Raw genomic sequence first — 57671 nt, 5'->3', positions numbered from 1 at the left:
ATTCGATTCTAGCGCTGTAATCGACCGCCGTGAATTCGCTGGTGCTGTTGATCGCGTATCCTTATTGGCTAAAGACATCAGCTATAACGTAATTCGTTATGATTGGTCTGAAAGCAATGTCACATTATCTACTCAAAATACTGAAATCGGTATGGCTAAAGAAGACGTAGCTGTTGAATTTAAAGGTACACCTTTTACAATCTCCTTCAATGGTCGTTACATCTCTGATATCTTGCGTCACAGCACAGGCGACAATATCCACTTGTTCTTAAAACAAAATGGTCCTGTTGTCATTCGCCAAGACAATAATCCGAACTATACATACGTAGTAACACCAGTTCGCACAAATGCATAAAAGTAAAAGCAGGGCAGTAGTCAATGGAGGAGCTTGCGACGACAGAGACACTGCATCGCTTTGTTCTGAACGTAAGATTTTCTAGATAACAAAGTTATCTAAGAAAATCCACAGTGAAGAACTGTGCTTTGGGCTCCAACCAAATATAACTTTGGTCGGAGCGTGCAATTTTTCTAAGAAAAATGCTCAGCGAGCGACCTGGACTCAGTATGATATATATGCTTATGTTAATTGTCTACTGTAGGAGAATTTTATGAAAGAGCAACAGCAGGTACCCATTCATACGGAGTACATTCAAATTGATCAGTTGTTGAAGTTAGAAGGCATTATTGAAACAGGTGGTCAAATTAAATCTTTCATCGATGAAGGCATCCTTACCTTGAATGGTCAGGTCGTAACGGAAAAACGCAAGAAATGCCGTGTTGGTGATGTGATTTCTTGTGAAGGTCTCGATGTAGACCTCGTGATTACACAAGAGGAGGCATAATCGGTGAGAATTGACTCACTGCAGTTATTTCAGTTTCGTAATTATAAGGATGTACAGATACAGTTTAATCCTGAGATTATTGTTCTATATGGCACTAATGGGGCTGGTAAGACGAATATCCTCGAATCGATTTATGTTGGTACGATTGGTAAAAGCCATCGTACGAATGATACGTCAGATATGCTCATGTTCAATGCTGAAGAAGCTGGCATTGTGGTAAAGTTCGAGAAAAAGGATACGCCTCAAAAGGTAAATATTAAATTATTCCGTCAAGGTCCTAAGGATATTCGATTAAACGACACAAAAATATCTCAAAAAGAACTGATTGGTACATTAAATACAGTTATCTTCTGTCCTGAAGACTTACAGCTCATCAAGGGAACTCCGTCTGGACGTAGGCGTTTTCTCGATATGGAAATATCTCAGACCAGCGCTATTTACTATCATCAATTGATGCAGTATAATCGGTTGTTACAGCAACGAAATGCAGTTCTAAAAGAATATAGAGGAAAGAATAATATTCCTCTTGAAGAATGGGATTTGCAGCTAGCAGATATGGCGAGCTTTATCGTAAAGAAACGATTAGAAAGCTTGAAAAAAATCAATCTGCTCATCGATTTGATGAATCGTAAATTGACGGGTGGACTCGAGAATTTAACCATCGGTTATGAACAGCCGTATATGGACACTGGTTCATTAGAATATACAAAGGAAGGCTTTTACGAACGCATCAAAGCAGCGTTGCCGCAAGATCGTCATCGTTTGAGCACTAGTGTAGGTCCTCATCGCGATGATTTAAGATTCTTTTCCGATGCTATGGATTTAAAGAAATTTGGATCTCAAGGGCAGCAACGAACGGCTGTATTGTCTTTAAAGTTGAGTGAGCTTGAATTTATTAAGTCAGAGGTAGGAGAATATCCAGTTCTTCTTTTGGATGATGTATTGAGCGAACTTGATGAGTCGAGACGAGCGAATTTATTGCAGTTTATTCATAAACGGATTCAAACATTTATTACCACTACAGATATTCACGATTTTAAAAATCTGAAATCCGTTCAATTTATTTCTTGTGAAGGGGGAAATATTCAGTATGGACAGCCTTGATCTTTGTTTACCAAAGGCCTTAGCAGAACTGAATTTACTGGAACAATATAAATTGAATACCCTCGTTCATAAGTGGCGTGATGTAGTAGGCGATGTTATTGCTGATCATACGAAAATTGTGTCTATCAAGCCTCCAGACATGGTTATCAGTGCAGATAATTCCATGTGGATGCAGGAATTACAGATGCAAAAACGACGTATCATCGAGGCTATCAACAAGTATTACCGCCAAGAGGTAATCACCGATATTCGATTCATCATGAAACGTCAGAGCTATGTGAAAGTAGAAATTAATACGTCTCTCACGATTCCTGATGAACAGATTATTACAAAACATATTAATTTTGCTAATATCGTGCTTTCAAAAGAAGATGTAGATGCCATCGATAAATCCTTAGAACAAACGGATAACGAAGAATTACGAGCTGCTTTCAGAAAAGTACAAATTACGGCTCGAAAGCGTGAAATATATTTAGAGCAGCATGGGTATCATCGTTGTAAGCGATGTGGCATGCACATGGAATCTAAAAAAGAAATCTGTCCGACTTGTGAATATGAATTGCATCGAAAACATATTAAGGACATTAAGTCTGTTATTAGAAAGTATCCATACTTTAAATACAGCGACTGTCAGCAATTTATACAGTGTACCTTCCCAGACTTTGCAGAAGCGATGCGGGAATCCATATACTTTTACCTGGATAAGATTTATAAAGGATCTATCAATCGCCGTCATATGTTTATGGTGGCCATGCTCATCACTCATAAGAAACCTGATGAGCTAACGGATCAGCATGTTATCAATTTGTGTAATAAATATCGATCAAAGTTCCTTGCTGAAGAGGAGCAACGCAAAATCGATGCCCTTAATGGGACATTAGAAAAGTAGAGGGGGCATTCTTATGTACGTTCATATTGGAGATACCATTTCCGTGCCCATAGAATCCATTATTACGATGGTACATGCCAAGGGCGGAAAGTCCCATAAAAGTCCTATTCATCACTATGAAATGCTAGAATATATCGCCATGGTGCCAGAGGAGCAAATCAAGACATATGTGGTCACTGATGCTTGTGTGTATGGATCTGGTATCAGTATTAAGACTTTAATGAGACGGATTGACGAGTTTTATAGTATAATAAAGAGATAAAGTTTAATCCTGTACATGTTTTGTTACTTTATTTCAATCAAGTGCAGTATGATAGATTGTTAGGAGGAGTTTGTTTCATGCCTGAACAAAATTATGGCGCTCAGAATATTCAGGTTCTTGAGGGTCTAGACGCGGTGCGTAAACGCCCAGGGATGTATATTGGTAGTACGTCTGCTCGTGGTTTGCATCACCTCGTATACGAAGTTGTAGATAACTCTGTGGATGAAGCGCTTGCTGGTTATGCTACACATATCGAAGTATCCATCAATCCAGATAATAGTGTTACTGTTGTCGATGATGGTCGTGGTATTCCAACAGGGATGCATGAATCTGGTATGTCTGCGGTAGAGCTAGTATTAACGAAATTGCATGCCGGTGGTAAATTCGGTGGTGGTGGCTACAAGGTATCTGGTGGTCTTCACGGTGTAGGTATTTCCGTAGTTAATGCATTGAGTGAATGGACTAAGGTTCAAGTATCTCAAAATGGTATTGTCCAAGAGATTTCCTTTGCTCGTGGTCATAAAACTTCCGAGTTGCACGAAATTGGCAAGGCCGAAGGCACTGGTACTACAGTTATTTTCAAGCCAGATGCAGAAATCTTTGAAACTACCGTATTTAGCTTTGATACATTGAAAATGCGTTTACAAGAATTGGCATTCCTTAACAAAGGCCTTCGCATTACATTGAGCGATTTGCGCTTAGAGGAACCTCGTGTTGAAAGTTTCCACTATGAAGGTGGTTTGGTTTCTTTCATTACCTTCTTGAACGAAAATAAAGAAGCAATTAATCCAACTGTTATCAATATTGAAAATACAAAAGACGATGTTGTGGTAGATGTAGCATTGCAATATAACGATAGCTATAGTGAAAACTTGTTGTCCTTCGTAAATAACATCAATACGATTGACGGTGGTACACATCTATCTGGTTTCCGTGCTGCCTTGACTCGTACCCTCAATGATTATGGCCGTAAATCTGGTTTGATCAAGGAAAGTGAGTCTAATCTTTCCGGTGAAGACGTACGTGAAGGTTTGACAGCTGTCGTATCTGTAAAAGTGTTGGAACCTCAATTTGAAGGCCAAACAAAAACTAAACTTGGCAATAGTGAAGTAAAAGGTATTACAGACGTTATCGTTACAGAAGGTCTTAAAACATTCTTCGAAGAACATCCTCAAGATGCGAAGAAGATCATCGAAAAAGCAACGATGGCAAGCCGTGCTCGTGAGGCTGCTCGTAAAGCCCGCGACTTAACACGCCGTAAAAATGCGTTGGAAGTATCTAGTCTTCCTGGTAAATTGGCGGACTGCTCCGAAAAAGATACATCTATGACTGAAATTTATCTTGTGGAAGGTGATTCTGCGGGTGGTTCTGCAAAACAAGGTCGCGATCGTCGTTACCAAGCAATTTTGCCATTGCGTGGTAAAATCCTTAACGTAGAAAAAGCACGCCTCGATAAGATTTTGGCTAATAACGAAATTCGCTCCATGATTACCGCTTTTGGTACAGGTATTGGCGATGAATTCGATATTACAAAATCCCGTTACAATAAGATTATCATCATGACAGATGCGGACGTTGACGGCGCTCATATCCGTACATTGTTATTAACATTCTTCTACCGCTATATGAAACCATTGGTAGAGGAAGGCCATATCTATATTGCTCAACCACCTTTGTATCAAATCAAGAAAGGTAAATCTCACTGGTATGTATACTCTGATGCAGAGTTGACTGCTAAACTTGATGAAGTAGGCCGTGATGGTACTACAATCCAACGTTACAAAGGTTTAGGTGAAATGAACCCTGAACAATTATGGGAAACTACAATGAACCCTGATAATCGTACGATTTTACAAGTTAGCTTAGAAGATTCTATCGAAGCTGACAAAATCTTTACGGTTCTCATGGGTGATAAGGTAGAGCCTCGTCGTAAATTTATTGAAGATAACGCGAAATACGTGCGTAATCTAGATTTGTAAGAGGTGACCCATGTCTGAAAATCATAATAGTAACGTAGAGTTTACGTCTAACAAAGATCAACACCTAAAACGGTCCCTAAAAGCTCGTCATATGAATATGATTGCTTTAGGTGGTGCTATCGGTACAGGTTTATTCGTTGCTGGTGGTGAAGTGGTAAGTACAGCTGGCCCTGGTGGTGCTCTTGTAGCTTACGGCCTCATTGGTATCATGGTTTATTTCCTCATGACATCTCTTGGGGAAATGGCTACATACTTGCCAATTCCTGGTTCCTTCGGGACTTATGCAAAACGCTATGTAGATCCTGCCTTTGGTTTTGCCTTAGGTTGGAATTACTGGTTTAACTGGGCTATTACCTTGGCTGCTGAAGTATTAGCAGGGGCGCTTATCATGAAATATTGGTTCCCTGATGTACCTGCCATCGTATGGTCTGCTCTGTTCTTGTTCATTTTATTCGGCTTGAACTATTTATCTACTCGTTCCTTTGGTGAAAGCGAATATGTGTTCTCTAGCATCAAAGTTATTACAGTATTCGTATTTCTATTCTGTGGCTTCATGCTTATCTTTGGTATCGGTGGTACATCTCCAGGATTTGCAAACTGGACTGTAGGAGAGGCTCCATTTGTAGGTGGCTGGGAATCTATTCTCGCTATCTTTATGGTAGCAGGATTCTCCTTCCAAGGTACTGAGCTAATCGGTGTAGCCGCTGGTGAAGCGGAAGACCCTGAAAAGAACGTGCCAAAAGCGATTAATACAATTTTCTGGCGTATTCTATTATTCTATATCGGTGCTTTCACGGTTATTGGTTTCTTGATTCCGTATACAGATCCAAATCTGTTGAACTCTAGTGTAGAGAACGTATCTATTTCTCCATTTACACTCGTATTTGATCGCTTTGGTTTTGCCTTTGCTGCTAGCTTTATCAATGCTATCATCTTAACGGCTGTATTGAGTGCTGGTAACTCTGGTCTATACTCTTCTACGCGCATGTTGTACGCACTGGCTAAAGAAGGTCAAGCACCTCAAATTTTTGCTAAGTTAAATAAACGTGGCGTTCCAGTGCCTGCGTTAATCTTAACGACAGCAATCGGTTTATTTGCGTTCCTAACAAGCTTTATCGGCGAAGGTACAGCCTATACATGGATTGTTAATATCTCTGGTTTATGTGGTTTCATCGCATGGGTTGGTATCGCCGTGTCTCACTATCGTTTCCGCCGTGCTTTCATCGCACAAGGCAGAGATCTTAGTGAATTGCCATACAAAGCGTGGTTATTCCCAGTTGGCCCAATTTTGGCGTTCATTCTTTGCGTCATTATCATCTGTGGTCAAAACTACTCCGCTTTCACAGGTGATACCATCGACTGGTACGGCGTATCCGTTGCCTACATTGGCTTACCAATCTTCTTCGCAGTTTACCTTGGTTACAAATACATCAACAAAACTAAAGTTGTGCCGTTGAAAGAAGTTAACTTAGACCGCGATTTTGATAGATAAAAATATAAAATTAGACCTGTTCATTATGAAAGTAGTGAACAGGTCTTTTTTTGATGTATAATATGTAAATTTTTGATATATAGTATGTAATTTTTGGAGATACAATATGTAATTGTTTTATGTGAAAGCTATATTTGTTTTTATCTAAAAGTCTTGTTATAATAAATTAAAATATATTGTAATCAATTAGAAAGGATACAATTATGATTATTACTACAACTATGCATATTGAAAACAAACCTGTACAAGAGTACAAAGGTATTGTATTTGGTGAAGTCGTAGAAGGCCGTAACTTTGTGAAAGATTTCATGTCTGGCATTCGCGATATCGTTGGTGGTCGTAGTGGCAGCTATGAAGATTCTTTGATGAATGCGCGCAAAGCAGCTCTCGACGAAATGTCTCAACGAGCTTCTAAATTGGGTGCTAATGCTATTATTGGTGTATCCTTCCAATACAGCACAGTAGGTGCACAAAATGGCATGCTTATGATTACATGCAATGGTACAGCCGTTGTAGTTTAATAAATAATAGACTAAGTCAGATATAATTATTAATATAATCCTAAGGGAAATAAGTAAGTCGTAATGTATTATTGTGACTAAAAAAACAGCAGGGGAAAGCCCTGCTGTTTTTTTATATGATATTTATTAAAAAACCCCCTATAAAAAGTATTAGAAACTTTTATAGGGGGTTTTTTGTATTGTGGTTTATCTATATATCTTATAGATAATAAAAAAGCAGAAATAATTACTGCTTTTTTATTTTACCTTATACCAGCTTGCATACATGACTGGTAATACGATGAGTGTTAGAACCGTTGCCACTAGTAAGCCGCCGCTGAAGGCGATGGCCAATGGGCTCCAGAATACAGATCCCATGAGAGGAATCATGCCTAAAATCGCTGCGATAGCGGTGAGCATGATAGGGCGGAAACGAAGTGTAGCGGAGTTGATAATCGCTTCACGAGGTTCTTGGCCTTCTGCCTTGTGGATTTCGATTTGGTCTAACAAGATAATGGAGTTACGGATGATCATACCCGAGAGGGCGATGATTCCTAGAATAGCCATAAAGCCTAACGGTGTTCTCGTAATATTAAGTGCTAATACAACACCGATTAGCCCCAATGGAGCAGTGAATAGAGCCATTAACATGAGGGCGATACGCTTTAATTGGAACATGAGGATTGTCATGATTACAAAGAGCATAATTGGGATTGGTGTTAATAGCTTTTGAACGGCTGTTTCGCTTTTTTCAGCGGCGCCGTCTAGGTCAATAGAATAGCCTGTAGGCAAGGAATCTCGAATGTCTTGTAATGATTTATAGACCTCTTTTGTTTTCGCATTGCCTAAGACACCGGCTTTTACATTCGCATGAACACTAATAGTTGGCATCATGTTGCGATGCCAGATAATACCATCCTCTTGAGCCATGGTAATAGTTGCAATTTGGCTAAGAGGTACGTAGGAACCATTGCCTGTTTGAATTGGCAAGGATGAAAGAGCACTTAAGTTATGTTGCTCGTTGTCACCTAAACGGAAGGTAACAGGAATGGTTTGGTTCCCTTCGTAGTATTCACCAGACTTAGTACCAGACAATAGACTTTGTAAGTGCAAGGATACAGCGTAGCTGTCGATACCGAGTAAACGGGCCTTGTTTGGATCGATGTGAATATTGGCTACAGGTTCTGTATCTGGCCAGTCAAAGGCGATATTTTGTAAGTCTTTATCGTCTTGCATTTTTGCTTTTACTTGGTTGGCAATTTCTTTTACCACTTTTTGATCAGGGCCAGCAATGCGAAGCATAACTGGATATTTAGATGGTGGGCCAATTTGTACAAATTGAGCATTTACGAGAGCTGAAGGAAATTCTTTATTTAAATAAGAAGTTAATTCACCATATAGTTTATCCCGATCCTCTAAGGATTTTGTGACGATCACATATTGTAAGAAATTATCTCGTTGCAATTCTGGCTCTAAGGTGAGAACGAAACGCGGAGAACCTTGTCCAATGTACGAGGTAAAGGTTGAAATACGTTCGTCACCTTGCAAATGTTCATCAATGATTTTTGCTTGGTTAGTAGTATACTCGATGGACGAACTTTGAGGGAATTGCATGGATACAATAATTTCATTACGCGTTGATGATGGGAAAAATTCTTGTTTAATTAACGGTAGTGAAAGCAAGGATAAAGCGAAGGCACCTAGAGTAGCCAATAAGACTACCTTGTGATGTCCTAGTGCCCAATGTAATAGTTTTTCAAACTTATCATAGAAGGTCACATTGAGCTTGTGCATGATACGGTCTCGTTTAGTCCATTCCGATTCCGGCTTTGGAGCCTTGTTTTCAATGATTTTATAACCCAATACAGGGCTGACGAGAACAGAGGCGAACCAAGATAGGATGAGTGCCATAAAGACAACAATGGATAAAGATTTTGTAAACTCTGCTACCATACCTTGTGCCAATGCTAATGGCAAGAAGCCTGCACAGGTAATGAGCGTACCAGATAGCATAGGAAATGCTGTAGATTGATAAGCAAAGGTAGCCGATTTAAAGTGGCCCCACCCTTCTTCGAGTTTAACACTCATCATTTCTACAACGATGATGGCATCGTCTACGAGGAGGCCTAAAGCTAGAATTAAGGCACCTAAGCTAACCTTATGTAGATAAATGCCACTTTCATACATCAAGATGAACGTCGTAGACACAACGACTGGAATGGTAAGGGCTACCACAACACCTGTTCGTAAACCAAGGGATGCAAAGCTTACGAGCAATACGATGGCGATGGCTTCAAATAAGGATTGAGAGAAATCGCCAATAGATTCCTTAACGATATGGGGCTGATTCGATACTTGCTTGAGTTCGAGGCCGGCAGGAATCGTTTTATTCAATTCTGCTAGCTTTTTATCGATGGCTTCACCAAATTCTATATTATTTCCACCTGCATCCATGGAGATAGCAATACCTATAGCCGGCTTGCCTTCGTAGTAGAACTGAGGACTACTAGGGTCTTGGTAGGTCATGGTTACATCGGCTATGTCACCGAGGCGCAACGTTTGGTTATTGATGCGGATTGGCATATCTCTCACCGCTTGAGGGCTATCGAATAGACCGTTGACGCGAAGATATACATTGTTTGTATCCGTTGTAATCACACCAGCTGGAACCATCATACTTTGCTGTTTAAGCGCTGTTAACAGCTGTTGTGTACTGACTTTATAGGATGCGAGTTTATCCTTGTTTATGGTTACATTGAGGGTTTGCTGTTGAACCCCAATGAGGCTGATTTTTTTAACATTAGGAACAGATAAAAGCTGACGCTTTAAGTCTTCTGCTTGTTGACGCTTTTCTTCATAAGAAAATTCATCACCACTAATGGCATAGATAATGCCATATACATCGTCGAACCTGTCGTTGATGGTCGGTCCTTGAACGCCTGCAGGCAATGATTTCCATTCGTCGTTGATCATATTCCGCGCTTCTTCCCAAGCGGGACGAATCTTATCGGATGGCAAATCCTCTCTTAGATTGATATAAATAACGGATTTGCTGCCATCTGTGAAAGATTTTGTATAATCTACACCAGGAAGGTCGCGTAGTTTTTCTTCGAGTTTATCCGTTACCTGATTCGACATTTCTTGTGGAGAAGCCCCCGGCCAAGCAACACCGACCACCATGGTGCGCATCGTAAAATCAGGATCTTCCATGCGTCCCATATGGGTAAATGAGAAAATACCGAAGGTGAGGAGCACAGCCATGAAGTAGTAGATAATGGACTTGTGTTTAAGAGCCCATTCGGCTAAGTTAAATTGTTTCATTGACTAACCGCCGTCCCTTCTTGTAATTGTTGGGTGCCTGCGGTGATGACAATGTCACCCTTAGCTAAACCAGATGTGACGATGACGGAGTTCTTACCGAACTCACCAGTCTTGATAGGCACGAGATGAGCCTTCTTATCGCGGATGATATAGACCGCATTATTACCGTTAGAGTCTTTCACAAGAGCTGTCAATGGGATAGAAATATTGGTACTATCTGTGGTAGATAGATTAGCATTGACCGTCATGCCTAGTTGTACCTCTTTAGGCGCATTTTGTAAGGTAATTTTTACGGTATACGTTCTGGCTACAGGGTCAGGAACTGGTGAAATTTCACGTACTACACCTTGCACGGTTACATTAGGTAGAGCCCAGAAGGTAATAGTAGCAGGGCTTCCTACATGAATTTTACTCAATTCTTGTTCAGGAAGGGCAATGACTGCTTCTGGGTCGTGACCGGCCGCTAAGGTACCAACGCTTTGACCGGCTGCTACGACTTGTCCTGCTTCAATATTGAAAGCTGTAATAATACCTGTATCAGGGGCCGTTAAATTAGTATAGCTATTTTGATTGCTGCTCAAATTAAGGCTTGCCTGTGCTTGTTGTAATTGAGCAGATGTGGCATTCAATTGGTTTTCAGCCTGATCTAATTGCAATTTACTAATCGCTTGTTGTGCATAGAGTTCGCGGTATCGTTTAGCATTGGTTTCTGCCAATTCGTAGGCTGATTGAGCAGCTTTTACAGCACCTTCAGCATTTTGCAACTGAGCTGATGTATCTGAACCATTGATTTGAGCAATGACTTGGCCTGCTTGCACTACATCACCAACATTTACAAATTTATTGATGATACGCCCTCCAATTTGAAAGGCTAAATTTGTTTCTGTTTTATTATGAATGGTGCCTGCATAGCCAGCATCAGTAGTTCCAGACTCTTCACCTATAGTGATGGTACGCACCTTGAGACTTGTATCTTCAGGGGGCTTTTCTGATCCACAACCACTTATGATGGCGGTCCCTATTAATAGGGCGCCTATGGTTGCTATGATTCGTTGATTCATAGAATCTCTCCTTTTACTACCATATATAAGTCCTATGAAATACACTATACAAAATGATCATAGGACTTTATATTTTATTGAACTTATTTTAGGATAGCAATTATTTCTAAATTAGCTATTATTTCTATATTAGATTTAATTATATATTTTATACAATTTAATAATACTATATTTATGTTGAAAGTTCTAGCCTTTATGCAGAAAATAAAAGAATTATATACTTAATGTATATAATTGGTGATAATTTTTTAAAGTAATCTATATATTTTGATAGTATATGTATTACTTATTTTATGGATACAAAAATGTATCAAAAAAGTGAGTCCTCTATTGATTGAGCTGTATCCAAAAATATGTCCAATTTTTGGGGTACAGTTCATAGGAAGAGAACTCACTTCTTTAGCTTTTGTCAGCTTTTGTTTATGTATAGTTTGAACTTTATTTTTCTTCTTCTTGTTCTACAATAGGTTCTTCATAGGTTACAAGAATTTTATCAATACGAGTATGATCCATATCGATGACTTCAAAGGTATAGCCATCCCATTTTGCCTTGTCTAATTCTTTTGGAATGCGACCAAAGAGGACGTTTAAGAGACCACCCATAGTTTTGTACAAATCGTCTTCTTCACCTGGTAATTCTTGATCGATGTGAAAGAATTCTTTAAATTCATCTACGTTGAGAAGGCCATCTACGAGCCATGCACCATCACGTTCGATGATTTTGTTTTCTTCTTCCTTGATTTCTTCTTCACCGGAAGGCATAAGGCCTACGATTTCCTCCATGATATCATGCAAGGTGACAAGGCCTGTAAAACCACCATATTCGTCGAGGATAATTGCTTCATGAACGCCTTCTGTACGTAGGACGTTCAATAATTTCATGAGTGAAATGGATTCAGGAACGAGAACAGGTTCTTTCAAACAAGCTTTGATGATATCGTGAATAGAACTTTCACTAGGACGTTGCATAATTTGAACTAATACGTCGGATACGGTAACGAGACCCTTTAATTCATCTAAGGAATCGGTACCTACAGGAATGCGGTAATGGTTGGCATTCTTGAGAACCTCCATGATTTCGTCTTCCATACCGTTAAGATCAATCCATTTGAGCTGTGTACGAGGCGTCATTATATCACCTGCGTTCATATCTGCGAGATGGAAGATATTTTCTACGAGGATAGGTTCTTCCTCTTCATAAGCACCCATGGCAACGCCTTCGGTAAGCATTTTATTAATTTCAGATTCTGTAACAGGGGCTTCTTCTTTTACAGTAACGCCTAATATTTTTAAGAGGAATTCTGTGGAAATGCCGAGGAAGCTAACGATTGGTTTTAGGGCTACAGAGAGCCAATAAATTGGTTTTGCTACTACCACAGCGATGCCCTCAGGGCTATTTAAGGCCAAGCGTTTAGGCACAAGTTCGCCGATAACGAGGGATAAATAGGTAATGATAGCAACGATAATGAAGGAGCTCACAGAGGCTGCGTATGGTTCGATGCTTGGAATATTTGCTACTAATATATCTTCTAAAGGTCCAGAGAAGGTAGCACCAGAATATAAACCAGTTAAAATACCTACGAGGGTGATGCCGATTTGAATGGTAGAGAACATTTCATTTGGGTTCTCTGATAATTCAAAGGCTGTTTTCGCGCGTTCATTGCCTGATTCTGCTAACTCTTCAAGTTTACGTTTTTTCGCATTTACAATGGCTAACTCCGTCATGGAGAATAAACCATTTGCAATGATTAATACGATGATAATGATAAAATCTAAGGTCAGATCACTGTCCATGTAAGTAGATACTCCTTTTTAATGACATATAATTCTGCACATGAGAATAATAGAAATATTACTCCTAGTATACCATATCGACATTAATAAGTGTTTCATATAACAAAAGCACCCGATGTGGATGCTTTTGTTATATACTATAGGTGTTACTGGACTAGTAAATAGTACCCTAATAAGGGTATAGTATGTATAGAAATTAAGATTAATATCAGTATTAGGTCATATAATTTAGGCTTCATAATAGGATTATATAGATGGCAACAGAGCAAGAGTGGGAAAGTGTATTACAAATTAAAACCTCTGGTCGCGATGATAGTCGTTCCGATACGGAGCATCATCCGTACGAGCCGACGGATTATTGCGTGTTGGAGCGTTTAGCAAATAGTGGTCATATTCGCAAGAAAAATACGCTCATCGATTATGGTAGTGGCAAGGGCCGAGTGAGTATTTTCATGGCTTACCAAACGGGCTGCCATTCTATAGGCATCGAATACGATGAACGGCTCTATGAAAAGGCTTTAATTAATGGTGAAAGCCCGGCAACTCGTAATCGTGTAAGCTTTGTACTAGGTGATGCAGCGCTGTATGAATTGCCAGATCAGGCTGATCGATGCTTTTTCTTTAATCCCTTTGCACTCCATACGATTAAGCGGGTATTAGGAAATATTTTTGATTCGCTATATCATAATCCTCGGGAGATTAAGTTATTTTTCTACTATGTTAATGAAGAGGTGGAGAACTTTTTAAATAACCATGTGCGCTTGGAACAAGAGGAACCTATTGATTGTAGTGACCTCTTTGAAGGAAGCGATACAAAGGAACGAATTCTCGTCTATTCAGTTAACTTGTTTTAGTGCAGTAATTTAAGACTTTTATAATAAAATAATTTAAGACCTTTAAAGACATTTATGTAACAATTAGATATATTTTGATGTAATAGTTAAAAATCCGATGGATGCAATACATATTAGATTGATGTAACAAATAAATATAAGATTTTAATATAGTAAGTTTATATATGAATATGATGTATATAAATTTGATTAAATAACCTCGGTTTGAATAGTGTTTTAGTAGTATGAAATGCATACTATTAGGGACGTATTTAAATTGAGGTTTTATTCTATTTTTAAGGAACTTTTACACATATTATTAAGGAAAAAGCAGATAAATTCTGCTATAATAATATATTAGAGATTATAAAATCAATTTATTTTTATGATTCTATACATTGATTCGTATACGCTAATGTAGCGGGTAGGACTGAGTGTATTGAATATAGGAGGTGCATATGGAACTCATCGATACAATGTTGATTGAACGCATTCGTAAAGCGTTAATTAAACGATATGACCGAGATCAACAGATTCAACAAATGATTGAAGAAATTGGTGCAGAGGAAGGCCTTAATGAGACCGAATTATCTATCGTTTACCAAGCGTATTTAGAGGTAAAAGAACGGGTGTACTATACATCTTCTCTCGTTGATTTGTGGAATCAAATTGAAGATGTTCAAAAACGTATGGCCTTATTGCATTCTTACGAATCTTTAGAAGAAGATCTATTTGGTGATGTGTTAGGCGACGATAAGGAAGATATCGTCATTTCTAATACATCTGAACTTGGCAAGGGCGCTAGTTATAATGATGATGCATATGCTATGGAACAGGTACAATTATCTGATGTTCCTGTGCATCATGATTCTACGGTGGGCATGAATCATATTAAATTGAATGAATTAAAATCTATAGGCGGTCTCTTTACTGGTTTTGGTGAAAGCTCTGGTAAGGAAATGGCGGATTTTGAAGATACTGCGATTGAGCACCTTGATGTAAAACCATTAGAAGGCGTTGAAAGCTTAGCAATTCATCATTTAGATGAGGATGAAGCGTTAGATGTAGATGGTCTTGATGAACTTTCAAAAGATAAGAAATCAGAGGCAGCTAACGTGGATGATGAGGATATGTCGTCTATCGATCCATACACGGCGGTGAATGCTTTATTATTTGGTAAAGCCGGTTTAGAGTCCGATAAAACAAATAAGAAGATGGAGAAGCTTCTTAAAAAGAAATTGAAACGCGTTGATGATGAATGGGCGCGTATCAACGGTTCTGAAGATAAGAAATCTAAGGAAGATAAAAAATCCAAGGAAGATAAAACATCTAAAGAGGATAAGAAATCCAAAGAAGACAAAAAGTCCAAAGGCGAGAAAAAATCTAAGAAAGATAAAACGTCTAAAGAAGATAAAAAAGAGAAAAAACACAAGAAGTCTAAGGAAGAAAAACGCTCTAAAGACGAAGAAAAGTTAAAGAAAAAGAAAGACAAAGCTGAAAAGAAGCTTAAAGTCTTAAATGATAAGTTAAAAACAGTCTTCTTGGCTGATACTTTCAAGAAAAAAGATAAGAAGAAAGACAAGAAAAAAGATAAAAAATCCAAAAAGGATGAATCCGCAAAAAAGCAAAATCGATAGTTTCCGTATGGAATAGTAAGGCCTCTGAAAAGATGGCCAAGGAGAGTGCTAGTGCGAAGAAATCAGCAGGTGCTGAGACTATCGACCGTGGATGCGGTAAATGCAAACGATGTAAAGGTCCTAAATGTAAGAAATATCCGAAATAATTGATAGTTATGTAATTAGTAGAATATTACGTAATATATTACGTAGGATATATATATAGCATATATATGTAGTTTATAAATTTTATTACTCATTTAGGCAGTATAGTTATGTAGTTTTGTTACGTTTGTAACAATATAGTTGGATTAGTGATTTAACAATTTGGTTATACGATTCAACAGTTAGGGGTTAATGATGAACCGATGGCAGCGATTATTTGAAGGCATACGAACAGAGATTAAGGCATTTATCTTTTTCTCTGTTTTGTTGACTGCATTTAGAATCGTGTTTCTTGCAGTATTTCAATCACAACTAGCTTCCGTGACGATGGAGAATATCCTCACATCCTTATGGCTAGGATTTAGATTGAGTCTCAAGACCGTCGGTTCTTTGTGTTTACTAGGCTTTTTAGGGGGGACGTTGGTACATACCTTTGTGCCAAAATGGCCGTCCTTGCGCATTAAACAGGTCCTCTACTCCATTGCGACTATATTGTTGACCTTCCTGTTTTTGGGACGCATTCCGTTCTACAAGATATTTAACTCTTCCTACAATGCGATGCTCATCAACGGTAAAAACGATGATATCGGCGCCATTGTAAATACAGCTATCAACGAATATAACGCTTTAATGTACATCGTTGGAGCCGTTGTATTGAGCGCAGCGCTTTGCTATTTTTTAGTTCGTTTCCTAGAGTGGGGAGCCAAGAAATATAGTGATTACGCTGTTGACCTAAGGAATGGTGATGATGCGGATAATGTAAGAAATAGTGATTCTGCAGATCATCAACGACTTTGTACTACTTGGTATCCTAAGACGAAGAAAACGCAATGGATGACGGGCATTGGATTGACTGTCGCTATTGGCGTATTAGGTCTATTCTTTAGATTTGGCGGTGCTTTCAGCTATACAAATTCTATCAACTGGGAAAGTGCAGCCCGTCTTAGTTCAAATCTGTTAAACGAAAATATCCTCGATGATGTACAAGCGCTCTATCGTGTTAAAAGCATTGCGAAACGGACGGCTGAGCTGGAGGTTATCAACTTAACACCTCAAGAGTTAAACGAAAAAATCACTTCCGTTGGTGGTAAGTTTAACGGTACAAATTTTGACGGTTCTTTCACGAGAACCATTACGACACAACGATTAGCGGATCAACCGCAGTCTATAAACCTCGTTCTTGGAGAATCCTATGGCTTGTGGCCGTTCCTTGCTGAATATAACGAGCCTGGTGCGTACCTCGTTGAGCAAGGTCGTAAATACGCTGCCAGCCCTCAAGCGATGAGCACGCAACTAGCTCTTGCCCAAGGCACAGGCACGATGCCAGCCATCAATGGTTTGTTGACAGGGATGCCTGATACAGGGCTATATCCTAACTATGAAGGTGAAAGTTTCAAAGAACCTTACGGTTTAGGCATTGGTCCTGTTATGAAAAAGCTAGGCTACAAGACTGTATTTTGGTATGGTGGCTTTAGCACATGGCAAAATGTTAAAAACTTTGTTTTATCTCAAGGTTTTGATGAATTCCACGATGCCTCTGAAATGCCAAGCGAAGACGGCAACGCTTGGGGCGTAGGCGATAAAGACTTGTTTAAAGCTATTTCTGCCTATATGAATCAGCATAGAGGGGAAAAAATCCTCAATGTGATTATGACTACCTCTAATCATCCACCGTATAGCATCAATGTGGCTAAGGAAGGCTACGATGTGAATAAGGTAAAAGGTCATTTGCCAGATTCTATCGAAGAAAACGATAAGCAATTGAACGAAATGGGCCATATTTGGTACGCAGACCATGTAATGGGTGATTTTATCGCTCGCGAAGAAACAGCAGATCCGTCTGCACTTTTCGTCATTACCGGTGACCATAGCGAACGCTTTAACTTTGCTCGTGAAGTAGGTCCTAATGTGGCATCTACTATTCCTATTATTTTTTATGGTCGCGGCATTCATAAAGATTGGCTTACGCCTAATGCGTTCGGCATGAGCATTCAAATCATTCCAACCTTAGCGGAATTGGTAGGCCGACCTGGTCAAACCTATGAAGCAATGGTACCAAGCTTGTTTACACAAGAGGAATTTGTATTTAATCATAGACTATATCTCGATAAAAGTGGCAAAGTGTTAGAACAAAGTGCGAGCATGCCTCAATCCTATGGGGATATGATTAAAAACATGCGCGAACTTGCGGCATGGCGTATTAAACATGGAAATAACATTAAATAAGGGACATTTATCTAATGATATAGTTAGAACAAGCTATATGAGTTTAAGAATTTGTAGAAACTAATTTGGCTAGTGCATGTTTAAGAGGAGCATGGAATGGAGTTAATTTCGGTCATTGTACCCGTCTATAATGTGGAATCTTATGTTGCAGAATGTATTGAGTCCATTCAAAACCAAACGTATATGAATTTGGAAATCATTTTAGTAAATGATGGTTCTACAGATGCTAGTGGTGATATTTGCGATAAGTATGCAGCCTATGATGAGCGAATACAGGTCATTCACAAAGAGAATGCTGGAGTTAGTGCTGCTCGTAATACGGGGATAGAAGCGGCTAATGGTGACTATATTGGCTTTGTGGACTCAGATGATTACATTGCACCTACTATGTATGAAGATATGTTAAAGCTCATGGCAGAACATGATTTAGATATCATAGAATGCACTGCTTTCAGAAATAATGGTGACACCAATATCGAAGGGTGCAATGACGGGTCATTAGAAATTTTTAATCGAGATGAAGCGCTAAAAATGGCTATGTACGATTGTTTTGTTGCTGTATGGAGTCAATTGTATAAGCGAAGAGTTATCAGCGATGTGCGTTTCCCTGTAGGCCGAAAATTTGAAGATTCTGCTGTATCTTATTTATTTATCGCTAATACAAAACGGGTGGGTCATATTAATCGCTGTTTGTATTATTATCGACTTAATCCTAATTCAACTACTCAAACTTCTTTTGATCCGAAATCTCGATGGGATTTTGTGCTCGGTTACGAGGAACGCTTGCAATATGCTATAGATCATCAATTACCATATGTTGATGATTGCAATAGTTTATTGATGAAAGCCGTATTATCCTGTTTAACAGCTTACTATGCAAAGCCAACGGGTAATCAAGTGTATTATGATAAATGTAAAAGAATGATTGAAACTTATCGTAATGATGCATCCTACAAACTATTAAATTCTAAATATAAGCTTTTTTTATGGTCCTTTGGTCGTGCCGATTGGATTCATAAAATAGGGGCTCGTTTATCGTATTTAGCAAAACAAGTACGTTCGTAAGTGAAAGGTAAAACTATGGCAACTGTATCTGTAATAATCTTAGCGAGAAATGAAGAACATAATATTCATGACTGCATTGAGTCTGTGCAGTTTGCCGATGAAGTTTTAGTTATCGATGATTTCAGCACCGATGACACCGTAAAAATCGCCGAAGAAATGGGTGCTCGTGTTGTACAACACGCCATGAATGGCGATTGGGGTACGCAGCAGACCTTTGGTATTGAACAAGCGAAATCCGACTGGATCTTATTCCTTGATGCGGATGAGCGCATTTCTGAGCCTCTAGCGAAAGAAATTCAAGCTATCGTTGTAAACGAACCTAATAAAGCGTATTGGATTCAACGGCGCAATAAATTCCATCATAACCACGCTACACATGGTGTATTGCGTCCAGACTATGTGCTTCGCCTCATGCCTAAAGAGGGTAGCTATGTAGAAGGCTACGTGCATCCTGCGATTATTACGCCATATCCAACAGAAAAATTACAACATCCGATGTACCATTATACCTACGATAATTGGCATCAATATTTCAATAAATTCAACAATTATACCACATTATCTGCTGAAAAATATCGTGATAATGGTAAAAGCTGTTCTTTTATCAAGGATATAATTCTGCGTCCTACCTGGGCTTTCATCAAGGTGTACTTCTTACAAGGCGGTATTCTCGATGGGAAGATGGGCTTTATTTTATCCGTCAATCACTACTTTTATACGATGACTAAATATGTAAAGTTTTACTATTTACTAAAATCCAAGGGTAAATTGTAATAGAGGGAGCATTATGTTAGGCAATTTTGGAAAACATTGGCACATAGGCCGTACTATATATGGCAAACGCACATGGCGTGAAACGAGACGCACCTTCTTACATACAATGCGCTCTTGTCGTCATGACTCAACGGTTACGGAATTTGAAAACTTCTTTAAGTCCTATACGGCAGATCCAAAGCTGTTGGAAAAACATCCAAGTCTCTATGAATTGATGAGCCGTATGTTTTTAATAAAAAACTCTACACCACAGTGGCGCTTGGAAGCACTTCGCCAGAATTTCACCATATTACAAGAGGTGTTTACGGATGAAGCGATTCAGCTCATGTATGTAGACGAAGCGGAGTTTGATTATTTCGATAAAAAACGGGGTATTACCCTTTGGAGTTCCGATGAGCTCGATATGTCTGCTCATCTATATTACGAGCCGGGACAACGTAAGGAAGGCTTCTTGACGGTTATGCTCTTGCTCGAAGATAAGGGTGTATATCATGCAAATATTCGCTTTGCTAAGGGCCCTAATGGAGAGAGAACTCTTGTTATCGGTACTATTCAAGGTTATAAAGATGGACTTGAGCGAGCTAAGAAGATTACGAAAAAGATGTATGGTTACCGTCCTAAGAACTTCATTACCTTCTTGATTCGTGAAATCGGTCGTGCTGCGCAAGTAGAATCCATACTTGCCGTATCTGATGAAGGCTTCTATGCAAATTCACATATGGTGCGCGGCAATAAATCAAAGGTAGCCGTATTAGATACCTTGTGGGAGGATATCGGCGGTACCGTATTGGAATCTGATCCAAATTATTTCACTATTCCACTTGAAGAAGAACGCAAACCTATGGAAGAGATTAAATCACAAAAACGTAGCCAATATCGCAATCGCTATGCTCTTTTAGATGAGTATGAGGCTATGATTCAAGAAAATATAAAACCGTACGTAAAGGCCTAGAGGTGTGCTATGCGCATAGCAATTTTAGAAAGTATTGTCATGCCTGCTGGTCATGAGGTGGAATTTGATCGCATCCTCATCAACGAATTAAAGCGTCAAGGTCATGAACCAGTACTATTCGTGCCGGAAAACTTTCCTTTTAAAGTAGATTATGGAGTAGATATAGTGTACTTGGAAGGTGGAGAGGTAGTGACCTATGCGGGAGCGTCTAAGTGGAAGAAGCCGTTTTTATCCATTTTACGAGAACGCCGTCGCCGTAGTTGGTTCACATCAGCAGCAGAAAAAATTAAAGAACATAATATAGATGCTTTAATCATTCCGACGGGGACATATCGCTATATTAAAGCTTTGTTAGACACGCCGTTAAAGGACAGTAAGGCAGCAGTACATGTTATCTTCCATGGCATTGGCAAGGGAGAGATGGATCGCTTTATTAAGCAAGCTCATCGTGCTAATGCGTATAGAAACGTGTACCTCGATGTTATCTCTTTGCGCGATGATATGTTGCGCCCTGATTTACCGAGAGTTCGTAAAATCTTGCCTCCTGTGTTCTTGCCATCTAGTGAATTGAGTGGAGAACAAAAGAATAGTGATACGCAAGGTAAGGTTAATATAGAAGACCAAAAAGTCCCGAATTCTACAACTTGTATAGATACTAATTTGGAAACCTCTAAATCAGCAAATAAACCGATAAAATTGGGTTTCTTTGGTCAGTTTAGAAAAGAGAAAAATATTGAGCGCTTTATAGATGCCTTTATATCACTGAATTATGATGATTCGGTACAACTCGTCGTTCAAGGGGCAACGGTAAAGCCTGAAGATGGGGCTTTATTTGAGTCTATCATCAAGAAATATAGCCAGTATAATAATATTAAGTTCATCCATGCCAGTCTGATTGGAAAAGACTGGGATACAGCCTTATTGAGTGTAGATGCTTTATTATTGCCGTATGGAGCAGAGCGATATCGCTATCACTGGGCGGCTATGTTGTTCACTGCTATTGGCTTTCACAAGCCTGTTCTTATATCTCCAGAGATCAATCCAGAGGTATTAGAACAGTATTCTATTGGGGAATTTTTAAATTTAGATGATGCACATTCCATCAGACAGGGGATTCAAGAGTTTGTAGAGAATTTACAGCATCATAAAGAGCAATATAATCAGGGGTTAATAGATGCAAATGAGGACTACAGTCACCGTGCATTAATTAAATCCATCATACATGTATAAGGGGTATTATGTAAGGTTTGTAGTTTATATGTTGTAAGGGAGAATTAATATGGGGGTATTATCAAGTGTAAGATTAGAATCATGGATTGCCATTATGATTACGTTGATGGCATGCTTTACAAGGCTATCCATGGCAGCTGGTCAAGTATTTTATGTTATTGCTATTTTGTTAAGTATTTTCTATATTTGGAAACATAGGCATGATCTATATGTTCCGTCCTATGTCAAAAAATATAGTAAAACATTTGCTCTAATGTTGTTATCGTTATTGCCTTCCGCAGTATTAACAAACAATATAGCTGTAGGATTACCTGAATTTATCAATGTTTGGCTGTGGAGGATTCCTGTATTTTTCGTTATCGCCCTGTGTATTCGTGATAAGAAAACATTATTTACGATGCTTGCCGTATTTTTTGTGGATTTTGGTATCGATAATTTAGTAGCCTTTTATCAACATGTTTCAGGAATGACCGATAGAGGATGGGGATTTGGTAGTAGCGTGTTGACCATATCGGGCCTCATGGTTATGCTAGGGCCTATTTTTTGCGTTATTTTATTAGATTCGGCCTTTCCTAACTATGTGAAAGCATCCGCTTTATGGGCATTAGGTTGTGTTGGCTTTGGTATGTATGGCAATCAAAGTAGGGGCTCCTGGCTCTTTAATATGATTATGGTGCCTATCGTATCCTTGCCATATATACTAAAACGATTCATTTATGTAGTCGCTGTTCTCGCTGCATTAGGTGGAGTTGTATGGGGATTTAGTACACAACCACAATATGTAGCTAGGTTTGAGTCCATTACGAATACGACTACAGATGGTTCCAACCTAGGCCGCTTTGATGTGTGGACATCGTCTATTAATATGTTTAAAGACCATCCTGTGACAGGTGTAGGTATAGGTCAATGGCGTACTATATATGAAGCATCCTATCGATTACCAACGGAAAATCAACATTTATATCATGCACACAATAATTTTATTCAACTTCTTGGTGAGGTAGGCCTTTTAGGTTTATTAGGGGTTCTCATCTTTTATGGATCTATTATTATTGATAATTTTGTGGTTTGGTTTAAGAATCGAGATCCTTATAGCCTCTGTGCTATGATTGCTGTTATTTGTTATGTATTTGTATTTGGTCAAGTGGAGTATACTTTAGATAATTCGTCTGGAATACGTATTATGTATTTTATGTTAGCTACGATGCTTCAATTGCGGGATAATTGAGAATCGTATAGCTGTATTGGAAAGCATTTAACTATCATTTAATAGACAATTAAGTAGGATTCAAATAGACTTAAAGAATAAATAACTACATAAAAGATAGGTGAAATCTATGTTTTTTTATAGTTTTACATATTTAAATATGATACAATATATGTAAATATTGGTACATTGTATTCGTATGATAGAGAGGTTGTTTTCTTAATATTTTGAGATTGAGAAAACAACCTTTTCTTATAATTTGGGGTATTAGTATGAATAGTTCTATCTGTAATAACAATAATAAAAAGTTATTTATTAGTAAGCTCATAGTGCTTATAGCAGATTATATAGCTATTGTTTTGGGAACATTAGCAGCCTATTATTTGCGTTTAAACTTATCAATTTTACCGGTAAGTTCAAATTTTAAGGTAGAAGAAATTTACGTATATGGTGTTGTACCTATCGTATTTTTAACTATATTGTTGCTTAATAATGCCTATTCTGTGGTAACACCTTATTGGGATACGATGAAAAATTTATTCCGTAGCATTACGATCGGTGTTGTTGTATCTATTGTTCTCATGTACACAGGACATGTCATTAATGATGTGTCTCGTTTATTTGTTGCCTTTGCTTATATATGTATGCTCGTATTTATCTTTAGCGAGCGTTTTATTGTAGGAAAAATACTTTCAAAAACAGGATATTTAACAATTCCGATTCTTCTCGTTGGGGCGGGAAAGACAGCGGAACTTGTACAAAGATCATTAGAGCGTATGCCGATTACTACCTATAAGATTATTGGTTATGTAGATGATAATCCTAAATCATCATCCATCGCTAAAGAATATCCATGCCTTGGAGCCTTTAAAGATGTAGAAAGCGTTATTAAAGATACAGGCGTTCAAAATGTACTGATTTGTGCTCCCGGACTTGAGTCTAAAAAATTAGTATCCTTGATTAATCGATTGCAAGTATTAGTAAAACGTGTGGCCTTTGTTCCTGAATTGTTTGGTTTACCAGCCAGTAATATTACAGCACGTGGTATGATGGAAGAACAAGCCGTCATATTGCGTGTACAAAATAACCTAGCGCGCAAGTCTAACCGTATTTTCAAACGTATTTTTGATATTGTAGCTACCGTATGTGGTGGTATTTTGATTTTACCGATTTTCGCTATCATTGCTATATTGATTTACTTGGATTCTCCAGGGCCTATCGTATTTGGACATAAACGTGTTGGTCAAGGAGGGAAATCATTTTCTTGTTATAAATTCCGATCCATGGTGCTCAATGCACAAGAGGCTTTGGAGCAATATCTAAAAGAAAATCCAGCAGCTCGTGAAGAATGGGAGCGAGATTTTAAATTGAAAGATGATCCTCGGGTTACAAGAATCGGTAAATTCCTTCGAAAAACAAGCCTTGATGAATTGCCACAGTTGTGGAATGTTCTCATTGGAGACATGAGCCTTGTAGGGCCAAGACCTATTGTTCGAGATGAAATTGTAAAATATGGCGATTATATAAATGACTTTTACCTTGTACCACCAGGAATTACTGGTGTTTGGCAGGTAAGTGGTCGCAGTGATACCACCTATGAAGAACGAGTTTTCATGGATTCTTGGTATGTGCATAATTGGTCTGTATGGATTGATATAGTGTACTTATTAAAAACAGTATTGGCTGTGGTGAAGTCTAAAGGTGCTTATTAATTAAGCTTTTACCATAACCATGTACCTCATAGGAAGTCATATGAATACATATCTTATTTATATTGCGCATGGCATCGGTGATTTTGTTATTGCCATGCCACTCATTCAGAGTATTAAATCGCAAGATCCAACAGCTGTTATTGATATATTCACATGCAGCGAAAAGAGACGCATTAATTTGAATAAAACGATGGTGGAATTACAAGGGGATATTCGTCATTGTTACTACTATACCAAGAATGAACCATTTCATTCTTTAATGTTTTTGTTGAAAGCAGGTTATCATAGTTATGATTATGGTATTGTGCTCGAGCATTTGAACTCTAAATACATGTCGTCATGGCCAAGCAAAATTATTAAATTTTGTTGTAAAACTACGATAGGTGCTCATAATCCCTATAATGGGGCTACTTATGATAAAGAGATTATTCGTCCTGAGAGTTACTATATATATAATTTGGAAAATGATATTCTTGAACAATTAGGCTTTGAACGAATAGTTATGCACCGTGAATCTTATTCTCTTGATAAGAATCCTGCATTAAAACCAATCGTAATTAACCATCCATCTATCGTATTTTGTATAGGCTCAGGTCATGTAGCGAATGAAAAATTACATAATACTTATGCATTAAGTCTTAAGTCATGGCCGACTAAGAATTGGGTTGAACTCGGCAATAAACTTGTTCAACGAGGTTATGAGGTTGTCCTTATTGGTGGTTCAATGGAACAAGGTATGATTGAACCTTATCATGATGAATTAGATTCACGTATTGTTAGTTTTATAGGAAAACATTCTATTAAAGAGAGTTTTCAAGTGGTACGAGAAGCAGATCTTGTTGTTGGTGTAGATACAGGGCTTATTCATGCAGCCGCTATACAAGGAACTGCTACGTTAACACTATTTGGGTGTACAGATCCAATTATTGTAAAGCCATTCGGTCCATATAGTGAGATTATTCATCATGCCATAGAATGTTCACCGTGTTTAGGCTATGATCAATCCTATACATGTACTAATAATAAATGTATGCAAGGAATCTCAGTAGCGGCTGTATTAGATTCTATATTACATATTTTTGAGAGATAGAGGTAGATTATGAATATTTCCATCAAAAAAAGAGATGTTCTATGGTCTTATGGAAGTATGGCTCTCACGATGGCAGTAAATCTCTTATTATTGCCACTTTATATCTATTTCTTTACACCTGATATGGTGGGACTATGGTATGTATTTATTAGTATAGGATCCATTGCATTACTATTTGATTTTGGTTTTTCCATTACCTTTGCTCGTAATATCACGTATTGTTGGAGTGGTGCTCAAGAACTTAAAGCAAAGCATGTTGCTTTTTCTGAATCAAAAGAAGTTAACTTTTCCTTATTAAAAGCTGTCCTTAAAGCTTGTCAATCGATTTATGCTATCTTAGGTGGTAGTGCTTTAGTGTTAATGTACACTTTAGGAATGTATTATATAGGTAGCTTAGTTAGTCCGAGTTCTCGCTGGGAAGCCTATATCGCATGGGCAGCGTATGGGTTTGGAATTTTTTTAAATCTTTATTACAGCTACTATATCTCATTTCTTCGAGGTGTAGGTGCTATTACATTGGCTAATAAAAGTATTGTTTATGCTCGTTTATTGCAAATGGTATTTACGATTATTTTACTTTTATTGGGCTTTGGTATTATTGGGGCGAGTATAGGCTACCTTATATATGGTCTTGGATTTAAGCTCTTTGGGCATAGATATTTTTATAAATATGAGCATATTGGTGAGAAATTGAGATCTGCTACAAATCTTGTTGCTACATCTACAGCAGATATATTCCGAACTATTTGGTATAATGCCTGGCGAGATGGGATTGTATCTATATCTAATTATATATCAACTCAAGCAACTATTATTATTTCATCATTCTATTTAAGTTTGGCACAAACTGGTATGTATTCCATTGCTATTCAACTGACTACTGCAGTAGCTGTTGTTGCTAGTACACTATATAATACATACCAACCGGCCTTTCAAAATGCATATATCACTAAGGATCAGCCTCGTTTAAGAGAATTATTTTCTTTTTCGGTGACGTTATTTATTGTGATCTATTGGATTGGTATATTTATTTTATGGCTTGTTGGACTGCCACTATTAAATATGATTAAGTCCAATTTTGTTATTTCTGATACAGTTCTTTGGGGCGCAAGTATTATGCAATTTGTTATTTACTATCGGAATTGTTATACATCTTATTTCTCTTGTACTAATCGTATTATCTATGTAAAAAGCTTCATTTTATCTTCTGCAATAGGTCTTGTGCTATCTCTTGTATTTATGGAATTTTTCGATCTTGGTATTTTGGGGTTACTTGGTGGGATAATTTTATCTCAATTGATGTATAACAGTTGGTACTGGCTCTACAAGACGCATAAGGAAATGGATATGAGTTGGATAGAATCTATTGTGAAAGGTATTGAAAGTGCTCTTAGTAAAGTTAAGAGGTAAATTATGAACACAGAACCAATACGGGTTTTGCAAGTCATTGGTATCGTAGCTGGTGGCGGAGTAGAATCCGTTGTGATGAATTATTATAAACATATAGATCGTTCAAAGGTACAATTTGACTTTGTTGTACATGATGACAATATCGTAGATATTACAGATACAGTTGAGTCTATGGGTGGTAAAGTTTATAAAGTACCATCGTATTCTAAAAATATATTTGGTTTTATGCAAGGTGTTTATAATATAGTAAAAAAACATAAGTATAACGTTGTTCATTGCCATATGACGACATTGGGGGTGTTTTCACTAGGTCCTGCATGGCTAGCAGGTGCTAAGGTTCGCATTTTACATGGTCATAATACAACTGTTAAAAGTGAAACTAAGCGTAATATTATGAAAATGGCTTTACGACCTCTATCTGTATTTGTGGCTAATAGACACTTTGCATGTAGTAAGACGGCAGCATGTTGGCTATATGGTTCTGATAAAGATTCACAAATCATTAATAATGCAATTGATGTAGAATGTTTTCAATATAAAGAAGAGACAAGTCAAGCATTGCGAAGGGAATTAGGATTAGAGGATAAGTTTGTTATTGGCCATATAGGGCGATTTGTATATCAGAAAAATCACGCATATCTAATACGACTTTTTTATCAAGTGGCTAAACAACTGCCATCTGCACATCTTGTGCTTGTTGGAGATGGTCCATTGCGAGAAAGTGTATTAGATCAATTGAAATCATTAGACCTATTTGAGAGAGTGACTTATTTAGGCTTACGTAATGATATATATAGATTGTATAGTCTATTTGATGTATTTTATTTTCCATCTTGGTATGAAGGTCTAGGGGTAGTAGCTATTGAATCTCAAGCAGCAAAACTACCAATATTGATGAGTAATTTTGTACCAGATGAAGCTATTATTGATTCTTCATTAGTAAAACATATAGGCATTACTAATGAAGATATAGATATTTGGATTAATGAAACTAAGCGTATTTATAATGATATAAATCAGCTTCATGATGGTGCAAATCCTCGTATTGGTATAAATAATTGTATAAATACTGAGGGCTATAATATTCAATTAGAAGCTAAACGTTTAGAGGAGCTCTATTGTGAATACAGTAAAGGCTAGTACTAAACAATTAAATATTTTAGTTGAGATCATGCATGGTTTAGGTGATACAGTATGTGCTTTAGCATTATTAAAAGGAGTGCGGTATTTATATCCTGATGCAAAGCTAACCGTACTTTGTAAGATGAACGCAGGCCGTGATATTGTTGAATCTTCATATATTCCTATAGATAAGATTATTGTTCTTGATGTATATAAGAATATATATACATCATTTAAAACAATAATAAATTTAAGAAAACAAAATTTTGATATAGGGATTAGTGCTGGGATTACACCAGTAAAAAAATCACAACTTTTTATGAAATTATGTGGGGTAAAACAACATCTAGGTTTTCAAGCTTCAGGTACTAATAAATATGATTATGATATACATTTTGTAGAAGCAAATGTAAAGACTATAGGATTAGATTTTAATGATGAATTTAGACCACAATTATATATAGATATTAATAGTGATAAAATTATAGATCATTACTTTTATGGTCTAGACAAATCAAGACCTATTATTGGTATATGTATTGGTAATGCAGATCCATCTCTTACTAATCGTTGGTTACGGACGGGACGAGTCTTTCCTAAAGCTTGGGGAATTACTCGAATGCGTGAGCTTATAAAGCTATTAGTAAATAAAGACTATCAAGTTGTTTTAATTGGTGGAAATCAAGAGGAGCCTCTATTAGAGGAACTACACGAGTTTTTAGGATTATCAAAAGTTGTAAATTTAGTAGGTAAATGTAGTATTAAGCAGAGTATGGCAGCTATTAAGCGTTGTACCTGTTCTATAGGTATTGATACGGGGATGCAACATATTGCAGGAGCTTTATCTGTACCAACTGTATCTATATTTGGACCTACAAATCCTAAATATATAGGGCCGTTTTCAAGATGTAGTTACTTTGTAGAACATGAGGTGAGTTGCAAGTATTGTTATGGAACAGATAGGTATATTCATTGTAAACATCGTCGTTGTTTGACGGAAATTTCACCTCAGCAAGTAATGGATATAGTAGAGAGGGTATTAGAAAAAATTTTTATATAGATATAGAGCTATAGTATTTTATATAGTTTCATAGATGAATATCTAGATAGATTGAGAGGATAATAAATGATACATGAGAGCTTATTTAAATATATTCGATACTTATTTGTAATTTTATTAATATGTTTGCCTTTCAATCGTATTTATCCTGAGTTTAGACCAAGGTTTTTAGCAGGTATAATGAGTAGTGAATTAGCCATATTTCCTTTAATTATTATAGTAAGTATTGTCTTATATAATAGATGGAAATATAAAGTACCTTTTTACAAGGAAAAAGTATTTATATTTTATAGTCTTATTTATATTATATTTTTATTATTCTCTTCAATTGTAGGATTATTGATATATCCTTATTATGATCAGATTCCAATTTTGGCGAATCAACAATTGCCAGAAGTAACTTCTATATTGAATATAGTTCAACGTCTAAAAATTCCAACTGATTTAATATATCAATTTAGTATTATACTTATAGTAAGTAAATTAATATATGCAGCAATTATTCGTTATATTTGGACCTTTGGTATATCCTACATGATTTTTAATTGTTATTGGAATCGATTAGGAGAATTAAAACAAGATTTGCTAAAGGGGATTAGTATTTTATTAGGTATTTTAATATCGTTCAGTTGTATTGAAGCCGTTCATTTATCCGGGATTGCATGGGGAACTGATATAGTTAAATCTATAAATCCACATTTTTATTTAATCGGCGAAGATCAGAATGGACAGTGGCCTCCTTTAATTTGGGAATATCAATTTAGATCTGTTACACCTGAGCCATCATTTCTTGCAATGATTTTGGGATTTTTATTACCTTTTATTTGGTATAAAATATATCAAACAAGAGACAGTATTAATAGGGGATTATGGATATTTATTTTGTTTATATCTACTATATTATTGTTTTTGACACAATCTAGAACAGCTACAACAGCTTTTGCTTTAGAATTATTTATTTTAATTATTATTTTATTTATTAATAGTATTAAATCCCAAACTTGGAGAGTTAATGGTCAATATATTGTACATATAATAAGTGTTACAATAGTAGCATTGTTCTGTTCGATTCAATTTATTTCTAACTTTATGACGCCACCGGTAGAGAATTTTAGTAAAGTTGTAAATTTTAGTACTTATATGAATAATAATTTTATATCAGGTAGTACAATTAATAAGTTATTTGATAATATCAATTTAACTAATAATATATATCACAATAAAAAAAATTCAGATAAATCTCAAAAAAACTTAGAAAATTCTAGTGATTTTATTAAAGACTTAGAATTAGATAGTAATAATTCTAAAGAGACTCGTTCTAGTAATATTTCAAGAAAAGAAAATATTAGAATGGAGTTTGAAATCTTTAAAACTCATCCTATATTAGGTGTTGGAACTGGATTAAGTGGGATGTATAAGACAGATTTAGTTAATCCTGAATCAATGAATAATGAGTTAGAACGTTGGACTTATATGCAAAAAAAAGTAGGAATTATTAAAGCTGTATTCCCTGTAGCGAGTCAATATACAACATTATTAGCCGAGCAAGGTATATTAGGATTACTATGGTTTATGGTGCCAGAGCTAGTTTGTTTGTTTATATTAGTTAGGAAAATTTATGTTGCTAGCAATTTAGATATGTTCTCTGTAGCTATATTAATAAGTTTATTAGGTTTTACCTTAATTGGATTTACAACATCATTTTATTTAACTTATATGTATTGGATTCTATTGTCTTTTGCTGGAATTGCTGTATTTAAGACAGATAATTAAATTGTATCTAGACTCTCTAATATTAACTAAATTATTTAACTCAGAAAATTTCAGCTATAGATAAACTATATTGTGTAAATATATATTTTTTATTATAAACGTATTAATTGAAAGGGAAGCATATGAATAAGAATTTGGGGATTGAACTCTTTCGTATAGTTTGTATGCTGTTCATAATAGCATTTCATATGTCAGATCATGGTGTTATATCTATTAATAGTTCTATGCCTATTACAGGGAATTGGTTAACACTTGCATTTGCGAGGCTCGGTGGAGCTATAGGGAATTGTGCCTTTGTTATAATTGGTGGTTATCTATTATGTACAAAAGAATTTGATAGTCGTCGTGTTATTAAATTATGGTTACAAACACTTTTTTACTCTATTATATGTGGTCTTATAGCCTTTAAAATAGGAATTATTGATATAAGTATAAAAAGGGTTATAATGATGCTATTGCCAATTACCTATAATGAATATTGGTTTATATCATCCTATCTGATTTTAATGCTATTAGTACCTTTCTTAAATCCGTTATTACAGAATATATCAAGAAATAAGTATAGAGGATTTATAGGTATTGGTATACTTATATTTAGTCTTATTCCAACAATAACTCGTTATTTTTGGATGGATTCAAATAATTTGATACTATTTTTTATAGTACTATATGCAGTTGGGGCTTATATTAGAATCTATTCTATTCCAGGTAATACAAAGTATCTTTTATATGCTGTATTATTAATGAGTCTTGTAGGTACTTCTATGTGGTCTTCAGCATATATAAATCAGACTTTTAATAAAAATATAGATATTTTTACTTTAGTATGGCCAACATATAGGTTTCCTGGATTATTAACAGCATTATGCCTATTTCTAGGTTTTAAGGATTTACAATTACCTTATGGTAAGATAATTACCTTTTTCTCTACATCTGTATTTAGTGTATATCTTCTCCATATAGGGCGGTTGCAAAAATGGATATTCCTTAGCTTATTAGACGACTCTTATGTTTATACTCAATGGTATTTCCCTTTATGGTTAATAGCGATAGTATTACTTGTTTTTATAACCTGTGTGCTTATTGATAAGATACGTATCTACTTTGTAGAACGGCCAATGGATCCATTAGTAAAATCGCTGGCGGGACGGTTAAACACATGGCTTAAAAGTAAAGAGATTATTTAGAATTTAGTGTTTAGGGAATTAATATACTTTTTAGTATTAATATTAGTTCATTTTATAAATAGGAGACATTACTTATGGATATTATTACACAAAGATTTGATGATCATTTAGATACTTATACGAAGATGCGTAATTATATTGAAGAGATTCGAGTAGTCGCGGATATATGTAAGAATGCTCTTGATAAAGGACATAAGATTCTTTTCTGTGGTAATGGGGGATCAGCTGCTGATGCTCAACATTTGGCAGCTGAATTGGTAGGACGTTTTGTAAAAGAACGGGAGTCTTTACCTGCTATTGCGCTTACAACAGATACTTCTATTTTGACAGCCGTAGCTAATGACTATTCTTATGATGACGTCTTTTCTCGTCAAGTAGCTGGTTTAGGACAGGCTGGAGATGTATTAATAGGCATTTCTACATCAGGAAATTCTAAGAACGTGGTTAAGGCCGCAGAACTAGCAAAACAGAAAGGTCTAAAAACAGTTGCATTTACTGGTGAAGGTGGCGGTAAACTTGGAACTCTTTGTGATGCCGTGATAGCCGTTCCGTCTAAGACCACGGCTCGGATTCAAGAGATGCATATAATGGTAGGACATATTATCTGTGAGATTGTTGAGGAAGATTATGATTAAGAAAACTATTAATAAGTTCTTACATGATAGTCTGCCTAATCTTCATATAGCTGTCATTGGTGATCTTATGGTAGATCGTTATATCTTTGGTGATGTAAGTCGTATATCTCCAGAAGCTCCAGTCCCTGTGAATCGAGTAAAACAGATGAAAGAAGTCCTTGGTGGGGCGGCAAATGTTGCTGCGAATCTTGCCAATTTGGATGTTCATGTATATGTTGGTGGAGTAGCTGGGCAAGATACCCATGGAAACCTTTTACAAGACTTATTAGATTCTAATGGTATTGATAAAAGTGGTGTAGTGATCTCTAGCGAACGATCTACCATAACTAAGATGCGAATTTTAGGTGCTCGTCAACAAATGATGCGGCTAGACTTTGAGACAGTTCGAGATGTTGATAGGCAAGAAGAGGAGGAACTCATTCGTTGGCTGACTATTCTCTGCCAAAAAGGATTAGATGGAATTGTTATCTCTGATTATGGAAAAGGGGTTTGTACAGACACTCTTTTAAGACAAATTTTTGACTTAGCTAATGAACATATGATACCGACTATCGTCGATCCTAAGGGAGCCCAGTGGAATAAGTATGATGGGGCTACCTTAATTACTCCTAATGTGAAGGAATTATCTGAACGTCTTGGTTACTTCATTAGAAATGATAATGATAATATAGTGACTGCAGCTAAAGAGGCTTTAGATGCTAATAATATTCAATATATTATTGCTACTAGATCTGAAAAGGGTATCTCTGTTATTGCTAGAGATGGCCGAATTTGGCATAATCCGGCTACTCAACAAGATGTTTTTGATGTATCTGGTGCTGGTGATACAGTTGTGGCTACGATGATTTGCTCTATCGCAGCTAATCTTTCTATGCGGACCGCTCTTCATGTAGCTAATGGAGCAGTTGGTATCGTAGTATCTAAAGTGGGTACTTATCCTATCCATCGACAAGAATTAATTGATTTGTGGCTGTCTCTTCAAGAAGGAAAATCTATAGAAAAGTCACTTTATTCTTGGGAAGAAATGAAGACTTTAGTTCGACAATGGCAAGATCAAGGAGATACGGTTATTTTTACTAATGGTTGCTTTGATATCCTTCATAGAGGGCATATTACGTACTTGCAAGAAGCGGTCCAACTAGGTGATCGACTTATTATAGGTCTGAACTCTGATGCTTCAGTAAGGCGTCTTAAAGGGGAAACTCATCCTTTAGTAGGGGAAGAAGATAGGGCTTATTTACTGAGTGCTTTGAGTTGTGTAGATGGTGTTGTACTTTTTGATGAAGATACTCCATCCCAATTATTAGAAACCATTCGACCTAACATACTTGTTAAGGGTGGTGACTATAAAGTAGAGGAAGTAATCGGCCGTGAGTTTGTAGACTCAGTACAAATTCTTTCTTTTAAAGACGGATACTCAACCACTAATGTGGTAAATAAAATTGCTAATTTAGTAAGAGCCAATAAGTTATGATGATAATAATAAGATAAGTATTGTTGTTATCTCATATGTATAGAATATAAGACATTTGAGATAGTATAGATAAAATCTTAAATAAAATATACGGAGGAGCTTTAGATTTTTTCTAACAGCTTTTTTAGTATTTGGGGGCTGTTTTGTTACAGCCCCATTTTATATAGGTGTCAATGGAATTAGTAATGTATTTGCCTTAAAGTATTGAGTACTTTATGTTTAAAATTTGATTTTTTTATACGTAAATACTATAATTTAATAAATTAATGTCTAAAAAATGGAGTTTTTGAACATTAATTTTGATGGAATTAGATTAGAGTATAAAATATTATCATTTTGTACATCATATTTTATAATCCTGCAGGAAAGATTGGAGAGATAGTATGATGAAGTTTGAACCTATGTATAAAATATACTATAAACAACCTTCTGATTGGCAGCGAATATTAGATAATCGACGTAATTCTGAAAGCTCTATCTCCTTGCCTATTCCCATTCATGAATATAATAGACGTAATACATATGATGCTTTTTTTATATATCATCCTGTATTAGTTCAGCTTTTATTATCATTAGAATCTAAAAAAAGTGCCTTTATCAATTTAGTTTCCAAGGTTCCTACAGTTATGATTTTGCATGTAATGAATACATTTTTATCTACTGAAATCAAAGCAAGTAATGATATTGAAGGTGTTTATAGTAGTCGTAAAGAGATTAGGGCGGCTATACAGAATAGTCAGAATGATAAATTAAGATTTTCAAGTATTATTGCTAAGTATCAGTCTATTTTAGATAATCCTCATCGATTTAAATTTGAAAGTAGTAAAGATATTAGAGATTTATTTGATGATATTATCAGCAATGAAATAGAAAAGAAAAATCAGCCAGACGGCGAGTTGTTTAGACGTGATTCTGTAGATATAGTGAATCATCAAGATAAAATAATTCATAGAGGGACATGGCCAGAGTCAGATATTATTATAGAGTTGGATCAAGCACTGGGAATTCTTAATAATGAGGATTTAGTGTTACCGATTAGAGTAGCTATATTTCATTACTATTTTGGATACATTCACCCTTTTTACGATGGAAATGGGCGTACTAATCGTTTTATTTCAACAGCCTATTTGGCAAAATATTATCATCCTCTTATTGCATTACGTTTATCGGCTGTAATTAATAATAATAAAAAACAATACTATGATGCTTTTAAAATGACTACAGCCGAGATTAATGGGGGAGATTTAACAACATTTGTAATTGCCTTTATTTCACTTATTGAAAAAACGATAGATAGTGCGATTGAGCTATTAGATAAGCGCATAAATCGGTTAGTTGAAGAGAAATTTAAATTAAAAGCATTTTTTGAAGTTCAACATATCAAAGATTCACTGCTTCAAGAGATATATTTCTTATTATTACAAGCTCGATTATTTTCCTTGGGTGCTGGTATTAGTAAAGCTGAAATTATGAATGCTTGTGGTAAAAGTAGAGGAACTATTTTCACTAGATTTAAACAAATTCCAGAAGAACATCTCATAAGGGTAAAAAATAGTCGTATCGAATCGTATATGTTAAAAACAAGTATATTAGAGTAACTTGATAATATATAATTTGTAAGGGCAGTTGATTATATCAGCTGTCTTTTTATGTGTAAAATTTGTCACAGCATTCTCATATATTTCATGTATTTTATGATGTATACAAGTCATCCTGGTAGGTACCAGTTGGTGTAGTATTCATATAGTTTGAGCGGAAGAATATGAGGTATAGAGAATGAGAAAGAGCAATATTGAATTATTGCGTATCATTTCGATGATACTGATTATTATGCACCATTTTAGCGTGCACGGTTGTTTCCCCTTTACGCCAGATTTAACGTTTAATAAGGTGTTTCTCCAAGTATTTGCACTTGGAGGCAAGGCTGGTGTAGTCGCCTTTGTTATGATAACAGGCTATTTCATGATTTCTAGTAGTTTCAAGCTGCACAAGTTTGCCAAGTTAGTAGGGCAAATATGGTTTTACAGCATTGCCACGCTGGGCGTGGCTATGGGTTTAGGACTTGATACGGTGACGTCAAGAAACATGATGCTCGCCTTATTGCCCATTGGTGCCATGAGTTGGTTTGGTCAGAACTTTTTAGTCCTCTATTTACTAACGCCTATTATCAATCGAGTACTTCATTGGCTGCAGCATAAATATTACGTTATGCTCTTAGTGGGGTCCACGGTAATTTGGTTCTTAATACCAACGGCACTGAATTTGTGGCCTAATTTACCGCATACTACCTTTGGCTTTAAACATATCTTTTCCTTTATCGTGTTCTATTCGATGGGGGCGTACATCAAGCTGTACGGCTCACATATAACAAAGAAAATAGGTATTATATTTAGCACCATTGGCCTTGTAGGGGCCTTTCTAGGCGATATTCTCGTCGATGTACTAGCCATGACGAATCCAGTGTATATGAAACAGATTTTCTACTTTACGCAAAATGATTATGGATTCTTTCAATTGCTATTAGGTATTGGCTTATTTATTATTTTTTTGAAAGCAAAGATCACTTATCGTCCTTGGATTAATGTGGTAGCATCTACTACCTTTGGCATTTACCTATTGCATGATAATCGGTTATTCCTTCATCATATGTGGGACAATGTATTGGCAACGTATCAGTACTATGATTCATTAGTATTACCTCTGTATGCAATCTTTGTAGTGGCGCTCATTTTTGTCGTCGGTATGACCGTAGACTATGTGCGGTTAGCTTTCATAGAAAAACCTGTGATGAAAGCAATTACGCCAAGCCTCGACCGGATTCAGTCAAGGGTTGAGAAAGTACTGCCATTATAATGCGATTATCGGTGTTTTTTGGTATAATATATAAGTATTCTTACCATAAAACGGGAGGTAATTATAATGCGTAAATTCTTGTATATGTTAGCGGTATTGCTTGTATTAATTGGCATTAGCACAAACGATGTAAAAGCTCGTCAAGATGTGTATGCTACGACATATCTCGGTAATAACTGGTATGTAGATCAAGACTCTGTAAAGCGAGTTGGGGATATACTCAACTTTACGGTGTACACAACAGCAGGTCTTAGCTATAAAGTGACATCTAGCGATGATAACTATTACAATGCAGACGTGTTTTACGATAATAATAAACTCGTATCGGATAATGGCCAATCCCTCTGGAAATCTCCAGGCATGATGGCAGCTATGCGCGTGGCGCGTAAATAAAATAAAAGGCAGCGATTAAATCGCTGCCTTTTTTGTTAACATACTTTCGTATATTTCTATATATAAATTCTTATTGATTCGCTTATATGTTCGCCATATAATTATCTTAGGATAGCCGGCGAGGTTGGGCCTCTCTTCGTAAATGAAACGAGGGGTGTCTATGAGTGATTATGAACTAATCATGCTCCTACTTCAAGTAATGGCTGTTGTCATCGCTTTCGGAGCACTAGTAGCACTTATTTGCTTTGGAAAAAGCAAATAGCCCTTCGTTACCGCTTGGTAGCTAGATAAAACGAAAAGACCATTTCCTAATTTCTATTAAGTTTCGAGATGAGCCCGACGCAACTACTCGTTTGGCTATCTACCTATATTATAGGGATAAAGATATATATTGTCAAATTGAGATGAAATACTTTATAACAATGTACTCATATTTGATAATGAATGAATGCTAATTAGATAGTTATAAAATTGCATATGACTAAAACTGCATATTAATAATCATAAAAGCTGTACATACATAGATTAGATTGAACGGCTTTGATGTCAAAACAGTTTTACATCAAAGGTGGTTCAAATCGACTATGTGTGTACAGCTTTTTTATGTCTGTGTTTTTGTGTGAAAGCAGTCATTAGACTATCATTAAATCTTGTTTTACTATTTTTCTAGTTTATCTACTAAGCGCTTTACCGTTTCTTGGAAATCTTTATTTTGTGTTTCTAATGTTTGTACTCGTTGTTCCAATGCATTATAAGAGGCAGGAGACATGGTAGTAGGCAAAGATTTTTCAGGTTTGTAGGTGATGCCTACATTGGCCATGACATGATTGTTCATGGTAAATCCTGTGGTGAGTAGAAGATTATCTTTGTGATAATAGCCTATACCTAAGGCTACTGCATTAGCATTTTTATAATGACCGTAGCCTGCCATGTATTGAACGCGATTATCTGGATCATATGGTAACGGATGCAATGCAGCTAACGCAGCGGCGCTAGCATCGCGTTTATTGGATTTCGATTCGACACGCTGTACCTCTTGAGATACATGTTGTACAGATTTTTCAATGGTACTGATAGAATTATTAAGCTGTTGACTTGTACTTTTACCAAGGGTATCAATCATTTGATGAACGCCGTAGAGTTGGGATCCGTTGATTGCATCAGTAGAGGTAGCACTCACGCGACCTGCTGCAAGATTGGTGATTGTCCGTTCCTTGCCCTTAGCCCCTACGGATACTGTTGATACAGGGGCGGTGCCGGCATAGTTGACAGTAGTACCATTTTCAAAGGTATGGCTTGCTGTGCCGACTACATCGCCGTCTGTGGAATCATTGCCGAGGATAGCACCGTTTTTTAGAGAGGTGGTTACGTTGTTACCGAGGACAAAGGTATTTTCTCCCGAAATGTGGTTATAATTACCTACACTGTATGAATTGACCGCATCAATAGCCGTTTTGCCGTATTCGCCCTGGCCGAATACACCGGATGCGGTCGCTTTTTCAGATAGTGTATTATAAGAGCCTACGGCCAAACCTTTAGCGGCTTTTACGTTCACATAATGCCCTACGGCAAGGTCAAACTGACTGTTTACCGTCGAATTCGAGCCGATGGCTACGGAATTGCTGGCTTTACTGTTGGCACCCTGAAAGTTCTCAATCCACACGTTTTTATCACCTGCGGATTTTTCGCCCGATTGCGTCCCCATGACGATGAAGTCAAGGCTATATTGTTGCCTTGGGCATTGATACCCTTGCCCTTGCCGTTCGTCGCGCCGGCACCGTTGCCGAGGGTAATGTTGCCTCCTGTTCCGGCGGTGAAAGCTTGACCTTCCTTACCGATGTTACCGTTGTCATCAACGATATTGATCGGGGCCGCATAAACCGAAGCGGATAAAGCTACCATTACAACACTTGCTAATACAAAACGTTTTTACTCATCGTATACACTCCTTTGTGTAAAAACAAACTTTCACAAAACTTTCATAAAAGACTTACATGGCTACTATAATACCAAGTGAGTGTGTTGCAGATAGAATATTCACATATTACCGATAAATATACAATATATTCTATAGGGGTTTATAATTGGTAAGAAATCTATGTGACATAATCGAGACATAATTTTAAAGTTTGAATAGTTATATATGGATAATATTGTATCTTATTTGCATTGACAATTATCTATATATTTATATAGAATAGAAATGATTTCATGTTTTGTTCATGATGTGAGAATGAACAATTAACGTATATTATTATGTACGTAATCAGATGTGATTGTAAGTAAGAGTGTGTAATGAAATATACAATAGTGTTGTTGGCGGTTGCTTTTGGCATATCTGTCATGCCTGTGGAGGGTGAGCAGGTACATAAGACGGCGCAGTCTATGCAGACGACCACTGTAAAACAAGTTCATAGTTCTATAAAATTAGACAATATATTCCGCGTTAATTCGTCTCATACACCGAATCATGTCATCGGGCAGGGCGGATTAGAAATGCCGGAATCCACGGACAAAAAGACGACCCGTTATTCCGACACGGATGCGGTTAACTCTGCGTTACAGGCGGTGGTTATGACTGGTGTTCATTCTGCGATGCATGGGTCGAAGGCGAAGCCGTGGATGCAGCGAACCGTTTTGTCATTGCGCTTTCAGAAAAATTGGAAGCCCTTGTACGGTGTAGAAACCTTGCAGCCACTAGGTCATTATGATGAGAAGTCTCGCCATGTATGGTTTACGCAGGAGCGTTTAGCGAATGTGGCGGATACGGGGACGACGGCGAATGTAGGCGTTGGCTATCGTCGAATTGCGGCGAACGATGACCACTATTACGGCGGCAATCTGTTTTATGACCATCGGTTTAGAGGTAATCACGGTCGTATGAGCGTCGGGTTGGAGTATGTATCGGGCATCGGTGCATTCCGTGTGAACTGGTATCGCGGTGTATCTGGCGAGCGTTCCCTTGATGGTGCGACGCATCTGGAAAATGTGTCTAATGGGTATACTGCGGAATATGGTACTAGCTTCAAGAATGCTCGTTGGGCTCGCGTGTACATGGAGGCTTATCATTGGCAGTTGCGACGCGGTGTGGATAAGCACGGTTTGCGGATTGGTACGAAGTTGCAGCTCACACCGAGGATTTCCGTTGATATGGGCTATAATAAACTGGAGCATAAGCACGGTAGCCCTTACGGTAAGGTTATGTTCCGTCTAGCAGGCGTCGATACAGCGTGGTTCGGTGGTAACCATCGGTTGGATGCAAAAGCATCGGTTCGTGCGAATATGTTGGAAAATGTGCGCCGTCACCATACGGTGCACGTTGATTGATAGATTAGTATATATATTGATTATTTTGATAAAAGCCGCATAAGAATCTATATTTATTTTTAGATAAAAGCAATAGCTTAATTGTAGAATGAAATTGAACATATAAAAAGTCCATAATGAACCTTGTGTTATGATTTAAGTGACCAAACATAATCTAACCGAGGTAATCACTATGGACTATATTAATCATAACACGATATTACGTACAAATAAACACTTAAACCTTGAAGAACGCTTTTATGTAGAAAAGAGAATCGCCGCAGGTGATTCTGTTACCACTATTGCAACCGTATTAGGACGCTCTAGAACCACTATTTATACAGAACTAAAACGTGGTTCAGTTGTCCAAATTCGACAAGGTAAAGCCTGTATTATATATGTAGCAGATTCAGGGCAATTAACATATGAACAACAACGTCTTGGCTCATTTAATACAATGAAGTTAGGTTCCATAGAGTCCTTTATACTTTGGGTTGAAGAAAAAGTATTTAAAGAACATTGGTCTTTTGATGCTGTTGTCGGATATGCTAATCGTCAGTGCATATTTGCACGTAATGAAATGGTTTGTACAAAAACTTTATATAACTATCTTCATCAAGGTTTACTTGGGGTAAAAGCCATTGATCTGCCTTTGGTAGTACGTCGTTCTATGAGAAAATCTATTGTCAGAAAACATAAGCGCGAACGGGGGCAATTCATAGAACTTCGTGATGCTACAATTGAAACTCGTAAAGAATTTGGTCATTGGGAATTAGATACTGTTCGTGGAACAAAGGATAAAACAGATAACGTATTAGTGACGTTATTAGAGCATAAAAGCAGACTATATGTAGCGTTACGTTGTCCGTCAGTATGTGCCTGAGATGTAAAAGAGACATTAGAAGCGTGGTTAACTACCTTTAGGAAGAATGCTAAATTAGGCACAATATGTAAGACAATAACCGCTGATAATGGATTAGAATTTGCGGACATATCTGAACTTGAAGATGAAATACTATCTATCTATTTTACGCATCCCTATTCGGCTTGGGAACGAGGTTCTAATGAACGGCATAATGGTTCTATTTCGCCGCTTTATTCCAAAAGGGCAGCGAATAGAAAATGTCTCAGCCGATACACTTCAACGGGCCCTTCACTGGTGTAATAATTTGTCACGAAAAATATTACATTACAAAACACCACAAGAGGCCTTTTTAGAAGAAGTTAATAAAATAGTGGATTTAAGTACTGTTCAATTTCATATTGCAATTTAAGAGAGAAAAAGGTTGTTAAAGCTGTTCCAAAAAGCAAGTGGAAACCAGATCTAGTAACATATCCAGGAGAAAAGGTTCAGATTGATATAAAATACGTACCTCGTGAGAGTTTAGATTTTTCAACACAAGGAAAATCTTACTATCAACTTACAGCTATTGATAAGTTTTCTAGAAAGAGAATTCTAAAAATTATAGATGAAAAAAGTGTTACTAATACAAGTCAATTCTTATTAAATTTAGAAGGCAAAATGGGATTTCCTATTCATACAATACAAACAGATAATGGTCGTGAATTTACAAACTATGGAGTAAAAGATCGAGAGTGTTTATTTGATATTGTATTAAAAAGATTAGGAATAGAGCATAAGACGACAAGGCCATTTTCTCCGTGGCAGAATGGAAAAGTAGAGCGCAGTCATCGAATTGATGGTGAAAGATTCTATTCTCGTAAGTTTAATAGTATGGAGAGTTTTCTAAAAGTACATAGTCGATATGCTAATAGATATAACAACATTGCACAGAAAGTCTTAAACTTTAAATCACGGAACCAAGTTGTAACAGAGTACTTTATGAATCAAAAGGCATAGGTATTTGTCACAAATGTTTGATTACTCTAAATTAATTGTGAAAACAAGATGAAAAAAGTATTGATTTCGATAAAAAATAACGGTAGTATGAACCTGATTATCATCAGTGTATGTTATAAATGTATAATTAAAAGTTTTTAGTGTGTTTAAAATTATTATGTTGTTAAAATAGGAGTGATGTAATGAATTGAGTCTATAAGGTCGTGTATAATCGCACAAAAGGTCAATATGAAGTAGTGTCAGAATTAGCAAAAATGGGGGTAAGGCGAATGGCAACCCTCTATTAAAGTCTATTTCGACTTCAGCTAAAGGCTTAAGCAGAGCGTTGTTGGTAGGTATGTTCCTCATGGGAGGAATCTGCGGTGTTCAGGCGGAAACGATTAATGACGGTGATAAAATTGTTGCTGGTCCTAACATTTCTGTAACTAAGGATGCTGCAACTAATACGATTACCGTTGCTGCGACAGGTGTTGCTACTACCGCTGAAATGGCAACAGCTACAACAAATATTACCCAAAATAAGACAGATATTGGTACTAATAAAGCAGCAATCGAAACGAATAAGACAGCTATTGCTGCAAATAAAACTGCGACTGAAACCAATAAGACAGATATCGCTAAAAATAAGGCGGCTATAGATACTAATAAGAATGCCATTGCAACTAATACAGGTTCTATTAATACTAATAAGACTAACATTCAAGCAAATACTAATGCTATCAATGCAAATGAGACTGCAATTGGAACCAATAAGACAGATATTGGTAAAAATAAAGCGGCTATCAATACTAATACACAAGCCATTGATAAATTGAAAGAACTCAACACTGGATTGGGTTTAGATCCAACTAAACCGGGCATGAAGTATTTCAGAGCTAACTCCACAGGTGAAGATGCAAAAGCAATAGGCGAAGATGCTGTTTTCATAGGCGTTAAATCTTATGCCGGAGCACATGACACCGTAGCCGTGGGCAATAATGCCAGAGCCGCCGGTCAAGCTAGTAATAGTGTTGCTATCGGTAAGGATGCAACCAGCGGGTCATTTTCTGGTATGACTGCTGATGGTAACAGTAGCGTTGTTATCGGTGGCGGTCAATCCAGCGTATCCATTGGTGATAAAGCTAATGTGCGTGGCAATACTTCTATCGCTATGGGTAAAAGGGCCACAGTATATAATGATGGTGCTAATACTCAACTTGTGAGCAATAGCATGGCCATCGGTACCGATGCTAAAACCTATGCATCAAATAATGCGATAGCTATCGGGAATACTACTACTGTTGAAAAGAGCAGCAATAGCGCTATTGCTATTGGTGATGGAACAATTGTTAGAAGTGAAGCCGGTGTTGCTATCGGTAAGGAGACAGTTACGTCCGGAAAAGATAGCTTATCTTTCGGTACGGAAGCGAAAGCTGGTGATGTAGGCGCAGTTGCGATAGGTAAAAAAGCTTCGGCAGGTCAAGCAGATTCCGTTGCCATTGGTACTGAAGCACTAGCTAATGCAGATGCAGGTATCGCTATTGGTAATAAGGCTGAATCTACCGCTACAGGCTCTGTTGTTGTCGGTAATAATGCCGGTAAAGGTATGGTTGGTGACTTGTTGGGGGCTAAAGGTTCTCATATTGTCATCGGTGACAATGCCGGTCATGATATAGATGGTCAACAAAATATCGCTATCGGTTATAAAACTGGTAAATCCGTTAAAAGTGATCATAATGTGGCTATCGGTTCTGAAGCAGGTACAAATATAGGGTCTAACGGTAACACATTAGAAGGTAAAAACGTATCCATCGGTTATCATGCCAATAAAAATGATGCTATTATTGCTAGAATTCAATCCACTGCTATCGGTAGTGAAACAATTGCAGCTGATGATGCAGTAGCTATCGGTTGTCAAGTTCGTGCTAACGATAACGGTTCTACCGCAATCGGTTTTAATGCAAGGGCAACAAATGCAGCCAGCGTTGCCATCGGTCAAGGTGCTCGCGCTGAAGATGGTAATTTCGCTATTGGGAATAATTCAGTAGCGACCGCTGCTATGAATACGGGTACCGGATATTTAACCGGTCAAGCAAAACCAAGAAACGTGGTTTCCGTAGGTGACACCGGTGCATTGCGTCGTATCGTAAATGTAGCCGATGGTTCTGCGGATCAAGATGCAGTTACAGTAGCACAATTGAAAAGATCCATTGATGATACAGTGGCTCGTGTAACGAATGCCGGAGCTGGTGGTGCCGGCAATACCGGGATATTCTGCGATACCGTAACCACAGGCCCTGCCGATAATAGCATTACTCTTCGCAACACGAGCGGTAAAGGTACTATTGTCCGCAATGTGGCACCAGGTGTATTAGATACCGATGCTACTAACGTAAAACAAATTAAAGAATTGGTAGATACTTCGAAAACGCATTATTACTCTGTAAAATCATCGAATAATAATAACTTTAACAATGATTTGGCTTTTGGTGTAGATTCTATGGCTGCCGGTGTGAGTATTAAGGCATTAGGCGAACGAAGCGTTGCTATTGGTAATAACAATGAGGCCCAAAGTACGGGCAGTATCACTCTTGGTGTAGGATATTCTGACGGCAATGCTGCAAATGGTCTAAAACAAACACTTGCCATTACCGGTTATGAATACAACATGGCTATCGGTGCCGGTGCTCAATCCGCAGGTAATAGTTCTATTGCTATGGGTACACTGGCTACATCATCCATTAAAAACAAAGACGATGCGGTAGATAAAGCGATTGCCATCGGTTATTCCGCAGGCGTATCCGACAGCAAGGCGATTGCTATCGGTAGCGATAACAGCAACAATCCGGCAGGGACTGGAGCTACTATTACAGCTACTAATTCCGGTGTATTCGGTAATCAAAACCGTTTAGAAGGTGATAACAATACCATCGACACATCCAATACAGCACGTGATCTCTCCGATACTCAAATATTGGGTAGCAATGTGACGGCAACATTGGGTAATTCCGTATACTTAGGTAGTAAATCCGCTTATGTAGTAGCCGGTGCCAGTACAAAAGGCATGGATGCATACACAGGTAACGGTACCTATAACTATGCAGGTGGTACACCTGCAGGCGTAGTCACTGTCGACTCCGTAGGCAAGGAAAGACGGATTCAAAATGTAGCAGCTGGTTTGGTAAGTACCACCAGTACAGATGCTATCAATGGTAGCCAATTGTATAACCATACATTACCATTGTGCTTTGGCTCCGACAATTCTACAATCGGTGCTACCGCAGCGGCTGACAATAATGTGATACACCGTGGTTCCAATCAAGCTATGTCTATCCTTGATGATAAAGAAATCACTCGCATCAAGTATAAAGATGAAGATGGTACGACTCATCAAGTGGCAACCAAAGACGACGGCATGAAATACGGTGGTGACAGCGGTAACGTTATCAAGAAGAAACTTAACACTCAAGTCAATGTTAAGGGTGGCATTTCCGATGAAAGTGAATTAGTGGATGAGGCTAATATCGGTGTTGTTTCCGATGGCACAGATACCTTGAAATTGTGCTTGGCAAAAGACTTGCAAGGTCTTAACACTGTAAATGCTAATACAGTCAATGCTACAAACGTTAATGCGACAACAGTAAAAACAGGTGACAGCAGCTTAACTAACAACGGTTTGACTATCGAAAACGGTACAGCCGGCAAGCCTGTTTCTGTTACTAAAGACGGTTTAGGCGACGGTGGGAATAAGATTGTAAACGTAGCACCTGGCGAAGTTTCCGCAAACAGCACAGATGCTGTAAGCGGCAGCCAATTATATGGTTTAAGTGGTCGCGTTTCTAAATTAGGTACACAAATTAACCGTGTAGGCGCTAATGCCGCTGCGTTAGCCGGTTTACATCCGCTAGACTTCGATCCTGATGATAAATGGGATTTCGCGGCTTCCTATGGTAATTACAAAGGCACAAATGCCGTTGCTATTGATGCATACTATCGTCTTAATGAAGACACTATGGTCAGCGTAGGCGGTTCTTTCAGTGGCGGCGAAAACATGCTTAACGTAGGGGTAAGCTGGAAATTTAGTCAAAATAATACGGTATCTCGTTCACGCGTTTCCGTAACAAAAGACGTGTTGGGCTTGAAACAACAAGTAGAAATGTTGACTAAGAAATTAGAAGCTTATGAATCCGGTCAAGCTCCGGTTCCTGGAAACGGCTCTCGTCATTCCATGGTATTCCCTGATGTTCCTGAAAATTACTGGGCATATCAATATGTTAAGACATTGGGAGAACGTGGATACTTACAAGGTTATTCTGATGGAGAATTCAAAGGCAATCGTGCGTTAACACGTTATGAATATGCGGCTATCATCTATAGAGCCTTACAAAATGGTGCACCTGCAGATGGAAATATGGCTCGTTCTGTTGATGAATTCGGCTCCGAACTCGAATTTATTAGAAATATCGATAGATTCCGTGTGGATCGTGTGTCCGGCGGAGATAATGATCGCAATAAGGTAGAACGTGTTCGCATCAACGATAAAGACGATGTTGACCAAAACGACTACAGAGATAACTATGGATCTCGCATTGAAAAAACAAAATAATCGATGTATCATAGCATATTATTAGGGAAATGAAATACTATTTCTCACTAAGAAAAAGGAAATGACATAGCATTTCTCACTAAAAAGAGATGGCTGATCAAAAGAGATTGGCCATCTCTTTTTGTATTCATATGGAAAGTTTATGAAGTAAAATTAATAAATGATATATGTTATATTAGACGTTTTGTCCTCTTTGTTAAAACGGTTTAGCCTATATTTATGAGGTTTTGCAACGAGTTATGTAAAACGTTTACAAATTTTTTCAATATGCTATAATATTCATGTAATTATCATGATTTTGTGATAAATGTTTCGCCAAATAGAGACGAAATTAATGATCATGAATTGGAGATTGAACGAAATGAACAAACGGAAATGTTTATTAACACTGTTAATCAATGGTGTATTAATGTCGAGTCTTTGCATTGCCTATGCGGCACCTGACAATAATCCGGGTTCCGGTAACGGTGTGGCTATTGGTACAGGTAGTAATGCACCAAAAGCAGAAAATGTGGCTGTTGGTAAGGGTGCCAGTATCAGTTATTCTAATGGAGCAAGTAATGCTACAGGCGATATTGTTGTAGGTAATGGCGCTAATATTAATAACTATGCGAGCCAAGGCGGTAGTGTTGCCATCGGTAAAAATGCAAAAATCGAAAACATGGCAGGTAGTGTAGAGGCAAGCTTTGCCCTAGGCCAAACGACTTTCAGCGGAAGCTGGCTCTCATCTGCTAGAATCCCTGCAGATCCTACGAAGGTTGTGGGTAGTGTTGCAATTGGTGATAATACATTTGCACGTACCGGCAGCACCATGATCGGTTCTCATAATTATAAAGGTAAGTTGGGTGATATCGATGTAGATAGTGCTACGACTAGAACCTATGCTCTTAATGCATATGCTACAACCATCGGTGCTAACAGCTTTAGTAATGGCGCTTTCACTACGAATACAGGTACATATAATATCATCATATCATCTCTAGTGAGTATAATGGTGGCCGTATGGCTAATCCACTAAAGAATTTTGGTGCTACGATTACCGGTTCATTAAACAGCATTGAATCGCAAACCGCTAATAACCGGTATGCAGGTATTGCGAACAGTATCGTAGGTACAGCGAATAGAACATTTAATTCCAATGGTTCTATCGTAATGGGTGTCGGCAATGAGATTACAAATTCCATTACTACCATTTCGGCTCCAAGTGACGGTGGTAATTCTGCTAAGGCATTAGCTGATAGTTTGCGTGGCGCTATTAAAAACTCTAAGAGTGGCGGTGCTACTATGGCTCTCGGTGGTGGTAATAAGGCCGACTATACATTGCGCACATCCATAATCGGTGTCAACAACACGATCACGGGTACTAGTGGTGATGAAAGCACTAATAACCTTTCTATCGGTGTTGGTAATACAGGGGATAAGGTTAAAAATACAACCGTAATCGGTACGGAAAATAATATAACTAACTCTACAGGGACGCTAGTTCTTGGCGATAAACGTACAGTAACGAACGCTAGCCATGCGGTTGTTATGGGCTCCAGCGATAACGGCACAACGATGAATGTCGATGATGCGGTAGCTGTAGGCCACAATACAGATGTTTCCGTAGCAGGTGGTGCCGCTATCGCTAGTGAAGCAAAGGCCGGCGTTGATAAAGGTGAAGTTGGATATGATCCAAGTACAAAGGCTGCATCCACTAAAACGAACGCTACATGGAAATCGACGCGTGCTGCAGTATCTGTCGGCGATGTGGACAATGGTGTGACTAGACAAATTACGTCTGTAGCAGCCGGTTCAAAAGATACAGATGCTGTTAACGTGGCACAACTTAAACAATTACAAAACCAAGTAAATTCTGTTGGTTCAACAACTGTTAGCGCAGGTAATCACATCAAAGTAGATGCTATGACAAACGGCAATGTTAAGGACTACAAGGTTAGCTTGGCTGATGATATTACTAATCAAATCAACAATAACACAACGAATATCACGAACATCCAAGGTGATGTTAATAACATTAAACAAGATGTAACTAACATTCAAAATAATATTACAAATATCGGTCAAAATATTTCTCGTTTCGATAGAAAAATCAATCGAGGTGTAGCAGGTGCTGCCGCTCTTGCCGCTTTACATCCATTGGATTTCGATCCTGATGCAAAATGGGATTTCGCAGCCGGTTATGGTCATTTCCACGATGGTAATGCCGCTGCATTGGGTGCTTTCTATCGCCCTAATGAGGATGTACAACTCAGCATCGGCTCCACATTGGGTAATGGTGAAACCGTTGTTAATGCCGGTCTTTCCGTGAAAGTCGGCGCTCATAGCAATGTATCCCGTTCCCGCGTAGCTGTTGGCAAGGAAGTGTTGGAACTTAAGAAAACCGTAGCCGTACAAAATGCACAAATTCAAAAATTGACTGCCATCATCAATAGCTTGGCAGGCATGAATATGAAGGTGGATCGCACAACATTGTTCCCGGATGTACCTAGCAATCACTGGGCTTATGATGCAGTATATGCACTTTCTGAACGTGGATTGGTAGAAGGGTATCCTGACGGTACATTCGGCGGAGACCGCATGATGACTCGTTATGAATTCGCTCAAATCGTATACCGTGCTATTCAGAACGGTGTAAGGGTAGATGAACTTCTCGTAACGGAATTTGGTCCTGAAATGGCGTTGTTCCGCGTGGACACAGTTGCAAAAGACGCTAACGGTCAACCAACTATCGAACGTGTCAGAGTTAACAAAAAATAATTAATCAGATACCGCATTGAGTTTTGTTTATATTGATTGATGTATCGCATATTGATTAATAGGTATAAATTATATTAGGAATAATATAATTAAAGACTTATATATTACCATACTATCTGATTAAAATAGACAATAAATAGGGTAGTAACTGCCGAAGTTGCTACCCCATTTTATTATTGTCTTTAGACTGGTTCGCGACGTAGTCGCGAATCATAAAACCACCCGCTATGCGGGTGCGGCAACGAAAGTTATACAAAAAAATCACCTTGCTTAAGTATAATGTAGGTGTTCAAGCCACATTATATGCAAAAGAAAGGTGATTTTATATGGCAACAAAGACACAGAGCCTTGCGCACACAAAATGGTTATGCAAATACCACATAGTATTTACACCTAAGTATAGACGTAAAATTATATATAATCAATACAGAAATAGTTTACGTGAAATACTGAGACGTTTATGCGAATATAAGGGCGTCAAGATTATAGAGGGGAGCTTATGGCAGATCATGTGCATATGCTAGTATTAATCCCATCTAAAATATTAGTTTCATCTTTTATGGGGTATTTAAAAGGTAAAAGTGCACTTATGATGTTCGATAAACACGCAAACTTAAAGTATAAATTTGGAAATAGGCACTTTTGGTCCGAGGGTTATGTTAGTACAGTAGGTTTAAATGAGGCTACCGTAAAGAAGTATATACGTGAGCAAGAGTTACATAATCAAATGAAAGATAAACTTAATGTAAAAGAATATGAGGACCCTTTTAAGGGTAGCAAGTAATACATATCCCCTTTAAGGGGACCGTTACGAGTCAATGGCTATGCGGCTTGAACGTAGTGAAAGCCAGCGCCTTTAGACGCTGGCCTAGTAATACGGGCTTATAGCCCGTGAGCAAACCACCCGTTTTACGGGTGGTTCTGATTATCCTAGTACGACAGGGGGTTATAGGACAAAACGTGTTGGTACTTTAATCCCAATCATTGAAAGATAATTTGTCATAGTTATGCAAATCACCCCAAGTTGGAATTATGCCTTGAAGTTGGGCTCTTTCATTCATAGAACTATATATTTTAAAAATACTTGCATCAGTTGGCATTACCTTAAATATTTCTTTTGCAGAAAGCGGTCTTGGTGAGTGTAAATAACACCACCAGAAGACCGCTTTTATACGTTTTTCTACAGACATCCCTCGATGGTAACGCAATAAACGTCTGAGTTGTGCGTTTACTCCGCCTTCAATAGGGTTATTAGTCCTCGGACATTCTTTATCCAACACCAATGTTTCATCTAAATATCGAAATATTGTCTCTGTATTAATTAATACCACCAGAGAGTTATAGGCTTTTAATAATCGTTCATGCGTAGCTCTTAAATTATCACTACTATCACGTGTCATTTCACTTAGAAACTCTTTAAAAGTCACTCTCCAATTAAATAATCGTTGAATCCATATTTGTGCTTCTTCCTGAGTTTTTACAGTATATAGATCGTTTGCTAAATCTCTTAACATAATGCCTGCTAACGTCTTAGGACGTCTAGTAGTATAGCGATGCACTTGCCATACGGCATGGACAAAACATCGTTGAAGTTTGGCAGTACGCCAAACTTTTTTTAATGCTTTTCTAAGACCTGGCCCACCAGCAGAAACTACTACAACGGGTGTCGCTATTCGTTGCATAAGAGCTTGCCATGAACGGGATTGTTCTGACCTACATAAATACCATCCTAATACATGCTCACCATCAAAGCAGATTAAAATACAAGCTTTTTTAGCTAAATAAATTCCATCAACGAATACCACGTCTCTCGGAGTTTCAATCTTGGGAGACATAGGCCATATTTGCCAAAAATCAGCTATTTGTCTACGAAATGTACGGCCTTGCCCAGGCATGTCACGCTGCGTTTCTTTACTAAATAACCACTTTAAAAATCGATGAAAACATTTAGTCGTATTATCAATAGTTTGTGTGAAAGTGATGTTACAGTGCTTGCAATGCCAGCGTTGTGATCCAGCTTTAGTTTTCTCATATTTTTGACAAGAAAATTCACAATTTATACATCTTATTAGCATGATTATTCTCTCCACTTAGAACACAGTTTTTCTAAGAAGATATAACCCTATTTAAGCCAGTGAAATCAAGGAATATGGGACTTTCTACCAACACATTTTGTCCTATAACCCTAAATTTGAAAATAGACACTTTTGGTCCGAGGGTTATTATGTTTGTTTAGTAGGTTTAAATGAGGTTATTGTAAAAAAGTATATACATGAGCAAGAGTTAGATGATCAAATGAAAGATAAACTTAGTGTAAAAGAATATGAGGACACTTTTAAGGGTAGCAAGTAATACATATCCCCTTTAAGGGGAATGTTACGAGTCAATGGCTACGGGCTTATAGCCGTTGAGAAAACCAACCGTTTTACAGGGGGGGTTCTGATTGTGAAAGTATAAATTGTAGATTGAGACTATATATGAGCAATCAATAAATCTTTGTAGAATATAGAAATTAATGAAATATTAAAATATAAGAAAAACACATCTTTTATTATCTAAATATTAAATTAATGTATAGACTTATGTAAATAATGAAATAAAGATGAATAAAATGTTGACGGGAGGGGAAAACATTTGGTAGCATATATATATATAGTGTGTACATCAAATATAGAGACAAAAGGAGTGTATAGATATGGGTCTGAATCATATATACAAAGTTATATGGTCAAAAACCAAAAACGCCTGGGTTGTAGTGTCGGAAATTGCAAAGCGAGACGGCAAATCTACCGTTAAATCTGTAGTTACATCACTGGCTGGTAAAAGTGTGGCAGCTGTGATGGTGGCTATGGTTATGTGCGGGGGAGTGGCATCGGCCGCCACTGGTACTCAATATGGTACTGGAGCTACGGCCACTTATAATAACTCAGTTGCAGTAGGTGAAAATGCGCAAGCAATAAATTCTGAAGTTACCCTAGTCGGTGCTAACTCAAAAATAAAAGGTCAAAATTCATCTGTTGTAGGTATTAATAATGAGGATTATGGTGTTTATGGTACGTCACCTGCTGGTAATCAAATTCTTGGCTCAACAAATAAAGTAAAAGGTCAGAATAATATTATTATTGGTAATGCAACTACCATTTCTTCGGAAGGTAATGCATCATCAATTAGTAGTGATTCGATGGGGAATTATAATGTTGCAGTAGGTAATAATCAAAATATTGGTGGGGATAAAAATATATCTATACTTTCTGATGGCTATAGACTAAGAGGAAAGCAAAATATTTCAATTGGATATGGTAGTAAGGTCGGTGATAGCAGAAATGCTGAATTTTCTTTAGCGATTGGGGCGGCTAGTGCTCAAGGTAATAATACCGTTGCAATTGGTCATTCTGCACTTGCTGAAAATGTACATAATAGTAATACATCTATCGCTATTGGCACATTATCTCAAGCCACCGACTCTATTGCTATTGGTTCGAATGCATCTACTGTAACTGGTAATCGTTCTTATTTATCTGCTCAAGGGAGTTCTGTAAATATAGGTTTTGGTAATGCTATAGCATCTAATAAATCTGTTGTTTTAGGGGCTAATAATAATTATGGTTTTGGTGGAGGCGTACCTGTAAGTACTGATGGTGGTGTAGTTATTGGTCATGATAATAATATCTCAGGTGCTAAAAATGAGGTAATTATTGGTAGTGGAAATAATACTAATGGTGAATCACAAATAGCGATTGGTACTAATATTCAGTCAAATACTCATTTATGGGGCGTAAAAGGGGCAGTAGCTATTGGTAATGATTCAGAATTTGCAATACTTAATAAACCAAGTGGTACCTTAAATATTAATGGGGTAAACTTAGATGCTTCCAACTATGCTGGCAACTCTTCATCACTAACCTATGGGAATACTTTTTCTATTGGCAAACTTAATAATGAACGCCAACTTAAAAATGTTGCCGCCGGTGAGATTTCCGCAACTTCCACAGACGCGGTTAACGGTAGCCAATTATACGAAGCTGTTAGAGCTGTAACTGCCGGTGCTAGCCCTGATGTGTATATGCACGTTAATGATGGGACTGCTACACAAGGTACTGGTGGAGGTAATAATTTAGGTAAAGCCAACGAAAAAAGTGGTGCTTTAGGAAATTATTCTATCGCTGTGGGTAAAAATGCACAATCTCAAGGAATAAACTCTATTTCCATTGGTTACCAAAGTGGTACCACTAATGATGAGTCTATTGCTATAGGTGGAAATGCTCATGTCAATAGTAGTCATTCAATTGCTATTGGTAGTGATGCTAATACTAGTGGTACTTATAGTATTGCTATGGGGGCAAGCTCTGTAAATGGTGATAAAAACTTAGCGTTAAACAATTCATATGTTTATAGTGGAAACGATTCAGTCGCTATAAATGGAAGTTTAGTTGCGGGTAATAATAATATTGCTATTGGCGGTGCCTATATAGGTGCAGGACGAACATACACTCGCGATGCTTCTGGCAATCCAACATCAAATATTATGTATATGCAAACCGCAGCACCATCCTTAGGGATATCTAGTATGCAAGGTGAGCAGTATCTAGAACCTGTAAAAAACAGTATTGCTATTGGTAACAATGCATACGTAACTCGTAGTAATACGATTGTTATGGGTGATAAAACTTTTGATAATATTAAGTCTAGTAAAACTGCAACTGATTTTATAGCACCGACTAAAAGTAAATTTTCTAGTATTTTTAGTGGTAGTATAAACTTATATCATGAAGGAACATTAGGAAATTCAGTATATCTTGGACATGATTCTTATGCCTTTACTCCTGATGCTTTGACTGATAGTGAAACGAATACAAGTGGTGAGAATAGTATCCATACTAAAAAATACGATGCAACTGGCAACATCGTTGTAAGCAACAACACAACAGGCGGTGCATTCGGTAAGGTAAGCAAAGCTACTATCAATGGTGATGAAATTACTGGCTTTGCGGGAACTCAATCTGTTGGTGCCGTAACAATTGGTGCTGGCGATTACGAACGTCGTATCCAAAACGTTGCTGCTGGTGAAGTATCTGCTACATCTACTGACGGTATCAATGGTTCTCAATTGTATGCCGTTGCTAATACATTATCCAAGAATATGTCTAGCTATATGCATATAAATGATGGTACAGGCACACAAACGGTAGGTAATGCGACTACAAACTATGGGTACTCTGGCTCTAAGGCGGGTGCAACAGGAACAAAATCCATTGCAGGTGGTGTTAATGCACAGGCTGCTGGTGAAAAGGCAATAGCTATTGGTGCTGATGCAACGGCTTCAGGCGAAGCAGCAATTGCTATAGGTAAATCTGTAACAACTGATTCTGATAGTAAACATTCAATTGCTATGGGGGAAACTAGTAATATAACTGGTACAGTTGGTGCAGTTGTATTAGGACAAAATAGCTCGATAACATCATCTGTACCTGGAGGCCCGGCTAATAAAACGAGTACATCTAGTCTGGTTATAGGACGTGATAGTCATATTACTGATAGTATGTTGTCAGTAGCTATTGGATCTAGCGCAAATATTTCACAAACTCAATATGGGGTAGCAATTGGTAGTTTAGCTAATATTACTAATAGTGATAATGCTCTGGCATTGGGTGCAAGTGCTAAAGTCACAAATGCTACTGTTGGGATTGCTATTGGTGGTGGCAGTGAGGTTACTGGTAACGGTGGTATTGCGATTGGGGCTCAATCAAAGGCTTTTGGTTACTCATCGATTTCAATTGGTATAGGCAATGAAGTAAAAGGTAATAAATCCAGTGCCATCGGTGATCCATCATACATCGATACCACAGCAACAGGTACGCATGTACAAGGTAACGATAATGGTACGGCTACAAATCCTATTAAGGCCTCTGAATCTACGTTCATGGGTAATACAAACCTTGCCGGCACAGCTGGTACAACAGGCATTCATGTAGTAGGTAATAGTAATTCCGTAGATTCCTCGAATGTTATGGTTATGGGCAATGGCGTAACCGTAGGTACAGGCCTCGATGGTGCCGTAGTTCTTGGTAATGCAAGCTCTGCTGATCAATATGCAGCAGCTACCGATTCCACCATTAATGGCGTTACTTTCGCAGCTGCTGGCTATGCTGGTAATACAGGTCTTAACAATGGTTCTATTGTATCTGTTGGTGCCAATGGTGCAGAACGTCAAATTAAGAACGTTGCAGCTGGTGCGGTCACAGCCACCTCTACAGATGCAGTTAATGGTTCTCAATTGTATAAAACAGCTGAAACCATTTTAAAAATGCCAATTAACATGGCTGGTGACTCAGGAGATACCGTTGGTCTAAAACTTGGTAAAACGGTAAATATTAAAGGTTCTGTTGCCTCTGGTGCCGATGTAACCGATGGTAACATCGCTGTTGTAGGAGATAAGGCAACTAGTACATTGAGCCTCAAAATGGCTAAAAACCTTACAGGCCTAACAAGTGGTACTTTCACAGATGCTACTGGTAACCAAACCGTTATCAATGGTGCTGGCGTGACAGTCACACCTACTGGTGCAGGTGCCACACCAATTTCTATTACTACTAGCGGCATTAACGCGGGCAATCAAGAAATCAAAGGCGTTAAGAAGGGCACAACCGACGATGCTGCTGTTAACAAGAAACAAATGGACGATGCGTTGGCTGGTATTTCCTCCACATTGACGATCAATGATGGCACAACTGATGGTTCTGTAAACCTTAAAACTGGTAAACTCAAGGTTGTTGGTGAAAGCGGTACAAATGCACTTGTTACGACTACTGTATCTGGTGATACTATTTCCGTTGGTACAAGCACAAAATTACAAAACGCTGTAACTGCTGCAGAAAAATCTGCCGACAAAGACTTGTCTAATTTGTCTACAACGGGTTCTGATAAAGTTAAAACACTTGCTCAAGATGCTGTAAAAGTGGCTGGTACAGGCCTTGCTACTGTTAGTGATGCTACAGCTGCTGGTGTTAAAACATACACAGTTAATGTAGACGAAGGTAAGCTTGTTATCGATGACACTACTGGTAAAGTGGGCGCTGCTGGTTCTACACAAGGTACAACAGCTGGTAAAAATGGTGTAGCTACTACGCAAGATGTAGCA

The 57671-nt window shown here is 37.7% G+C and carries 39 protein-coding genes and 4 pseudogenes (1 of these 43 running past the window's edge); 38 read left to right on the top strand and 5 right to left on the bottom strand.

Translation table 11 applies throughout. The features are described 5' to 3' along the window. The 8 genes from dnaN to KH286_RS02975 form a co-directional block, all read left to right on the top strand. Positions 1-355 carry the end of a DNA polymerase III subunit beta gene (gene dnaN / locus KH286_RS03010; RefSeq protein WP_278617590.1) on the top strand. The gene continues 758 nt to the left of window position 1, outside the view, so only the last 355 of its 1113 coding nucleotides appear in the window; the start codon falls outside the window, past its left edge; it ends in the stop codon at positions 353-355. A 253-nt stretch (positions 356-608) separates the two neighbouring features. Next, positions 609-842, top strand: coding sequence for an RNA-binding S4 domain-containing protein (locus tag KH286_RS03005; RefSeq protein WP_004692943.1), 234 nt, complete (start codon positions 609-611; stop codon positions 840-842). A gap of 3 nt (positions 843-845) precedes the next feature. Next, positions 846-1946, top strand: coding sequence for a DNA replication/repair protein RecF (gene recF, locus KH286_RS03000; RefSeq protein ID WP_278617589.1), 1101 nt, complete (start codon positions 846-848; stop codon positions 1944-1946). Next, positions 1933-2835 carry a DUF721 domain-containing protein gene (locus tag KH286_RS02995; protein ID WP_278617588.1) on the top strand — a complete coding sequence of 301 codons (903 nt, stop codon included), beginning with the start codon at positions 1933-1935 and terminating at the stop codon, positions 2833-2835. Before recF ends, KH286_RS02995 begins: the two co-directional genes overlap by 14 nt. Positions 2836-2848: 13 nt before the next feature. Beyond that, on the top strand, positions 2849-3097 hold the full coding sequence (locus KH286_RS02990) for a DUF370 domain-containing protein (protein WP_278617587.1): 249 nt from the start codon (positions 2849-2851) through the stop codon (positions 3095-3097). Positions 3098-3174: 77 nt separating this feature from the next. Beyond that, complete coding sequence (gene gyrB, locus KH286_RS02985; RefSeq protein WP_004698069.1) at positions 3175-5076, top strand: DNA topoisomerase (ATP-hydrolyzing) subunit B; 1902 nt, start codon at positions 3175-3177, stop codon at positions 5074-5076. 10 nt (positions 5077-5086) lie between these two features. Then, entirely contained in the window at positions 5087-6568 is a 1482-nt protein-coding gene (locus KH286_RS02980) for an amino acid permease (protein ID WP_008601859.1), read from the top strand. Between the two features lie 203 nt (positions 6569-6771). After that, positions 6772-7089, top strand: a complete 318-nt coding sequence (locus KH286_RS02975; RefSeq protein ID WP_004692937.1) for a YbjQ family protein — start codon at positions 6772-6774, stop codon at positions 7087-7089. Between the two features lie 237 nt (positions 7090-7326). On the opposite strand, the gene KH286_RS02970 is transcribed toward KH286_RS02975, so the two are convergent. The 3 genes from KH286_RS02970 to KH286_RS02960 form a co-directional block, all read right to left on the bottom strand. After that, positions 7327-10389, bottom strand: a complete 3063-nt coding sequence (locus tag KH286_RS02970; protein ID WP_278617586.1) for an efflux RND transporter permease subunit — start codon at positions 10387-10389, stop codon at positions 7327-7329. Continuing rightward, the gene (locus tag KH286_RS02965; RefSeq protein WP_195213418.1) at positions 10386-11450 is read right to left on the bottom strand and encodes an efflux RND transporter periplasmic adaptor subunit; all 1065 of its coding nucleotides are present in this window, start codon (positions 11448-11450) and stop codon (positions 10386-10388) included. The genes KH286_RS02970 and KH286_RS02965 overlap by 4 nt, the downstream gene beginning before the upstream one ends. A 438-nt stretch (positions 11451-11888) precedes the next feature. Continuing rightward, a complete protein-coding gene (locus tag KH286_RS02960; protein WP_278617585.1) occupies positions 11889-13244 on the bottom strand; it encodes a hemolysin family protein in 1356 nt (451 codons plus the stop codon). 254 nt (positions 13245-13498) lie between these two features. On the opposite strand from KH286_RS02960, the gene KH286_RS02955 reads away from it, so the two are divergent. The 20 genes from KH286_RS02955 (at position 13499) to KH286_RS02860 (ending at position 38021) form a co-directional block, all read left to right on the top strand. Next, positions 13499-14098, top strand: coding sequence for a class I SAM-dependent methyltransferase (locus KH286_RS02955; RefSeq protein ID WP_118091643.1), 600 nt, complete (start codon positions 13499-13501; stop codon positions 14096-14098). A 437-nt stretch (positions 14099-14535) separates the two neighbouring features. Continuing rightward, positions 14536-15714, top strand: a complete 1179-nt coding sequence (locus KH286_RS02950) for a transcriptional regulator (RefSeq protein ID WP_221741122.1) — start codon at positions 14536-14538, stop codon at positions 15712-15714. Positions 15715-16050: 336 nt separating this feature from the next. Next, complete coding sequence (locus tag KH286_RS02945) at positions 16051-18084, top strand: LTA synthase family protein (RefSeq protein WP_156697394.1); 2034 nt, start codon at positions 16051-16053, stop codon at positions 18082-18084. Positions 18085-18180: 96 nt separating this feature from the next. After that, a complete protein-coding gene (locus KH286_RS02940) occupies positions 18181-19149 on the top strand; it encodes a glycosyltransferase (RefSeq protein WP_174892115.1) in 969 nt (322 codons plus the stop codon). A 15-nt stretch (positions 19150-19164) separates the two neighbouring features. Beyond that, the gene (locus tag KH286_RS02935; protein ID WP_174892116.1) at positions 19165-19923 is read left to right on the top strand and encodes a glycosyltransferase family 2 protein; all 759 of its coding nucleotides are present in this window, start codon (positions 19165-19167) and stop codon (positions 19921-19923) included. 13 nt (positions 19924-19936) lie between these two features. Then, positions 19937-20875 carry a VirK/YbjX family protein gene (locus tag KH286_RS02930; RefSeq protein ID WP_278617584.1) on the top strand — a complete coding sequence of 313 codons (939 nt, stop codon included), beginning with the start codon at positions 19937-19939 and terminating at the stop codon, positions 20873-20875. Positions 20876-20884: 9 nt separating this feature from the next. Beyond that, positions 20885-22105 carry a glycosyltransferase gene (locus KH286_RS02925; protein ID WP_278617583.1) on the top strand — a complete coding sequence of 407 codons (1221 nt, stop codon included), beginning with the start codon at positions 20885-20887 and terminating at the stop codon, positions 22103-22105. Positions 22106-22154: 49 nt separating this feature from the next. Further along, on the top strand, positions 22155-23333 hold the full coding sequence (locus tag KH286_RS02920) for an O-antigen ligase family protein (RefSeq protein WP_278617582.1): 1179 nt from the start codon (positions 22155-22157) through the stop codon (positions 23331-23333). Between the two features lie 251 nt (positions 23334-23584). Then, a complete protein-coding gene (gene wbaP, locus KH286_RS02915) occupies positions 23585-25024 on the top strand; it encodes an undecaprenyl-phosphate galactose phosphotransferase WbaP (protein ID WP_278617581.1) in 1440 nt (479 codons plus the stop codon). Between the two features lie 40 nt (positions 25025-25064). Next, on the top strand, positions 25065-26114 hold the full coding sequence (locus KH286_RS02910; protein ID WP_278617580.1) for a glycosyltransferase family 9 protein: 1050 nt from the start codon (positions 25065-25067) through the stop codon (positions 26112-26114). Positions 26115-26123: 9 nt separating this feature from the next. Further along, positions 26124-27524: an O-unit flippase-like protein gene (gene wzx, locus KH286_RS02905; RefSeq protein WP_278617579.1), complete on the top strand. Its 1401-nt coding sequence runs from the start codon at positions 26124-26126 to the stop codon at positions 27522-27524. 3 nt (positions 27525-27527) lie between these two features. Then, a complete protein-coding gene (locus KH286_RS02900) occupies positions 27528-28664 on the top strand; it encodes a glycosyltransferase family 1 protein (protein ID WP_278617578.1) in 1137 nt (378 codons plus the stop codon). Further along, a complete protein-coding gene (locus tag KH286_RS02895) occupies positions 28645-29706 on the top strand; it encodes a glycosyltransferase family 9 protein (RefSeq protein ID WP_278617577.1) in 1062 nt (353 codons plus the stop codon). Before KH286_RS02900 ends, KH286_RS02895 begins: the two co-directional genes overlap by 20 nt. 180 nt (positions 29707-29886) lie before the next feature. Beyond that, positions 29887-31479 carry an O-antigen ligase family protein gene (locus KH286_RS02890; protein WP_278617576.1) on the top strand — a complete coding sequence of 531 codons (1593 nt, stop codon included), beginning with the start codon at positions 29887-29889 and terminating at the stop codon, positions 31477-31479. Between the two features lie 122 nt (positions 31480-31601). After that, positions 31602-32666, top strand: a complete 1065-nt coding sequence (locus tag KH286_RS02885; RefSeq protein ID WP_278617575.1) for an acyltransferase — start codon at positions 31602-31604, stop codon at positions 32664-32666. A gap of 74 nt (positions 32667-32740) precedes the next feature. Next, the gene (gene gmhA / locus KH286_RS02880; protein ID WP_278617574.1) at positions 32741-33301 is read left to right on the top strand and encodes a D-sedoheptulose 7-phosphate isomerase; all 561 of its coding nucleotides are present in this window, start codon (positions 32741-32743) and stop codon (positions 33299-33301) included. After that, a complete protein-coding gene (rfaE2, locus tag KH286_RS02875; RefSeq protein WP_278617573.1) occupies positions 33294-34775 on the top strand; it encodes a D-glycero-beta-D-manno-heptose 1-phosphate adenylyltransferase in 1482 nt (493 codons plus the stop codon). The genes gmhA and rfaE2 overlap by 8 nt, the downstream gene beginning before the upstream one ends. A 383-nt stretch (positions 34776-35158) precedes the next feature. Next, positions 35159-36373 carry a Fic family protein gene (locus KH286_RS02870; RefSeq protein WP_278617572.1) on the top strand — a complete coding sequence of 405 codons (1215 nt, stop codon included), beginning with the start codon at positions 35159-35161 and terminating at the stop codon, positions 36371-36373. A 178-nt stretch (positions 36374-36551) separates the two neighbouring features. After that, complete coding sequence (locus KH286_RS02865) at positions 36552-37628, top strand: acyltransferase (RefSeq protein WP_278617571.1); 1077 nt, start codon at positions 36552-36554, stop codon at positions 37626-37628. A gap of 66 nt (positions 37629-37694) precedes the next feature. Continuing rightward, on the top strand, positions 37695-38021 hold the full coding sequence (locus tag KH286_RS02860; RefSeq protein WP_278617570.1) for a Tat pathway signal protein: 327 nt from the start codon (positions 37695-37697) through the stop codon (positions 38019-38021). A gap of 658 nt (positions 38022-38679) precedes the next feature. Here the strand turns inward: KH286_RS02860 and KH286_RS02855 are convergent. Continuing rightward, positions 38680-39726, bottom strand: a complete 1047-nt coding sequence (locus KH286_RS02855) for a YadA-like family protein (protein ID WP_278617569.1) — start codon at positions 39724-39726, stop codon at positions 38680-38682. Between the two features lie 680 nt (positions 39727-40406). On the opposite strand from KH286_RS02855, the gene KH286_RS02850 reads away from it, so the two are divergent. The 8 genes and pseudogenes from KH286_RS02850 (at position 40407) to tnpA (ending at position 51317) form a co-directional block, all read left to right on the top strand. Then, positions 40407-41348, top strand: coding sequence for an inverse autotransporter beta domain-containing protein (locus KH286_RS02850; protein ID WP_278617568.1), 942 nt, complete (start codon positions 40407-40409; stop codon positions 41346-41348). A 172-nt stretch (positions 41349-41520) separates the two neighbouring features. Continuing rightward, a pseudogene (locus tag KH286_RS02845) lies at positions 41521-42601 on the top strand (IS30 family transposase). Continuing rightward, positions 42598-43188: pseudogene (locus KH286_RS02840) on the top strand (DDE-type integrase/transposase/recombinase); the annotation flags it as partial. The pseudogenes KH286_RS02845 and KH286_RS02840, both read left to right, overlap by 4 nt. Positions 43189-43388: 200 nt before the next feature. After that, positions 43389-43475: pseudogene (locus KH286_RS09615) on the top strand (hypothetical protein); the annotation flags it as partial. Positions 43476-43525: 50 nt separating this feature from the next. Next, complete coding sequence (locus tag KH286_RS02835; RefSeq protein WP_278617567.1) at positions 43526-47773, top strand: YadA-like family protein; 4248 nt, start codon at positions 43526-43528, stop codon at positions 47771-47773. A 361-nt stretch (positions 47774-48134) separates the two neighbouring features. After that, complete coding sequence (locus KH286_RS09610; RefSeq protein WP_423838147.1) at positions 48135-48791, top strand: hypothetical protein; 657 nt, start codon at positions 48135-48137, stop codon at positions 48789-48791. Continuing rightward, positions 48776-50533, top strand: a complete 1758-nt coding sequence (locus KH286_RS02830) for an S-layer homology domain-containing protein (protein ID WP_423838146.1) — start codon at positions 48776-48778, stop codon at positions 50531-50533. The genes KH286_RS09610 and KH286_RS02830 overlap by 16 nt, the downstream gene beginning before the upstream one ends. Positions 50534-50859: 326 nt before the next feature. Next, positions 50860-51317 (top strand): annotated as a pseudogene (gene tnpA, locus KH286_RS02825) (IS200/IS605 family transposase). A 187-nt stretch (positions 51318-51504) separates the two neighbouring features. Here tnpA and KH286_RS02820 read toward each other — a convergent pair. Continuing rightward, positions 51505-52608 carry an IS1249 family transposase gene (locus tag KH286_RS02820; RefSeq protein WP_278617566.1) on the bottom strand — a complete coding sequence of 368 codons (1104 nt, stop codon included), beginning with the start codon at positions 52606-52608 and terminating at the stop codon, positions 51505-51507. A gap of 64 nt (positions 52609-52672) precedes the next feature. Between KH286_RS02820 and KH286_RS02815 the strand changes: the two genes are divergently transcribed. Continuing rightward, entirely contained in the window at positions 52673-52885 is a 213-nt protein-coding gene (locus tag KH286_RS02815; protein ID WP_423838148.1) for a transposase, read from the top strand. 343 nt (positions 52886-53228) lie between these two features. Continuing rightward, positions 53229-57671: ESPR-type extended signal peptide-containing protein (locus KH286_RS02810; protein ID WP_278617565.1), on the top strand; the 4443-nt coding region annotated here is incomplete at its 3' end.

Origin of the sequence: Veillonella parvula (assembly GCF_018378075.1) — a bacterium.
GTDB lineage: Bacteria > Bacillota > Negativicutes > Veillonellales > Veillonellaceae > Veillonella > Veillonella parvula_K.
Note: the sequence above shows the minus strand (reverse complement) of the source record. Positions and strands in the feature narration are given on the sequence as shown.

Excerpts from the sequence above, each read along its gene's own strand:
- KH286_RS03005 (WP_004692943.1), top strand. The coding sequence starts at position 609 with ATGAAAGAGCAACAGCAGGTACCCATTCATACGGAGTACATTCAAATT.
- KH286_RS02995 (WP_278617588.1), top strand. The coding sequence starts at position 1,933 with ATGGACAGCCTTGATCTTTGTTTACCAAAGGCCTTAGCAGAACTGAAT.
- KH286_RS02990 (WP_278617587.1), top strand. The coding sequence starts at position 2,849 with ATGTACGTTCATATTGGAGATACCATTTCCGTGCCCATAGAATCCATT.
- gyrB (WP_004698069.1), top strand. The coding sequence starts at position 3,175 with ATGCCTGAACAAAATTATGGCGCTCAGAATATTCAGGTTCTTGAGGGT.
- KH286_RS02980 (WP_008601859.1), top strand. The coding sequence starts at position 5,087 with ATGTCTGAAAATCATAATAGTAACGTAGAGTTTACGTCTAACAAAGAT.
- KH286_RS02975 (WP_004692937.1), top strand. The coding sequence starts at position 6,772 with ATGATTATTACTACAACTATGCATATTGAAAACAAACCTGTACAAGAG.
- KH286_RS02970 (WP_278617586.1), bottom strand. The coding sequence starts at position 10,389 with ATGAAACAATTTAACTTAGCCGAATGGGCTCTTAAACACAAGTCCATT.
- KH286_RS02965 (WP_195213418.1), bottom strand. The coding sequence starts at position 11,450 with ATGAATCAACGAATCATAGCAACCATAGGCGCCCTATTAATAGGGACC.
- KH286_RS02960 (WP_278617585.1), bottom strand. The coding sequence starts at position 13,244 with ATGGACAGTGATCTGACCTTAGATTTTATCATTATCATCGTATTAATC.
- KH286_RS02955 (WP_118091643.1), top strand. The coding sequence starts at position 13,499 with ATGGCAACAGAGCAAGAGTGGGAAAGTGTATTACAAATTAAAACCTCT.
- KH286_RS02950 (WP_221741122.1), top strand. The coding sequence starts at position 14,536 with ATGGAACTCATCGATACAATGTTGATTGAACGCATTCGTAAAGCGTTA.
- KH286_RS02945 (WP_156697394.1), top strand. The coding sequence starts at position 16,051 with ATGATGAACCGATGGCAGCGATTATTTGAAGGCATACGAACAGAGATT.
- KH286_RS02940 (WP_174892115.1), top strand. The coding sequence starts at position 18,181 with ATGGAGTTAATTTCGGTCATTGTACCCGTCTATAATGTGGAATCTTAT.
- KH286_RS02935 (WP_174892116.1), top strand. The coding sequence starts at position 19,165 with ATGGCAACTGTATCTGTAATAATCTTAGCGAGAAATGAAGAACATAAT.
- KH286_RS02930 (WP_278617584.1), top strand. The coding sequence starts at position 19,937 with ATGTTAGGCAATTTTGGAAAACATTGGCACATAGGCCGTACTATATAT.
- KH286_RS02925 (WP_278617583.1), top strand. The coding sequence starts at position 20,885 with ATGCGCATAGCAATTTTAGAAAGTATTGTCATGCCTGCTGGTCATGAG.
- KH286_RS02920 (WP_278617582.1), top strand. The coding sequence starts at position 22,155 with ATGGGGGTATTATCAAGTGTAAGATTAGAATCATGGATTGCCATTATG.
- wbaP (WP_278617581.1), top strand. The coding sequence starts at position 23,585 with ATGAATAGTTCTATCTGTAATAACAATAATAAAAAGTTATTTATTAGT.
- KH286_RS02910 (WP_278617580.1), top strand. The coding sequence starts at position 25,065 with ATGAATACATATCTTATTTATATTGCGCATGGCATCGGTGATTTTGTT.
- wzx (WP_278617579.1), top strand. The coding sequence starts at position 26,124 with ATGAATATTTCCATCAAAAAAAGAGATGTTCTATGGTCTTATGGAAGT.
- KH286_RS02900 (WP_278617578.1), top strand. The coding sequence starts at position 27,528 with ATGAACACAGAACCAATACGGGTTTTGCAAGTCATTGGTATCGTAGCT.
- KH286_RS02890 (WP_278617576.1), top strand. The coding sequence starts at position 29,887 with ATGAGTAGTGAATTAGCCATATTTCCTTTAATTATTATAGTAAGTATT.
- KH286_RS02885 (WP_278617575.1), top strand. The coding sequence starts at position 31,602 with ATGAATAAGAATTTGGGGATTGAACTCTTTCGTATAGTTTGTATGCTG.
- gmhA (WP_278617574.1), top strand. The coding sequence starts at position 32,741 with ATGGATATTATTACACAAAGATTTGATGATCATTTAGATACTTATACG.
- rfaE2 (WP_278617573.1), top strand. The coding sequence starts at position 33,294 with ATGATTAAGAAAACTATTAATAAGTTCTTACATGATAGTCTGCCTAAT.
- KH286_RS02870 (WP_278617572.1), top strand. The coding sequence starts at position 35,159 with ATGATGAAGTTTGAACCTATGTATAAAATATACTATAAACAACCTTCT.
- KH286_RS02865 (WP_278617571.1), top strand. The coding sequence starts at position 36,552 with ATGAGAAAGAGCAATATTGAATTATTGCGTATCATTTCGATGATACTG.
- KH286_RS02860 (WP_278617570.1), top strand. The coding sequence starts at position 37,695 with ATGCGTAAATTCTTGTATATGTTAGCGGTATTGCTTGTATTAATTGGC.
- KH286_RS02855 (WP_278617569.1), bottom strand. The coding sequence starts at position 39,726 with ATGGGGACGCAATCGGGCGAAAAATCCGCAGGTGATAAAAACGTGTGG.
- KH286_RS02850 (WP_278617568.1), top strand. The coding sequence starts at position 40,407 with ATGCAGACGACCACTGTAAAACAAGTTCATAGTTCTATAAAATTAGAC.
- KH286_RS02835 (WP_278617567.1), top strand. The coding sequence starts at position 43,526 with ATGTTCCTCATGGGAGGAATCTGCGGTGTTCAGGCGGAAACGATTAAT.
- KH286_RS09610 (WP_423838147.1), top strand. The coding sequence starts at position 48,135 with ATGAACAAACGGAAATGTTTATTAACACTGTTAATCAATGGTGTATTA.
- KH286_RS02830 (WP_423838146.1), top strand. The coding sequence starts at position 48,776 with ATGGCTAATCCACTAAAGAATTTTGGTGCTACGATTACCGGTTCATTA.
- KH286_RS02820 (WP_278617566.1), bottom strand. The coding sequence starts at position 52,608 with ATGCTAATAAGATGTATAAATTGTGAATTTTCTTGTCAAAAATATGAG.